We start from the raw sequence: 57,671 nt of genomic DNA, 5'->3' as shown, positions 1-57,671 counted from the left end.
GAGTATTGCTGGCGTAGTACGGAATTGCCAGCGAATGCGCACTTAAAGCGTATCGCGGGGCCGCATGCCCATCCGCTTCGCGTGTGGGCATGGCACCCAGCCACCCCGGATGCCGCCCTCGTGACGCGGCCCAGGACACCGAGGCCACCCGCGGCTAGCGCCGACGGCTCACCTTGGCGATACCATGAGCGCCTATGCGAAACCGCCTCCTCATCTGCTGCACTTGGTTCTTCCTCGTCCTCTTCTCCTACTACGTCCTCAAACCCGTCCGGGACGCGCTCGCGACCGAGACGCAGCTCTTTGGGCCGCTGTACCTGGCGACCTTTCTTACCGTCTGCGCGGCGCTGCCGCTCTACTGGCGGATCGTCGCGCGGACGTCGCGGCGGCGGTTGGTGTTCGGCGTCTACCAGTTCTTCGTGGCGTGCCTGGTGGCGTTCGGCGTGCTCGTCGCGCGCGGGCATGACGACGCGGCGTGGCTGCGCAGCGCGTTCTTCGTGTGGGTGAGCGTTTTCAACCTGTACGTCGTCGCCGTATTCTGGAGCGTGATGGCGGACCTCTTCTCCGCCGAGGAGGGCAAGACCTGGTTCGGCGCGTTGGCGGCGGCGGGGACGACCGGCTCGATCGCCGCGTCGCTCTTCGGTCAGTTCGCTACGCAGCGTTTGGGCGTCGCGTGGCTGATGGCGGTCGCGATCATCACCCTCGAGCTCGCGATCGTGACGGCGTGGCTGGCCCTGCGCTTCGAGGCGCGCGGCCCTGGCGATGCGAGCGACGCCGCCGAGACGCCCCACACCAGCGGTTCGCTCCTCGCCGGCCTGCGCACCGTGTTCGCGTCGCGCTACTTGTTAATGATCTGCGCATTCACCGCCATCGGGAAGTTCGCCTCGACCTTCGTCTACAACAACTTCCAGCACACGCTGCGCGCCGAAGGGCTAGCGGTCGCCGAGCGAACCGAACTGTTCGCGACGATGAACTTCTATTCCCAGACCGGCACGCTCGCCTTCCAAGCCGTCCTGGCCGCCACGCTAATGCGGCTCGCCGGCGTCGGCGCGGCATTGGCGACCGCTTGCGGCGTGATCTTCGGCCTCTTCGCTTGGCTGTCGGTCGATGCGGGGTTGTGGCCGTTGATGGTCGCAAAGGTCGTCCAAGAGATCGTCGGCTACGGCCTGCTCGTCCCCGCGCAGCACGTGCTGTTCACCGTGGTGAGCCGAGCCGAGAAGTACGAGTCGAAGGCGTTCGTCGACACCGTCGTGTTCCGCGGCAGCGACGTGGCCGCGGCGAACGTCTGCGACGCGTTGGGACGGTTCTCGACAAGCGCCGCCGCGCTGGCGATCCTGCCGCTCGTCGGCGTGTGGATGGCCCTGGGGGCGTGGCTAGGGCGCAAGCAGGCCGTTCGGGCGCGGGACGACGGTTCAGGCGTCGCCGATTGATCCGTGCTAGCGATGAATAGCGGGGCTACCCGCGGCTAGCGCCGACGGCTCATGGCCGCAAGCGGCGGCCGCCATCGAGAAGGTTCCACAACAAGAGCGGGCGAAGGGGTTCGAACCCTCGACATCCAGCTTGGGAAACTGCCCCGGCGTACAAACCCGTGCGAAGGAACGGGAGTCAAAACGCTTCTACAATAGTAGGAGCGACGCCTTAAAGCTACGTCTTTGTTTGCACGTCGAATGGTGGATTTGTGCCCAAACAGGAGTAGTGACTACTCCCGTTCTGTACCGGGTCAATAAAGGGAGTAGTGAGTCTCGCCAGTTCCCCTCGCTCGCGGTCCTCGACGGCTGGAAAGGACCCGCGGCGCGTTTACTTACTTACCTACCCTCGGCGACGTTGCGGGCGCAAAGGTCTCTGGATCGGGGGCTTCGCCTACCCACGGGGGCGCCTCGCCGAGGACCCAAAGCCCCCCGGGGGGTCCTCCCATCAACTCGGCGCCGCGCCATTCCCGTCGAGTGCGCCGTTCGGCTGGATGCTGTGCGCGGGATTCAGCTTTACATTTACAGCACCGTGGCGGGTCCTTCCGGCAAGTCGCTCGCGACCGTTCCCACCGTCGCCGAGGGGGCCGCAGCTACACTCCCTCCCGGGCTTAGGTTCTCCGGCGACGGGCGCCTTGGGGTAGGCGTAGCCCCGCGTCGGCCGAACTTTGTTCGCGCGGCGCTGCAAACCGGGAGGACAACAACAACCCGGTGGGGCGGTCGGGTCCCTTCCGGGGGCCCGGGGGTACTTCAGGTAGCACCGGCATCGAACGCCTCGTTCGTGTCGGAATATTCGAGGCCTCTCTCTCTCTCGACGCGCAGTCAAACGGCAGGCGGCGCGGCCCTTATTCTTGAGGCGTCACGAACTTCACGCCGAGCTTGGTGATTCCGTGCGATTCCTTCCGCCAGCAGACCTTGGCGAAGCACTGTGTGCCGGGCGAACCCGCGACGGCAAAGTCCACCAGCAGGTAGTCGCCGACCGCCTCACCGGTTTTCATCAGGCCCAACCCCCCTGAAGAAATATCCAACAGCGTCATGCTATAAGCTTCGGCGATCGGGGCGCCATCTCCCCCGAGCGGCACAACAACGACCGGCGCCGACATGGGGTAACGCACCGACTGCCGGCGCTCTTGGACGGCGTAATCGCCACCGAGGAAGGCCGAGAACAATTTCTTCGCGGCCGGAAGCGTGGCGTTGTGCCGTTCAGGTTCAAGCGGCGCTGCGTCAACGTCTTCGGAATCGTCGACCGCCAAGCTGACACGGGCATGGTTTCGCGCCAGCGTAAAGTAAACGTGATCGCACTGCGGGCACGGCACGGGCGCCGCCCACATTTCAGGGCGGGGCGTCGGCCACGACAGATTGCGGTCGCATTTCTCGCAGCACTCGATCTCATGCGACTCGGTCTCCATCCATGGCGCGTGCGTGGTGGTTCCTATGCTGCACAGACGATCGAACTCGCTCTCGAACTGCGCAATCAGGCTTTCCATCTCGGGGGCGGATGTACTCATGTTCTCTATCTAAGTGTCGGCGGTAACTTGCGTCGCGGACGCGACCTTGAATCCGGTGTGTCGACGGTTCACATGTGCTTCAAGGTTGGGACCCATTCTCTTGGCTCATCTGAGAAATTGTGCGCAAAGCGCATGCGTAGTGCCGCAGTCTTGCTCCGGCCACACTTGGTTGTAGCGATTGGGAGGCCTCATTGAGGTGATTGCGACGAGTGAACGCATTCTGAGCAAAGTGGTTGAGTGCAAACCAAGAACGCCGTGCCGCACCGCGCTCACTTGGTGACATAGGAGGCCTCAGCGATAGGAGTTCATAGGAATTCAACGTCGGATCGAGTTGGGTGCTACGCGTCCGAGTTCGCATGGTCGGCGGTGAGCTCAACGTCGTGACTCTACAAGAGGGTGAGCGCCCGATGATCCGCCTTGCGCTTTGTTTTCGGTTTCGCAACCTTCGTCCTGGCGACTGCGTCCGATTCTTGCGGAGCGAGGCGCCTCGTTGGCGCCAAATTTTTCGAGGCCTCTCTCTCCCTACGACTACTTTGGGCGGATCGACAACGCGCCGTCGGCGAACGGCTGGAGGAGCGGGTCGTCGGCGCCATCGGCGCCCTCGACTAACCAGCGGCGCCGGTCGGCGGGCGTCGCCAGCAGCACGGGCATGCGGTCGTGGCCAACGCTACGGACCTCGGCGTTCGGCTCCGTCGTGAGGAACGTCACACTAAGGACGTCGGCCTCGGCGCCTTGCCACGATTCCCAGAGGCCCGCAAACGCAAGCGGCTCGAACTCGTCGCCGCGCCGGACGCCGAAATAGTGGTCGCGCTCGTGGAACTCGACAAACGGCACGAGGCAGCGGCGCCGCTTGAAGGCGTCGCGAAAGGTTGGTTTGGTGGCGGCCGTCTCGCTGCGGGCGTTGAACGTCCCACGCTGGAACTTCTCCCGCTTCGGCGACTTGTCCGATGGCTTCCACCAGCGCGGCAAGAGGCCCCACTCGGCGCCGAACGCCTCTAGCTCGCCCGCGTCGTCGATCCGCAGCGCGGGGACCGATTTCAGGGGCCACGCGCCGCCGTCCTTCAGTTCGTCCGCCAGCTTGTCGAAGAGCGTCCGCTGGTCGGGGCGCAGGTGGTACTCCTCGACGAAGTGCTCGGGGAGGTGCTTGGCGGATTTGTAGTGGTGACACACGGCGAGGGCGAGCGGCTAGCGGAAGTCACGGGAGACGCTCCGCATCGTACCAGCGCCGGCCATGTCGCAGATGGGCTCGATCCGGGCCACGACGACGTGCAAAATGCCCTCGGGCGAGTGTTGCAGCTCACCCCGCACGACCCACGCCGGGGATCGCTTGGCCGTGCGGTAGTAGCGTTCCCACGTCCGCGGGTGGACGATCAGGTTCGTGGCGCCGGTCTCGTCTTCAAGCGTCACAAAGGTAATCCCCTTGGCCGTGCCGGGCCGCTGGCGCAAGAGCACAACACCCGCCACGGCGACGTGGGCGCCGTTGGGATGGGTTTGCAGCTCGCGGGCGGTGAGCACTCCGCGCCGCCCGAGCTGCTCGCGGTGGAACGCCACGGGGTGGCCGCGGAGCGACAACCCCAACGACCGATAGTCGGCGAACACCTCATCCTCGGCCGGCGTCGCGGGGAGCGCGTTGGCGAGCGGCTCGTCGTCCACGAGGTCGGCCAACAAAGGCTGATCGACGGCGCGGCGTTCGCGCCCCATCGCTTGCCAGAGCGATTGCCGACGATCGGCGCCGAGCGAACCGAAGACGTCGGCTTGGGCGAGCGCCTCGGCGTCGCCGCGGGCCAGACCCGTGCGATGATGGAAGTCGTCGAGCGATTGGTAAGGCTTGGCGCCGCGCCGCTCGATGACCCGTTCGGCGGCGGCGCTGCCCAGCGAGCCGACCATGCGGAGGCCGAGCCGCAAGGCGAAACCGTCCGCGCCGACTTCGAGCGTGCAATCGACTTCGCTACGGTTCACGTCCACGCCGCGCACCTCGACGCCGTGATCGCGGGCGTCCCTCACCAGCTGCGCCGGCGCATAGAACCCGAGCGGTTGGCTGTTGAGCATCGCCGCGCAGAACGCGGCCGGGTGGTGGTGTTTGAGCCAGCAAGACGCATAGACCAACAGCGCGAAGCTTGCGGCGTGCGACTCGGGGAAGCCGTACTCGCCGAACCCTTGCAGCTGCCGATAACACCGCTCGGCGAACTCCTCGTCGAGACCATTGGCTCGCATGCCGTCGAGCAGCTTTTGGCGGTAGTGCTCAATCTTGCCGGGCGTCCGCCATGCCGCCATGGCGCGGCGGAGCTGGTCGGCCTCGCCGGCGGTGAAGCCCGCGGCGACTTGCGCCAGCTTCATCGCTTGCTCTTGAAAGATGGGGACGCCGAGCGTCCGTTTTAGCACGCCCTCGATGGCGGCGCTCGGATACGACTCGGCCTCCTCGCCACGGCGCCGCTTCAAGTAGGGGTGAACCATGTCGCCCTGGATCGGACCCGGGCGGACGATCGCGACCTCGATAACCAGGTCGTAAAAGCATTGCGGCCGCAGCCGCGGCAGCATCGACATTTGGGCGCGGCTCTCAATCTGAAACACGCCGAGCGTGTCGGCGCGGCAAATCATATCGTAAACGTCCCGGTCCTCGGCCGGCAGCGTCGCCAGCTCCCAACGTTTGCCCGTGTGCTCGGCGAGGAGGTCGAAGCATTTGCGGATGGCGGTGAGCATCCCCAGCGCGAGGCAATCGACCTTGAGAATCCCCAGCGCTTCGAGGTCGTCCTTATCCCATTGCACGACGGTACGGTCGGCCATTGCCGCGTTTTCGATCGGGACCATCTCGCACAGCGGCCCGCGCGTCATCACCATCCCGCCGACGTGCTGCGACAAGTGCCGCGGGAAGCCCATCAGCTGATCCACAACGACCAGCAGCCGGCGACCGACCGGCGACCGCGGGTCGAGCCCTGCCTCGCGGAATCGCTCGGGCAGCTTGGGGTCGTTCTTCCAGCCATCCACTTGCTTGGCGAGCGCATCGACGCGGTCGAGCGACAGCCCAAGCGCCTTCCCCGCGTCGCGGATCGCCGAGCGTAGGCGGTAGGTAATCACCGTGGCGGCGAGGCCGGCGCGGTTGCGGCCGTACTGCTGGTAGAGGTACTGCAAAACCTCCTCGCGGCGTTCGTGCTCGAAGTCGATGTCGATGTCTGGCGGCTCGCCGCGTTCTTCGGAGATGAACCGCTCGAACAAGAGGTCGCTCTGCGACGGATCGACCGACGTAACGCCGAGGCAGTAGCAGACGGCCGAGTTGGCGGCCGAGCCGCGCCCTTGGCAGAGGATGCCGCGCGAGCGGGCGAATCGCACCAGGTCCCACACCGTCAGGAAGTAGGCTTCGTAACGCAGCTTGGCGATCAGCCGCAGCTCGTGGTCGATTTGCTGGCGAACCTTCTCGGGGACGCCCTGGGGATAACGGCCCTCGGCGCCCTGTTGCGTCAGCTCGGTAAGCCACGCCAGCTCGGTCTTGCCGGCGGGCGCGAGTTCTTCGGGATACTCGAAACGCAGCTCGTCGAGTGAGAAGCGGCAACGCTCGGCGACCTCGACGGTACGATCCAGCGCGTCGGGCCAGTCGCGGTAGAGTCGGGCAAGGTCTTCACGCGATCGCAAGCAGCGCTCGCCGTTGGGCAATAGCTCGGCCCCGTCGGCCGCTTCGATGGTCTCGCCGAGGCGGATCGCGGTGAGCACGTCGTGCAAGAGGCGTCGCTCGGGCGCGTGATAGTGAACGTCCCCCGACGCGACTAAAGGCAGGCCGCTGTGCTGCGATAACGTCGCGTACGCGGCAAGCCGCGCCCGGTCGTCGCCCCCGCGGTGAGCGTCCGCCAGTAGATAGCCCCGGTCGCCGAATAGGTCGCGAATGGCGCCCAACTTGTTAAGGTCCGCCTCGGGCTCCTCTAAGGCGACGCCGACCATCAGCCCCGCGGCATGCTCCGCCAAGTCGTCGAGCCGCAACTCGCACGACCCTTTCTCGGCGCGGCGGAGTCCCGTTGTCAGCAGTCGGCAGAGCCGACCATACGACGCCCGGTCCGTCGCCCAGACAACGACCGTCGGCGCATCGGTGAGCGTCAGCTCGGCGCCGATAATCAGCGGCAAGCCGGCTTCCTTCGCCGCGACGTACGCCCGCACGACGCCGGCGAGGCTGTTGCGATCGGTGACGGCGAGGGCTGCGTAACCGAGTTCGGCCGCTCGTCCGACCAGCTCGTCGGCGTGCGACGCCCCGCGGAGGAACGAGAAGTTCGTGCGGCAACGCAGCTCGGCGTATGGTGGGCCGCTGCTTGTCGTGACGGTCGGCGGCGTCGGGATCGGCTCACGCTTGGCGAGCGGCGGCTTGTCGGGCATGGCTCAGAACTCCCCCGCCACGCGCCACTGTCGGCGGCGGAGGTCGCAATGCAGCCACAGCCGCGCGCCGTTGTCGAGTTCAACCCACCACGCATCGCGCCGCACACTGCGGCCGCGCCACCAGCCCGTCTCGATCCGTTCGGGACCCCAGTAACGCACGACAGCGCAACGGCCTCGCCATTGCATCGCCACCGGCTCGCCGTGCTGATTGGTCTCGACCCCGACGGGCGGGGCGTCGCTCGGCATCGTTACTGGCAACCGCCGGGCCTTCGCGGCTTGTCGCGTCGTTAGCGCAAACGCTTCGGCTGGGGCGTCGGTCGCGGGCGTCGTGGCATAGGCGCGGCGGGGGTCGATGCTCGACCGCTTGGCGATCCGTAGCACGTGGTCCCCGCCGACGCGGCTTGCCAGCCGGTTAATCAACAGCGCGAGGGCGTGCGGGTCTTCGCGCTGGTCGCTGTCGAAGAGCGTCCGTTGCCGGCTATCGATCGGCGCCGTCGCCCCCACTAGCACGCGCACCGCTCGCACCGCGCAAGGAAATCGCACGCTGTCGAGGTGCAAGGTCGCTAGCTCTTCGAGTTCCCGCGCGGACGCCGTCGGCCGGAAGAGCCGCAGCACGACCCGCACCGGCGCCGCGTCGGCCGCGTCGAGCCGATGGTCGATCAGCACGCGCAGGGCGCCGCAGCGGCGGCGTTTCATTTGCTCGGCGACGCGGCACAACAGCTCGTGGCGGACGTGCTGTAAGGTCGCGGCGCAAGCGACCGCCGATTCGAAGTCCCATACGGCGACGAGGGGCGGCTCGCCACGGAACGACTCGACCGGCTCGGGCGCGTCGCCGAGCAACTGGTCGAGGCGTCGCGCCAGTTCGGCGCCGAACCGCGACGGCAAACTCGCCCGCGGTAGGTCGAGCAGTTGGCCGATCGATTCGATGCCGAGGCGTTGCAGCCCTTCGATGATCGCCGCCTCGACGCGCAGGGCTTCAACGGGGAGCCGCTCGGCAAACGCCCGGGCTTGTCGCTGCTCGACGATCGGCGGTCCCGCGTCACGCGATACAAACCGCGCCGCAGCCAGCGCGAGCCCCACCGTCGGCGCCACGGCGACAACGGCCTCGAGCCGATCGGCGCCGGCCCACTGCGCGACCGCCTCGGCGAGTCGCTTCTCGCCGTCGTCGCCCCACAGCGGCGCGAGGCCGGTCACGTCGAATAGCAGCCCCTCGGGCTCCTCGGCGTCCTCTAGCGAGACGACCGGACTAAACCGTTCGCACTCCACCGCTAGCCGTTCAAGCGCTCGGCGATCCGCGCCGGCGCGGTGAGGTAGCAGCAACAGCCGCCCCGGCCCTGCTAACCCTTGCGCGTCGGGCGTCTTCATGCCGACGGCGATACCGAGTCGCCGCGCTTCGACCGAGCATGCGGCGACGCGTTCGGTGCGGGCGTCGCCGACGCATAGCGCGAGCGGCTTGCCGACCAGTTCGGGCCGTTCACGGCGGCTACGCTGGACGGGCCAGTCGGGGAGCCACAGACAGAGCGTTCGGGAGGTGGTCCGCATCGCGGCTGGTCACGTCGTTAATGTCGCCGGTTCGCCAATCCAGGGTGAGCGTCGCCTCGCCCCGCGCGGGGCCGTGCCGATTGCGGCGGCGCGTCACCCGCACGCCGAGCGGCGCGTCGGGATCGCCGGGCGCGGGGATCGGATCAATGCGGAGTTGCACGTCGGCCCAACTCGGGTCGGGCTCGTGCCGCGCCGGGCGAACCAGCACGCCGAAAGCGGCGCCGGCCTCGGCGGCGAGTAGCAGCCGGCGGAACGCCCGGCCGTCGATCCGGTCCAGCGACGCCCACACGGCGCCAACCGCTGGGGACCGCAGCGCTATCTCTGTCGCGGCGAGGGCGTCCTTTGCCGACGTGGGCCGAACCCACAACAGCCGCCGCGCCTTGACCCCCCACGCGATCGCGGCGGGCGGGTAGAACGCCCCCGGCCCATCGACGACGACCAGCTCGCCACGCAGCCGACAGGCCCTAGAGGCGAGCCACAGCCCCACCAGCGACGCCCCGCAGCCAAGTCCGCCCGCCAACAAGTCCACCAGCCGGCGCGGGGTGACGCCCCCGAGGAGGTCGTCGAAGGGGGTGGGCAGTTGTCGCGATCCGTCGTCGGCCGGGTGCGAAGGCTTGTCACCGATCAGGCCGCGGAGCCGCTGGAGGCGCGGGTCGTCGGGGCTCAGTCGCGGTTCGGTGCTAGCAGGCGGGTACGGCATGCCGACAACCCTACTAGTGAACTTGCGTACATTCAATAGCGTTTGCTTCGGTTTGCTACGGAACGCCACGTCGCAGGCACAGACGGCGAGGGCAAAACCCCCTTAATTCGCCAAAAAACGCTTGAGGCGCCCGCTTCGGTCTGGCGCTCGCCCGCGCCAGATTGCGACGCCCCCCGAGGGCAAAAACATGCTTTTGCTGGCGTTTTTTGCGTGAAGGGGCTGGTTCGGTCGGGGCCGGCGGGTCGCTAGAACGGGATACCCCTTACCCTAAACCGCTGCGAAAGTGCGCGGAGTAGCACTTTCCTTATGGTGATCGTGGGCCACAGAACGTGGAGCGCACCACCCCGCCCGCAGCGGGTAGACTATGCCAATAAAAACAGGCAGTCGGCCAAGGCCGACTGCCTGTCTGTTGATCGACGGGGCTTGCCCGTGCGCCGTAAAGCGACGCGATCAGCCGTTCACGCGGCGGCGGGTGGGCCAAGCGACGACCGAGCCACAGAGGCCCAAGGCCGACCAAACGGCCAAGGTGCCCGGTTCGGGGACGACGCCGTCATCACGGACCTCGAAGTTGTAGGTCGTTTCCGAACCGCTGAAGCCGAAGGTGATGTTATCGACGGCTCCAACGAACTGACCCCAACCGGAGCCGACTCCGGAACTTACTCCGATCACGCTGAAGTCCGTGAGGAAGCTCTGCCAGTCTGACAACGTCGTCGTATAAAGCCCCTTGCCCGGAGCATTACTCGGGAGCGACCCAGTCGACCACAAATTGAAGTTGCTACCCACGATATCAGCGCCGACCCAGGTGTCGGTTGCAGCGGTCGGCTGACCGTTGTAGGCGCCTTCGTATACCAAATAGCCGGTGGACGCGCCATTGGACACCAGCAATCTCAGCGACGGATGCTGAGCGGCGCTGTTGGTGGAAGTAGCGTCGCGATACCACTCGTAACTCAACGAGGTCAGGGTGGCGAGCGATCCGAGAATAGAGGACGGGTTAGCCGCCGGGCCAAAGTTACCCGCAACATTGGCTACGGGAGCCGAATAGAACTCGATATCCGCTTTGCCATTCGTCGTGCCCGGCGAAGCGACCGGCGGTGTCGAGAAGTAGACCGAACCGTTGCCGTCTTTCGCGTAGGTGGTGTTGATCCCAACGACACCGTTGACCCGGACGTTGTTGTAGAGCCAGCCGGAGCCGGAGCCGTCGAAATCGTGACCGGTGTTTGTGCCGCCGGCATTCGAGAACGAGTCGCCCGGCGCGGCGTTTTCAGCGTAGACCTCGATGGCTGCCTGCGTGCTGGTTGCCAGAGTGCAGCTCAGCAGAGTCGCCAACGAAAGAAATATTTGGCATCGCTTCATCGACGCAGCCTCCAGGTGGAATTCGGATACTTCCAGATGGACCAGTCGGGAACCCTTCCCGATAGTTTTCGGCTCGTATACTACCTGCTGCGTGCCCCCCCGTGTCTATCGCGTCGCCATAAAATTTCCGACAATTTTTTCGCCTAGGCACCTAGGTGCATGTCGCCGCAGTACTGACCACTTGCCCCCCTCACACCGCGACGTAGCCGCCGTCTTCTAAAGCATTTGCGTCGGTTTGCTACAGAACGCCAACCATACGCCCCCCCCGGGCAAAACATGCTTTTGCTGGCGTTTTTTGCGTGAAGGGGCTGGTTCGGTCGGGGCCGGCATCTTGCCCAGCTTGAATACCCCCCTCCCCTAAAACCCTCACGAAAATATGCGGGGTAGCCGTTACGGTCTGCGCCTGGACTGCGTCAGAAATTGGACGCCCCCCGTTATCTCGCCGTCGTACAACGGCTATCGTCGCCGGCGGCGTCGTAGTTCTCGGGAAGCTGGTATAGCATCACCTGCGGCGAGCGGGTGGCCTGCTGGATCGTCATGACGCGGCCGCCAAACTTCTCGGGGGCGTTTGCCCGTAGGAGCGCCATCAGCAGCCGGTCGGAGTAACGCACCTCGACGTACGGCTCGCCGGTCGCGGGATCGATTAGCGGCTCGCCGTCGCGGCCGTAGCGGATTGTGCGGACGCCCTCGACGGCGCGGCGGCGGGCTTCGTCCTCTAGCACATCGGCCGCTATGTGCTGCGTCCGCTCAAACGCCTCGGCGTAGGCCGGGCATTCGCGGCGCCAGCGGTAGTGCGACTTGTGATCGACGCCCGAGTCGCGGGCCGCGGCGGTGATCGTCGCCGTCTCGCGGTAGGCGGCGAGGAAACGGCGTTGCTTGACGCTCAAGGCCGTTGGAGGATTGGCATTGGTGGGCATAGCGGCATTCTAGGCGATTGGCTCCAATCTGGCCGTGAACAGCCGAAGGCTGGCCAGGCTGGATGGAAGTCGGCCCGCGTCGGTGAAGACGGTTTTCACGTTCGAGGTACTGGCACCGATCCTGGCCGTCGCCGAAAGGAAGACAGAGACCGTGCCGGAAATCAGGCTGTCGCCGGAGTACCTTGAAGCGGCCGGGCGGATGCCTTAGCTTCGGGCTAGTCAGGCGGGGTGGTGGTTGGCAGCCGTTTGGAGGGAGTGGCTGACGGGAGGCTAGCGGCGCCTGCTCGGTCCGCAGCTGAAAAAATGCACAATTGGCATCGTTTTAGCTCCATAGGCTTTTTGCGGTATTTCCCCTGGCACGGCGTTGACGGGGGTTCGCAGATACTTACCATCCAAGAGGGGGGCTAATTCGGCCTCGATCGGATTTTCGTCTAGAAGAGACGGAGCTCACTGAATGCCACAAGCAATTGCTGTTGATTCACCTGCCGCAAAGCCAGTAAAGGCAACTCGGCTGCATGACGCAGACCGTGTGGCAGTGACGTCGTCCAACATGGCACGAATTGGCACCGCTACGCCCGCTAAAGTAATTGCGAAGGGCGAGGACATGCCGACTTCTACGCACACTAGCCGCTGCACGGGATTTCAGTCTCTCGTCTGGCGCATTCTATACTCTGCCGGCCTGGCTCCTCACCCTCGGCGACATGTGCCTGCTGACATCGTCGCAGCCCGCAAGGCGGTTGAGCGGCAGCACGATTGGTTGCAAAGCAATCATGCCGGCCGTTGGGTAGCCTATTTGGGCTCAGAATTCGTCGGCGCTGGGGAGGACGACGCGACTTTGCGGAACGAGGTAGACCCAAAGGCTGTGAACGCTAGAAGGCTGTTCGTCACCTTCATCGAGCCTGCCGATGGTGGCGAAACGGGCGCCGCCGCCTGATCAACTCACTGCAATCTGCAGGGAAGTCGCCCCGCCGCTTTAAGGCCTACTGGCAAATGTCGGCTGTCAGCTTGGACTCTGTGCGTAGATGGAGAGGATCGTCCAATCTCGGTACCTGAAAAAGGGTACAACGCTCGCGTTGCCGGGCGGGCAGAGTCACAAATTGAAAGAGAACCAAGCAATCGTCTGGTTGAGTATCGACGGTGGATACAGCCAGAAAGTTCCGCGAAGGGACTGCGCGATTTTCCCGGCCATTCTCGACACGGGATTCAATGCTGATCTTGTCATGTCGGAAATCCACTTCGATAAGTGGTCACACCGCGACGATCCAGGTTACGCATCAGACGGCGGCGAGTGTCGCGTAAACGGAGAGAAGTTCTATTGTCTCCAAGGGCAAGCCTTCCTTTACCGCCAAGAGCTTGCAAATGGTGCTCCGAATAAGCACGGGACTATCTCGCCGATCAAGCTGAAACTCAAACGGGGACTAGCAATTAAGCCGAAGCCACCGCTTCCCAATGCGCTAGCAGTGAAAATAGGCATCGCTAAGCCCGGTCGAGATATTCCACTGCCTTTGATCGGACTTGGATGCATTACCGAAAACCACTTGAGGCTGATTCTCGACGGTTATGACCAACACTTTCAGATCGAATCTAGGCATGCCACGTAGTGGATGTTGCGAATAGACGACTATGTCCCCCGGCAACTCCACGAGAATTAGCCGCGCCGCCGCTTCATACAAACGGCACCACGCGCAAGCCGTTGACTAGATTCAAAGCCGGTCCTCGATCGGCTCGTTGGGACAGCCGAGGTCTGCTTCAAGTTGTCAAAGAGCCAACCCTGCGCGGGGCTGCGGGTTGCTGAAGAAGCCTCACGCCGCGACGTAGCGCCCGTCCTCCAACTGCCGCGCCTTGCCGATCGCGGCGAGGGTTGCCAGTAGCTCGGCGAGGCGGGCTTTGTCGGCGCGGGTGAACGCGCTGGCGATTGTCTTCTCGTCGGCGGGCTCGCCCGAGGCGGAGAGGACGGCGCCGACGGCGGCGGCTTGCTCGGCGAGCGTCTTGGGCCACGGCCGCTTTGCCAGTTTGGGCGCCTTCGCCCCCTTCTTTCCGGCGGCGCCCTTGGCGGCCTTCTTACCCTTCGCGCCTTTCTTCGGCGTGTCCTCGGCCTCGTCGTCATCGACCAGCTCGACGCCGCGTTGCTGTTTGCCGGTGGGGTTCTGGTAGTCGGGGCGGAGCCAGCGGACGAGGCCGCGGCTCTCCTCCTCGGCCCGCTCGTAGTTGAGCGCGACGAGGCGTTCGAGGATTTGCTCGTCGGTAAGGTCCACGGGCCAGCCGTAGGCCTCGGCGACCGCCGTGTCGAGGTCATCGTGAATCTGCCGCAGCACGCTGACGAGGCCTTGCTCGTGGATCGTCTTCTCTTTGGCGGTGAGCGTTTCGCCGCTGCGGAGTTTTTCCAGCACGTTGTACATGCCGGTCATCGTCAGCTCCGGATGCTCGGCCTGCCGCGCCTTGCGGTGCGCGTCGAGTTGTTCGCCAAGGTCGCGGATGCGTTGCTTCTGGTCCCCCTCACAAACGGGAATAGGAAAGGGTTCAAAGCAAACGGACTTTGTGTAGCGTGGACGATCCTCCAGCGTTCCGCCCGATGCCAGCGTCCATACAACGTGAACGCGAGACGAAAGAACTCCCAGAATAAATGCATCGTCTGACGCAATGTTGGTCAGCATGTTGTCGGGAAGCGTCTCCTCGTCGATGAATGCAAATACCCGGTGCTTTGCTGTCTCCGGAGTTGCAATGATCCTGGAAAGCCCCGCGCTCGCTTGTCGCAGCACTGGACGTTCCCATCCAAATCGCCACCACTTGTCGCGGATGGACGCCCTTCGATTCTGATCTCGCTCGGGTTTGACGTAGTCGATTACGCGTTGGAAGGCGGCGGGATTCGCTGCCTTCGCTTCTTCCGCAGTCATCTCAAAAAAGTCGATGACGTACATGCCTCTCGGATTCTGCATAAAGTCGCGGCCATTCAAGTAGCTGCGTACGACACGATGCTCGGACCTAGTTTGCGGGCGTATTTTGTTCGCTGTATCGGAATCGACAACAAAGCCGCTTCCGTAGAGCTGGACGCCTGGAACACAAACACCGTCGTTTGCGCGCAATGGTCTAGCGCTATCGAGGTCGATGCCTGCGCTTAGTTGATGGTTGATACAAGCCACTTCCCGGGTAGCGAGGCCCGCTTCCTCATTACCAATAGGCTCGATTGGCTCGCCGATTAGCGCCGGTCCGCTGGTAGTCGCGCCAACTGTCATCGCGATCCTAACTGCCGCAGCGGTAGCCGTGTCCACCCAGGGATGATCCGCCACTGCAAATCGAAGTGTGAGTGGCGATTCCTTCGCCTGAATATGCGTTTCCAAAACCCTCCGCTGGAAGATTTGGCGAATGCTATTTGTGGTAATTAGACCGAACTGCCTAACCTCTCCCGCCCTCGTTAATCGTGCGGCTTTATCCCACCAGTACATGACAAAATCCGCCTTCTCTGGAAGGTCGTGGACCTTCCAGAGCGCTTCGACATATCCGTCGCCAATCGACTGACGCATCATCCAGCCACCGATAAACGGCGGGTTCCCCACCACGAAATCCGCCTTCGGCCACTCCGCCTTGCGCGGGTTGACGTAGCGGTACATCGGCACGCGGGCCGTCTCGTCGGGGACCTCTAGCCCCGTCACCGGGTGCGGCTTGGTCGTGCGGCCGTCCCATATCGTCACCGGCTCGCCATCGGCGTCGAGGACCTCCTCGCGGGCGTCGTAGTCGAGGACCGCGTCGCGGTTCTCGATATTGTGCAAGTCACGAATCACCGGTTCCGGCGGATCGACCTTGCCGCGCGTCCGGTAGTGCCACTGGAGGTAGCCGATCCAGAGGACCAGCTCGGCGATTGCCGCGGCGCGGGGATTGAGTTCGATCCCGAGGAGTTGCTCGGGGTTCACCGTGTGCGAGAGGTCAAACGCGATTTGCCGGTCGCCGACGAGTTGGTCGTAAGCGTCAAAGACTTCGCCCTCGATGCGCTTCAGATGCTCTAGCACGACGTAAAGGAAGTTGCCCGAACCGCACGCGGGGTCGAGGACGCGCACGTCGCACAGCCGATCGTGGAACGCCGTCAGCTCGGCGGCCGCGCCCTTGGCGTTCCCCTCCTCGGCAAGCGTGATGGCGGCGACGCGGGCCGCGTCCCACTCTTCGCGCAGGGGCTCGACCACGGTCGGCACGACGAGCCGCTCGACGTACGCTCTCGGCGTGTAGTGGGCGCCCAGCTTGTGCCGCTCGACCGGGTCGAGGGCCCGCTCTAGCAGCGTCCCGAAGATGGCGGGCTCCACGTCGTTCCACTTCTGCGACGCGGCCTCAATCATCAAGTCGAGCTGGTCGCGCGAGAGCGGGATTGCCTTATTGTCGGCGAACAAGCCGCCGTTGAAACGCTTCAGCGTTTGGCGGAGGTCGGTCGAGAACCCGCCCGTGTCCATCGTCCGCCACAGCGACTCCATGACGGGCGCGAAGTGCGCCGGGTCGTCGATCGATTTGAGGAGGTCGAGGAAAGCGTTCTCACGCAACAGCCCCACGTCCTCGGCGAACATGGTGAACAGACAGCGCATCAAGAAATGCGCCACGTCCTCGGCCGGGTGGCCGTCCGCTTCGAGGGCGCGGGCCAGCTTAGCGAGCGAGGCCGCGATGTCGCGCGTGACCTTGGCGCTGCGGCGCGACGGGTCGAGGGCGTCGGGATCGGTCCAGACGTGGCGCAGCGTGTCGAGGAGTTCGGGGCCGCGCTTCGGGTCGGCGAGGTCGGCGAGCTGGATACGGTGCGACCGCGCGTCGGGGAAGGGGACGTAGGCGCCGCCCGTGCGGGAGAACTCACTATAGAGTTCGATGCGGTAGCCCACGTCAACGACGAGGATAAACGGCGGCCGCCCCTCCTCGGCCGGGTCGAGGGCCCGGGCGTACTGCGTCGCCTGCCCGAGGGCGCGGAGCATCGTGGTGTCGTAGGCCTTGGTCCCGCGCTTGCCGTGGCCGGCGCGGCGTTTCTTGGTAGCCGTTTGGGCCTTCTCGCTGAACAGCTCGGCCTCGTCTTCCTTCTCGACGCCTTGCTTGGTCTCGCAAACAAAGTGCCCGCGCTTGTAGAGGTCGGCGAACCCGGTGCTGGTCGTGCCGTCGCCGTTGGTGAACGTCACGGCCCGGTCGAAGACGTAGGCGTTGCGGGCGTTCTCGGGGAGCGAGGGCTCGGGATGCGCGACGCCGAGGAGGTCGCACAGCTCGGTAAGGAACAGCGCGTAGTTCGCCCGCTCCGATCCCCCGGACGTACTCCAACGCTGGACAAACTCGGCGGCTTCCATGCGGTAGCTATCGGCTCGAAAAGGGGGCGTGGCGAGCGGCTAGCGTAACCTCCCCGCACGGGTCGCACAGCGGGGCGGCGGGATTGTGAGGGTATCACCGGATGGGGTGACAGAAGGCTGTCACAGAGGGGGCAGTGTCGGCGGGTTGCGGGGCCCGGGGCCAAGCGGGCTGGTTACGATCGGAGTGGCCCGAGGTCGGGCTGTCGATGGCGGTCTCACTCCCTTAGGCGGGCTCTCGGTATGGACTTTGTGTGGGCAATTCTGGCGCCGGTGGTCGTGCTGCTTGCCGTCCTATTCGCCGGTGCGGCGCCCGCGGCGCTTGTCGTGTGTGTCTGGCGACGGAGTGTCGGGACGCGCCGCCACTCGCCTTTGACAAGCGACTTGCGCCGACCGCCGGGCTACTCGCTCACGCAAAGCCTCGGCGAACTGGATACCGACCTCGACGCTATGGTCGCGATGCTGCTAGCGACTCCGGCGGCGTTGGTGGCCACCATGCTCCTATGGCGGCAATCGGGCGGCGCCGCCGACTGGAGGACTCAGGTCGGCGCGCTGCTGATTGTCGCTGCGGTCGCGTACGTCTTTGTCGCGCGAAGGCTTTGGGGGCAGTTGACCAAACGTCGCAACTTGATCGTCGGGCTGGAGGGGGAGCGCTTTGTCGGCGAGGAGTTGAATACCCTCATGCGAGAGGGCTGCTACGTCTTCCATGACGTGCAAATGGACGACGGTAGCAATATCGACCACGTCGTCGTCAGCCCGAGCGGCGTCTTCTCCGTGAACACCAAGACTCTCGGCCGGCTCGCGGAGCGCTTCAAGGAAGCGCGGATGACGGTTGACTACGACCAAGAGAAGATGGTTTTTCCCGACCGCGTGGCGCCCCTCCCGAGCGGCCGTCTGAAGAAAGAGGCCGGCTGGCTCTCGCGCGAGTTGACCAGCGCCACTGGGTTCACGGTGCGCGTCGAGCCGATGCTCGCCTTGCCGGGCTGGTTCGTCGAGAGAAAGGGCGCCTCGACGGGCGTCTTTGTCTTCAACCCCAAGACGCCGAGCAAGTTCTTTATCCTCCCACGGACGATCCTCGACGCCGAGCGGATGGGCCAGCTCGCCTACCAGCTCGACCGCATGACGCGTGACGTGCCGCGGTCGTACCAGCGGCGCGGGAAGTGGCCGGAGTAGCGAGGGGCTACTCGACCGCGCCGCGCCAGACCGGAAACCCCCACGTCCGCCCGCAGCGGCCGCAGTCGCGGCGGACCGAAGCGCCGCCGTGGGTCGGGACCTCGACGAACTCCACGCCGCCGCAACGGTCGCACCGGGGGCCGGCGGGCGATCCTTCGCTCCTAGGGCGCGCAGTTTCGTCCGATTCGTCCCTTTTAGGGTGTTGAAAAGCGCCGCATTCGGGGGCCGCAGCGCCCGGAGCCGCGAGCCAGTCGGCGAGGTCGTGGCGGTAGTGGTGAACCGCGGCGCGGTCGGCCGGTGACAGCCGTTTGTCACGGTCGCGGATCAGCAGCTCGCCCCCCGGCGAAACGCGTAGGGCGACGCCGCGCTCGGCGAGGAGTTGCACGAGGTCGGCCATCGCCGCGGGTGTGGCCGGCGGGTAGGCCGTTCCGGGGATCGGGTCGGCGCCGTCCATTAGGCGGCCTCCCAATCGTCGGCATCACCCACCCCCTCGGCGGGTAGTGGGGGCGGTTCGCCTGCTGGCTCGAATGGCGGCGCCGGCTCGATTTCCGCCACCAGGGGCGCGTCTACGTCTACGCTTTCGCGTGGCGCTGGGGATTTGGTCGAATCCGTAGACGTAGACGGCGCCGACGCGGCAAAACTCGCGAGGACGAACTCGCGCCCCGACTTGGTGGCGGTCCGCTTGATCCGCCACTCGCCGTAACCGGCGCCGATTAGCTCGGCGATCGCCGCCTCGGCCTTCTCGACGGTCTTGAGGTCGCGGCGGCCCTGCGCCAGCTTGCGGGGCGATATGGCGCCGCCGTGCTTGGTGTCGATCCAGTCCGCCAGCTCGCGGAGACGCCGCTCGTCGTCCGTCTCGCGGGCGCCGCGGTAGAAGCGGGCCGCCTCGTGGGCGAACCACTCGACGAGCGTGATCGCCCGGGCGAGCTGGTCGTCGCTCACCTCGACGGCGTCGGGGTCCTCGAAGAGCGCGAACACGAGCGCCAGCCGCGCGGCGTAGCCTTCGAGCTTGCTCCACGCGGCCGCCTCGTCGCCGTCGCGTTCTAATCCCGCGGCGCCGTGGTGGTTGACGAACGCCACAAAACGCCGCTGCGCGACCGGCGACAAGCGTAGGACGCGCGGGATCGGGTCGCCCTCCCCCTCCTCGCTATCGTCGGCGCCGAACTCTAAGTCGAGCAGCGCGAGCAAGCCCGACGTGAACGCGGCCTCGGTCGTCTCGCTCACCTCGTCGTCGGTCCAGCGCTTCGCCCGCCGCGGCGGGTTGGCGACGAGCAGCCGCGCCGCAAAGCCCGACTCGCGGTGCTCACCCGACAGCGCCCGCGTGAAAATCGACGGCTGGATTGTTCCGCAGACACTCACACAAGCGCGCTCCACAAACAGCGGCGCGCCGGCCGCCGACGATCGGTTGACTTTCACGTAACCGGCGCCGTGGGTATTCATCCAGTTTTGGGCGTCGCTCCCTTTGCCGCTCTTGTAGGCATCGAAAGAGCCGAACCACGCGGCGAGTTCGTCACGGTCCAGCAGAACGCCTCTAGGGTTCGCGTAGAGGGCCTTGGCGACCGCCTCGACCGTTGTGTCGCTCAAGAGCAGCTCGCGGAGCTGGGGCGCCTCGGGGGCCTCGGGCGGCGGCTCGCTCGATTTGGATTTCTTCCACGCGGCGAGGTCCTTTTCGTAGATCGCTTGTAGCGGACCGAAGGCCCGCAGCGCCTCCCGGTGGGCGGCTAGCTCTTTCTTCTGGCGACGGAGGATCGGCGCGAGGACCAGTTTGCGGCCTTGCGATTTCATCGCGCCCGAGGGGCTCACCACGACGCACCACAGAACGGCCGGCTCGTACCACGTCCGCTTGAGCCGCAGCGTCCGCGTGGCGCCGATCGCTCCGGCGGCGACCGCAAGCGCCGGCATGGCGACGATCGCCTCGTCGCAGCCGACGGCGCGGGCCGCCTCGGTGACAAAGCGGGCCATCGTCGGCGGGAGCGTGTGGGTCGGGAACGGCCGATAGACGAGGGGCCGCTCGGGCGTGGGCAGCTCGGCGGGCTCGGTCGCCTCGACGACCCGCGCCAGCTCGTCGGCCGTGTGACCAGCCGCGAGCCAATCGACGGCGTCTCCCTTGGCGGGCAGCCCCGGCAACTCGACGACGCGCGCCATCGGCCGATTCGACAGACGGCCGAGCAGCGCGAGGACAGCGTCGCGGTACTTCGCGCCGGGCTCGTCATTGTCGGGGACGATTACCACGTCGCGACCGGCGAGCGGGGACCAGTCCGACTTAACGGCCGCGGTTGAACCCGTCGAGGAGGTCGTCGCCGTGAGGCCGAGCGCGACCAACGCGTCGGCCGCGGGCTCGCCTTCGGTGACGTAGACCGTTCCCTCGCTGGCGAGTAACTCTGGCAAGCGATAGAGCGGACGGCCCGCGGGCGCCTGCGCCTTGATCCAGCCGCCCGCCGTGCGGCTCACGGGGCGAATCGTCTTCTTACGCTCGCCCGTCGCGTCCCACCGCGCCACGACGAGGACCGTCTCACCGTCGGCGTCGCGGTAGGGCCACTGGCGATCGGGCTTGCCGAGTTGTTGGGCGTAGCTGGCGACCGAGGCCTCGGCTGTCGGGTAGACGGCCGCGTCCTTCGGCTCGTCGCCGTTGTCGCTCGGCTTGGCCTTTAGTGGCGCCTTCGCCGTGCTCTGCACTTTAGAGGTAGGCAACTTGCGACGCGGCGTCGCTTCGAGGCCGTGATCCTTCAGGCGGTGAATCCAGCCGTCCCCTTTCGGGAGGTCCGAAGATTCCCGCATGCAGTAGGCGGCGTCCGGATTGCCCTCGGGGCCGGTAACGGCGCACCAGTCGGGCCGCTCGCAGACGGGGCAGATTTCTTGCTTACTAACCTCGCGCCAAGCGGCGCCATCGCTTATACTCATCCGTGACTAGCCTCTACCGGCGCAAGCGCCCGGCCGTCTTCCCGACGGTCGGGCGTTTCCCTTGGAATGGAAAGGCCGAGGCTGGAGCGCCCGGGAGTTGAACCCGGCGGCGGGAGGTGACTAGCCCCTACCGGCGACCGCGACGCGCCCCTTACTCGGCAACGAGTGTTGGGGGACCGGGGGCGCGCCTAGATACCAGCCGCGTCGAGTTCGGCCTTGGCGGCGCGGATCGCCCGCTCGCGTTCGGCCGACGGCTTGGTCGTCGGCGCGATCAGCTCGTCGCCCGCAGCCGTAGAAGCCGCGCAGAACTCGCGGAGCCAGCGGCGCGTGGTGAACCGGCGACCGCCGACGAGGCACGTCCGCAGACGCACCCCACGAACGCCACGCAAGCGCCAGCGGTGGAGCGTCGAAAGATGGGGCCGCCCGGGCAGGGTTGCGGCCGCTTGGGCTAGGGTGAGGTGCTCGTCGTCCTCTGACGGTGTCTCAATCGTTTCGCTTCGCATCGGTCCCTCGCAGATAGGTTCGCCCGTGGGCGTTCATTACTACGAGTAATTGAAGCGGTGCGACGTGACACTTGGTAAACGTGCGTCCGAAATCTCGGACATAGCGGAAAAAATACGTGCCCTGCCACTCCCTGTGACAGCGTGACAAATGCGCGGTGTCACGTTTCGCCGATCAGATCACTGTATCGCGACTTAATCGTCCGCGCATTGTCCGCCGAAATACGAAGGCGCTCACAGACAGCCTCAACGGAGAGCCCTTCGCGAAAACTCTTGATCGCTGTTTGAGTCGAGGGACTGAGCCGGCCTAGCCGCTCGCGATCTACCTCCAAAGGACCATACACACGCATCATTGAAGGGAGCAGTTGACCCGTAGCGCGCTGAGCTTCCTTTGCAATCTCCAACCATGGTGGCACGCGTTTGTCCATTAGGCTTCTGAGGTTGTGCGGAATCCCATAGAACTCGACATATCCTCGAAGCATTTCCGCGCACCGCTGGCGCACCCCTTCAATTGTGAATGGCAATCTAGGTCCCTGGTATTCATCCCAAAAGCCACCGTTGGTAGATCCACAGTCGGGCATGAACTGACAAGCCGTAATCCCGAAGCGGTATGCCGACTCAAAACAACTTTGGCTGTATTCGACGTGTAAGCCGAAGTCGATCCCAACAGGCATCGGAGTTGCGAGCCGAAGTGTCCTTATGGCGCCATGCTCCGATTGGTAAAAGCTTCTAACGTGGACAAATGCGTTCCATGCTGCTTTCATCTCCTCGAATACGCACTCCACATACCAGTCCGTAAGTATTGACTCTCCACGACTGTACAAGCGAGGGTTGTAGCCCTCGACCTCGTGGCCGTACCAATCCGCTGCGCTCGAATAGAAGGCCTCCCCAGATCGCACCAGCTTGATCGCCGCTTCGCAGGCGTTCTGCAAAAGCACGATTTGCTTTGCTGACAGCTTTCGGGCCCCAGCCTTGTTCGCATCCGTCATCCAATTCTCCGTGCCACCTCGGCGCCCTTCGCCAAATCGCGCTCAGCGTAAACCTGCGTCACGTCCGCCCCGGCGTGGCCGAGGGCAATCTGTGCCGCCTCTAGTCCAAACTCCCGACGGATCGCCGTCGCCGCTGTGTGCCGCAGTTGGTTCGGCGTCCAGCGGTACTCCGAGTTCCAGGCGCGGAGCGCCGCACCCTCGGTCCCTTCCGGGGCCGGCCACGTCAGCTCGCAGCCGCGGGCGATGGCGCGGGCGTAGCTGGTCGTGGTGTACTTGTCGCCGACGGACCGGGCCGGTTTGCGGCGGCGGTTGGTGCCCGGCCGGTTGCCGCTCGAGAGCGGCGTTTTGCGCTCGGCGTGGAGGTCCGCGCGGCGTCGCGACTCCGACTCGGCCGGCGAGAAGCAATAGGCGGTCGCCTCACGTAACAGGAACGGCCGGAGAATCTCCTGCGCCTGCGGACCGAGAAAGACGACCCGCTCGCGGCCGCGGTGCTGTGTCTTGTGTGTCGCGGGCCGGTAGTGCCAAACGTCGCCCGTACGGTCCACGTCGCACGGCCGCACGAGGCAGACCTCGCCCGGTCGCATGCCGGTGAGCCGCTGCAAACGGATCATCGCCGCGACGACCGGCGAGACATTGGGGAGGGTCGCCTCGACGGCCGCGTCCTCGACGGGCCGGATCGGCTCGGGGTCGCGGGCCGCCGTCTTACCCGTGCGGAGTCCGTCCACCGTGGCGAGGGCTTGGGAAACGGTCGCCGGGATCAGTTGTTCCGAGGCGGCCCATCGGAAGGCGCGGCGGATGCGGCCGACGTTCTGATTGACGGTCGAGCGGGCGAACCCGGCATCGACCATCCGCTCGCGGACGACCTTCAGCGCCAGCGGCCCGAACTCCTCGGCCGGCCGGTCGGCGTACAGCTCGCGGACAAACCGCAGGGCGCCCCGGATGCTCCACAGCTCTCCGCCCAACTTGCCGCCCGGGGTCGGATAGTAGCTCTTGGCGAACCGCCAGTAAGCGGCGAGGACCTCGACGACCTTCGGCCCGGTCTCGGCGCTGGGGGCCGGCTGTCGGCCGCGGGCGAGCCACTCGGCGACGAGGCGGTCGTACTCCCGGCGGCTCGTCACCGAGCGATGGGGGCCGAGATAGTGATCGACTCCGGCGATCGTCACGACGGCTTGCCCCGAGGCCCGGTGCTTGCGGTACTTAGGGAGCGACTTAGAGAGGGTGGGCATCGTGCGGGTCTCCTGCGAAGGGCGCAAAACGGTACGTACCGTTTTGGCTCCCGAGAAAACGCCGCACTGCCGACCGTCGGCAGGTATCGCAAGTCGCGATTCAGCAAGGACTTCCAACAAGAGCGGGCGATGAGGATCGAACTCACGACATCCAGCTTGGGAAATCACCGTATCATTGTCAGCAGTGCAACAAATCCCGCGAAAAACACCGATGATTCCAGGGTAATCTGCCTCCAGTAGGCACGCAATAGAAAGGATTTGTCAGGGGTTTACTGCGGATTGACTGCACACAAAAGACCGCTGGCCAACCCTGCCAGATAACGAAAAAAGCCCCGTCTCCCCGTGGCTCTTAAACCGGGGAAGCGGGGCTTTGTGCCTATCTGTCTGCCTAATCAACCCACCCAGGGTTAGCGGTAGCGGTGGACCGAAGCCGTGGCCCCGTCCCCCGAAATAATCTGTAGCGTGTTCTCGCCCACAAGAATCCTACGGGTCTCCCCTTCGGGAATCAGCATTCCAACGGTTGCCGTGGGGGCTACGCCATCGAGCCTAAAGCGGATGGTTCCGTCTTCTGCCTGTAGGTCGATCACGTTCCCAGGCAGGGGCTGGGCTGTGCTTAGATCAGTGATTTGCAAATACCCGCAAACGTGGCGTGGGGCTTCGATTCGTTCAATGCTCATCGGCTCAGCCTCCCGGCAAACAGAGTCTTGAAGTAACTCACCACCGGATGACGTTCGCCGAACTTGGCGGTCAAGTAGTTTGCGGCATCACGATATTGGTTCTCTGTTGGCGTGATAATCGAGTTATCTTCCTCCCAGTAATCGGAGAGAATGCCCAACATGCTGTAAAGCATCATCTGGGCAGGATCGCTGGGAATGGCGACGTAGCCGCCTAGGATTTTTGTGAATGGGTTCATTTGGTTCCTTAGATTAGATGATTGAAAAGATTGGCGGTCACGCGGGGACTGACTCCCACCACCGCCACTACCCCGCATTGACCGAGGGGCAGCTTTGCCCCAGCTACACCGCCGGGGGCTTATTCTTCGATTCGTAGCTGTACGAGTCTTTGGGTATTCACCACCAAGGCCCAAGGGCTAATAGCCGAACCGACTACCACGCTGTAGGGGCTGCCAGATTCCAGGCTGATAGTGCCGGGGACATTGCCCAGGTAGTAAGTTGAGCCAGCGTCCAAGGCCGGTGTACCGGCTACCGCCGCCCAGTCTTTCTGAGTGATGATTCCAGAGACTCTTAGCTTATCGCCCTCTCTAAAGCCCACCACAATCGAAGTCTCTTCCGTAGTGGCACTAGCGGGATGGGCAATACCCTGGGCATCGACATAGCACGGGCCGCCCGGCTGAGGGAGGGTGCCGAACTTAATTGGCGACAAGCCTCCCGCGTTATCGGTTACTACCCCCCTACCTTTTGGACCCTGTACGCCCCGCAAGCCTTCAAGCCCGCGTTCGCCTCTGTCTCCGGTGTCGCCCTTGGCTGCGAGTAGCTGCCAGATATTGCTTGTCATAACCCCAGGGCGTTCACCCTGTGTCTCTTTCTTGGCAACGTATGAACTGCCGTTATAGGTAACGACTTCACCGGGGTAAAAGGTTTCTCTGGCGTGCCAGTGCCCTACAGGTTTGATTGACTGGCCATCGGTGCCATTGGCCCCAGGTGGGCCTTGCTCGCCCTTCGCCCCGTCTCGCCCCGGTGGCCCGGGGGCTCCGTCTCTGCCGTTCTTTGGTAGGGCATAAATCGGGTCTGAAACTACACGGGGCAACATAGGATTTCCTCCAGGGGAATAGGTTCGGCAACCGCTGCGAGTCTTTGCGTCTGCGGTGGTTGAATGATTGTGGGGAATGCCAGACTGGCTAAACGCACCGGGCAGACGAAAGTTGAGCCGTTTAACCACGCAAACTCGCCAAAGTGTTGTTTGGCGGCACGGTCATACGCTGCGGCAGCGTCGAAGGGGTTGGTGAACCGACCAAGGAAGTATCTGCGTTGGTCGAATCGAATCTGTGCTGTCCACCGGCGGTGCTGGCGGTCGAAGAAAACCCCCTTAAGGCCGCTGGGGTTGTTGGCTTGTGGGCCTCGGTTCCTACAGTTTTGGGCCCGAGAGCAGAGACGCAAGTTTACTCGGCGGTTGTCAAGTTTATCGTTATTGATGTGGTCAACGTCGAAACCGTCCGGGGCGTTCATAATCAGGCGATGCATCTTCACCATTTGCTGGCCGCCACCGGGGCGGCGTTCATTGCGTACGGCGTAGCCTTCGGCTTGAAAGAACCAACTGCCACGAGAAACCAAACGGTCGTAATCTTCATCGTCCACAAGAGCAAACTTGCCCTGTGTCAAAGGAATCTCTCTCATACCTAAAAGCCCTCTTGTTGCAGTATTAGGTTCGTCATTAGTGTCATATCTTGGGGAGCAGTGTTCATCGCCCTTAGGTACTCTTCTACTTCCGCTCGGCGTCTCGCGTAGCGTTGTTGCTTCTCAAGCTGGGCGTTCTTCTCACTGAGAGAACGCACTTCATTAGTGAGCAACCCCACCACGTCAGCCAATGCGATAGCGTCGGTCTGACCGCTGGCCACCTGCTGAGTCAGTGACTCAAACAACCCCCGATCCTGGGTCAAAGTGTTTGCAACCGCCAAACATAAAGTGCTCTCGAATGCTTCGACACTTGATTCCTCCAACCGAGCCACTGGGTAGCCCAGATATGATTCGAGAGCATCGCAGATTTCAGATTCTTCTGTGCCACAAGCAATAATGCGGCTTGAATCAAGAGCGATCCAACCAACGCCTGCAATCTTCCTACTTACGAAATCTTGCATTGCACCACCTCCATAACCCGGCGGTACAAAGAACCAAACAGTAGGCGACTATTGCCGCCAATACGTTGCCAGATTGTCGTCTTCTCATTCATCGAATCACCCCCACCCGCCGCAAGTCTCTTTCCAAGGCTTCGGACAAGTCTAAAAGTTTGTCATGGTAAAAATCAAAACGGGCTGGGCCTCTTTCGAGACCTTGGCCCGCTTGAATCTGTCAATCAGTTCGTCAAGGCTACGAATCAGTTCAATAGTCAAAACGGCCCACCTCTGCTTTGAGGTTCTGTAGCTCGATATCCCATTCAAGAGCGAACTTACGCATCAACGGGGCGGCCTCATGGTCGCGATGGTGGAAGACCCAGCCGTAGGCTTCGGCTACCGCTTCGTCCAGGTCGTGGATTTGTTGTTCGATTGTTCGGCCTTGGATTTCCTTCCAGGTTTGACTGGCCATGATTTCTTTCCCTTAGGTATGTGTGATTTGATTTGATTCTTATGTTGTCGCGGGGTCATTCCGCTTCCCCTTCATCAAAGATTTGATCGCCCAACGCCTCACGCTGTTCGTCTGTCTCGCTAACCTCAAACCCAGCCGCTAAAGAAACTCGCCCGCTACTCAAAGCGGCTTCCTTAGCTGCCAGTTGTTCCAATTGCTGCCGGGTCTCAAAGAGACTTTGAACCTGCCGAGCCTCCCGTACTTCGTCGATACGGGCCAAGAGCCTTTTCGATTCAAGTGGGCAGCCATCAACAAGTGACAGTTGAGCGTGTGCCATTTCAAGCAACTGCCGATAGCCTGCATCGGCGTTGGAGGACCATCTTTCCGAATCGTAGAGGGCTTCAAGCTTCGTCAACTGAGGGGCTACCTTCTCCAAGTGACGGGCCGTGGCTTCCTTCGCCAACTGCTTGTCTTGCTTCGCCAGAATCGCTTGCTCTGCCAAGTAAACGTCCCGGTCAAATTGATCCATCTTCCGAAGCCGCTCGGCGTCGCGTTTCTCGATAGCAATTTGCAGAGCGATTTCCTCCCGAGTGGGCGGAAGCTTTGCCTTGGCCTTCGGCTTCCAGTAGCTGTCCAAGTGCTGTTGCTCTACAGGGCGAGAATCTCGGGTGGCCTTTACCTGCCCGCTCTGGCGTTCAATGCGGCTGGGTGCTCTGCCAAGCTTGGCTGTAGTTTCTTCAAGAAACGCATCTTGTGCGGCTTCGGCTGCCTCCCTTGAGGGAAAAGGCTTGCCTGCGAACTCATAGTTGCCATTGAGGCCGAAAATATTGAAATCTCGTTGCATGTTGTTTCCTTGTTGTTAAAGAGCCGCACAACAGCCACGCCGTGGGATTCTCAAGTCCAACGTGGCTGCTGTGCGGCGAAGCGTTGCCGAAGCAACACCCGGATTAAGAAGCCCCACCACCGTTGGAGAAGCACCGGCGGTGGGGTGGATACCGCAGCTACAGCGGTAAGAAGGTGCCGACCCCGAAGGGCCGGCCGGCTCACCTACGAATCAGGTGGGAACAGCAATCGAGCTACACCGCTCGTGCTACAGACCGCATCGCGTTGGCGAACCGCCACGGACAACTATGGTCCGGGCTTGTGTTAAATGGTCATCCGTGACCGGCCCACGTCCTATCTGCATCCCGTCGGAATAAAACGGGGTCTCATTTGTTCTTGTCCCGCAAGCGTCGCATACGCTCACGGTCTCTAGCTCTCTTTTTCTCTAATGATTCCGGGCTGCGTTGATACCGTGACCACCGCTCTTTTGCGGTAGTGCCTCCGCGAACCTGGAAGTAGACAGCCAAATAACTTGCCGGCAAGCCAGCCGCTTTGGCTCTCTCAAGCATCGTGTCCCGAACCTCTGGATCGTCCCACGATGCTTCAATCGGATTGCGAGTCCACACCAGTTCCAATGCAAGGTCTCTGGGGTAGCCCGAACGCAGAAGCCAAACGAACAAACCCCAATCGTCGAATCGACGATAGAAGTCGAGCTTGCCGGCCCAAAGAAGTTCTAGGAACTCGCGGGCTCCGTCAGTGATGAGCGATGGAAAACAAAGAACCGGCGTGGTACCGGTTCTTTGTTCCCAATGGTCATTGCTCAGTTGGTCATCGAAAGTTGGGCATTAGATGCTCCTTTGAAATTGCAAGTCTGTTTCTTCAAGACGAACCTTTTCGCCACGTCCCGCAAACAGCACACCGCGGGCGTTGTTGAATCGGTCCACCGCCAGCCGCGAGTTACCCAGCCCAGTAAGGGTATTAACGGTCTGCGTGACTATCTTTTGACTGTGGTTGGCTCCGTGAATCTGATTGAACAGCTTTCGGAAGGTCGGGTTCGGAATGAAGTACGATCCTAACGGGTCGAACCCGGCGGCCTCCAAATGCTCGCAGATTGCTTGCTCCAAGTCGTCAGACTCTTGGTGCTCCACGCTGTGGCGGTTCGCACGTTCGTTGATAATCGCCAGCAAGTCGTCAGGGTTATCCAGACAAGCCAAGACGTTTGCATCCCAGACGGCCCGGCGGCTGTAGGAAAGCAACTCTTTCTTCGGGCCGGCCAACAACGCCAGGCAATCGCCGATGATTGCGTCTCTGTTCTCTTCCATGAAGGCGGTTATTCTCGTTTCCCAGGTGGGGTCATACTTCGGCTGAGCCAAGTAGATGATTGCGACACGCTGGGCTAAGTCGCGGTCTAGCCGGATGTTGTTGCCTGTCAAAAACCAAGTGAAGAGATTTGGAATCGAACCGTCGCCGTGATACAACCGTCTACCACTGATGACTCGGCTAGTCATCAACTCAGCGAAGTCTGGATTCTCTGTCACCCCGGTTGCATTACCGATTAGCACGGCTCGCTTGCCGGCTGCGTCGGGGCTGAGCATCCGTGTTATCAACCCGCTGGCGTCCTTATTGGTCACAGCGATACAACCACCGACCAAGTCGGTAGGGTAACGAACCGCCGCGTTCTTGCCGTCACCCTGGGCGTGGTGACGCTCGCAAGTAATGGCGTAATTTGTGCGGTCGGTCTGCTGACCGAAACAGAGGGTCAGCGGAATCGACTTCAACAACTCCCTATCTTCTCGGAATGCTGGACAAAAGAAGTCTACGTACTTGTCCAGAGCCCCTGTGTATGCCGGAACCTCTGTAGAACAGGTGTAGAACACCCCGGGAATCGTTGGGTAGTGTGGGAAGTCTGAGATAGCATCGTATGCCGGGGCGACCCGGCATAATTCCGCAAAGAACTCATCCTTAGTGACTCCCCCACGGGACCAGACAGTCGTGGTCTGACCGGCAAGGTAGCCGAACAACGCGGCTGTGTTTTTCAGCCAGCAAACCCCCCGCTGCGGATCGTGAACAAATAGAACACCGTCGCACTGTTGGACCTGGACGCCAGTGGCCTTGAGATTCGACAGAATCTCACGCATACCGAGCGGGCCATCGTCGCCGCTGTTGGTCAGCTTGGGTGCAAAGCCGCCTTCCTTCGCGTGGTGGAAAATAGTTCCTACCGCGAGACTGCCGTTCGGTGCGAAGTGATCCCAGGCGTACTCAAGGTTGGCTTCTTTGCCCTTCGGATGGGAAAGAGACCAAGCCTCAAAGACTGGCCAGTAGTGCTCGCCCAAACCTTTCAGGATCAAGCCGACTTTGGACCAAATATCCATCGTCTCTGCTGAAACGAACTTGAGGGCGTTGACGATCTGCGGGTCTACACCTTCCCCGGCAACGGGGCGAGCGTTGGTGGTGCGTGTGGTTGCTGGTAGCGATTGCTTAGCCAACAAGGCAGCCATTAGCGGTTCCGGGATCGGTGCGAACTCAAAACCGCTGCTCTCTGGGTCACAGCCAACTGGCGGTAGAATCCATTCCTTGTCCCTACTAGGCGGAAAAGCACTCTGGGCCCCTGGACCAATACGGATCAGTAGATTGGTACCGTCGTCGCACGGGATGCTTGACGTGCTGCCGATTAGTCGTGAGTCGCCTTTGAACAGGTAGTGAGAGCCTTTGCGACTCTTGAAGCAGGGTGTCTTTGGCAACTCTCCGCCAAACAGTTCGATAGCCTTCTCTCTCTGGGATTCGGTGTCCCATTCAACGTCGATGATGGGTCCCATTTTGACCCCGATTCCAGGATCATTTGCCCTTTGTAGGTGCTGGCCCAGCTCGGCGTCTGTGTAATCGGTGATTGGCCAGCCCACGACGTTCGGAACCTTCCCGTCCAATGGGATCGGCGAGAGCCCAAGGTCTCGGTATTCGTCGGCGGCTGCTTGCAGCAAGAATCGTTGGCGGTCTGTGTTTGTTCGGATCATTTTGTTTCTCGATTAGATAAAGGAAAAGTGTCGCGTCGCCCTCGTTAGGCAACGCATTTGTGCAGGTTGGCGATAGCCGTTTTGGCGTAGCCGAAAGGCCGGTGGGCTCGCACAAGACGCGGGGTGATCTCTACCAGCAAGTCCAATGCGGCTGCGTGGTCGGAACGAACCAACGCCAGAAAGTAAAGTGGTACTTGCTCTTGCGGGACGTTGTCCCAAGTGCGAGGTGCTTTCAGGAACCGACCCCAGTTTTTGACCTCAGGGGCAAGGCTCGCAATTCGCGACCGCAGAGCCCTGGGGACTTGCCGCACACGGCAGAACGTATCGAAGTCACACCACGGGTTCTTACCCGTTTCTTTGTGGTAGCGACGTTGTAGGTTATCCAGCGTGGCGTTGACGATCCCAAGGGGAAAACCAGTTTGGAATACGATTAACTCGCGGTCGATTGGGCCTTCATAGATACAGCGGCCATCGTCCCAAGTGGCTTCCAGGATGGTTCTTTCGTCGTCGTTGTTGGTGAGTCCGTACAGATACTCATACAAGTCGAGGATTTCGTTCCAGGCGTGGCCCAAGGGGCGGGACACGAACGGGTCAAAGCCATCTTCACCCGCTTGGGGACGAAAGAACTTGAACTTGGGTGGCGTTTCCCCACGTTTAATCATGCCGCTAGCCGTTTTGCGGGGAACCCGCACCAGCGGTAAGGTGGCGATATAATCATGTATTGCGTTGTTAGCGGCGTTGCGGTGGTAGCCCGGTGTCTGAGGGCCCCGCTTATCCTCAATGCGACAAATAGAATGCAGTGCGACCTGTACAAGGTCTTCACGCTCCTGAGCCCTTAGGCCGTAGTGTTGGGCTTGCTTGGCTGCCGCTTGGTGGGCAACCGCCAGTAATGCGTCCGAAATCATTAGAACTGCTCCGTCCGCCTGGGATGAGGTTTAGAACCTCCAAGGCAAACGGGGCGGGGACGCAGAGCCGAAGAGGGTGGCCCGCGAACGGGGCCTTGAGGTGGGGGAGGGCTTTTCGGGCCCTGCTAATATCATACCACAAATATCCAGAAAGTCAAGCGTTTTGGGCTTGACAAACCGGGAATAGTGAGGTAGGGCGGTCGGTGGTAGGGATTAGAGGGGTTGTGAGGTTCCCCTACATATATAACGGCGGGCAGTGGTGACGAAATTGCGGGCCGTAAGTGTTTCCCTACTTAATATAACGGCGGCTGGTGGTAACAAAATTGCCGGTTGTCGCGGCGGCCTCTGCTAGGCGGGCCGGCTGGGTCCAAAAGTGGCAGAAAGTGACACCTCTTGCCAGCCTTTTGCCAACCCTGAAAACTCAAAAAACCCTATTTTTTATAGGCTAAAACTCATTGAGTGACACTTGTGACACTTATTCTCTATTAATTAGGGTATTGCAGTTGGTGTATACGTAGGGAGAGGGGTGGGTGTGTAAGGGGTATATAGGCGACCGAAAAGTGTCACTTCTGGCAGGCAAACACAGAAACCACTATATTTATAGGTGTTTTTTCAATTTGCGGGGTGGCAAAAGGCTGGCATAGGCTGGCAAGCTCTGCCACTTTTCGCGGCTACTCCCCGAATCTGGCTCGTTAGTTAGGGTTTGAAACACCGGCACGACTGGCCCCGCCCGAGCCGAGAACCCTGTTACAACCGCCAAAACCCGCACAGCCATTAAAACCCCACCTCTGAATTGCCCCTGCCCCGAAACCGCTGGCCTAATAAGCTGGATAACGCAGACCCAAAACCACGGGGATTACAAGCATTCCCTGCCACCTGTGCAGTAAATCCCGCAGTGAACCCCGGGGAGGGGTCCAAAGTGGCGGGTGGGTTGATCCAGTCGGGATTACGGCATTTCGAGCGGCATTAGGCCGTTTCTGGTGACATTACGGGGGTTCTGGCAAACCCAGCCGCACAGCCCCTCAGGAACCCAGTGGCGTTGGTTGTAGGGCGTACAGGGCCACCAGAGGCCCGTGGCTGGGCTGTAGAGGCCATTAGAGCCCTGGGGCTGTAACTCCCGTGGAAACCCAAAGCCGACCCCCTGGGTCGATCCTACGGGGCTCTTGAGCCAATGTGGCTTGGATACGGACCACCCCAAACCCTTGAACCTGCGAACCTGTGTAGGTTCCTGGGTTCTTTGGTCCGGGGTGGCTGGTGTGTATCTGTGGCCCTGGGCGGCTGTTGGCCATAGCCCCAGGACAGAGGCCACTACATATCCCTGAGAGCCTCTAGGATGCCCCGTAAGGGCGGTTTGCGGGCCTTGGTGGCCTGGGGGATGGCCTGGGGTGAGGGCCCCTGAAATAGGCTCCTAGAGCCTCTGGCGAAGTGTGGGATTCGGGGCCTGAGTCGTGTACTCCCGTAATGCTGTGGGGTGCCGCGTCGTGTGTTTCTTGGGGTGTTGGCTGTTTGGTGGTTCGCGGTGTGTGACCCGTGTGTAGTTGGGGTGTAATTGTAACGTGGTTGGTGGTTGTGAACTGCGTGCGGAATGGTCCTGAAAATCTCGAATCTACGAAAAAATTTACTGCAAGGTAATTGTTTAGCGGGTTGCCCTGGCTGTGTTGATATTTTGAAACACTGGTTTTCCGGTTGTATCGACTGTGGCGGTTGTGCGGGTCGATGCTAAACGGAGGGTGGGGTTGAAAGCACCGATGATGAGACATGGGATGCCTGGACGCCACAGAGCCCTTCACAGAGACAACGTGCTGTGTTTGGCTGGGAGGGGTTCCGAGCCCTTTACACACAGGGTCCCTGCAATCGTTACAGTGCGTATATCCGGTATATACAACTGTAAATCATTGACTTTTGCAAAATATGTGCTATACTTGGGTTGACGCGGCAGCCATTCGGTGCTACGCCGCCCTCTCTTCTTTGGAACCTCATCTATGGAACAAACACTCACTCTCGCTAGGCTGCGACCGTTACCCACGCCTGGACAGTTAATCGACGACTACCTGCAAACGGACAGAGGCAGTACCCCAGAGGGCTGGGCTACGTTCTGGGCTGGATACTTGGTTCGCGTATACAACCACAAGGTGTCCCAGGGATGTACCTACATTTGCGACGGGGAGCCGCTTGAAGCCTTCTGCATTGATAACCTGATGGCCTTCAAAGAGGCCCTGCTGTATGGCTGGGAGATTGAAGAGAATCAACCTCTAACCAACATGACCAACGACGCCCAGAATCGTGGCTATATGTGGTCTGACATTGCCTACCTTCTGGAAGAAGAAATCGCCCCTTACCTGGGAGGGGATTTCTAATGGCCAGAGAAATCCAACTTACCCAGGGCCGTAAGGTTATTGTTGACTCAGAGGATTATGAGCTTCTGGTTGCCAGAGGCAATTGGTGTTTCGGTGCCAAAGGCTATGCCGCCCGCAACGAACGCCGAGCCGATGGCAAGTGGCGAGCCGTCCTAATGCACCGCCTGATAATGCAAGCCCCGGAGGGATTGCAAGTCGATCATATAGATGGAAACAGGCTGAATAACCGGCGAAGCAATCTCAGGTTGTGTACACCGGTAGAGAACAACAGAAACCGTGGGCCCAATGTTAGTAACCCTCTGGGGATAAAAGGTGTCTACTGGATTCCACGGCAGAGAAAGTACAGAGCTAGCATACGGATTCAGGGGCAGACCAAGCAGCTTGGGGTCTATGACGACCCCTTAGAGGCGTCGCGAGTTTTCGACGCTGCCACTCTGGAGCACCGTGGCGAGTTCGCAAGACCTAATGGCGTCGAATGGATTAGCCCGCTAAAGATAGCGAGCATTCAGTTTCCGGTACCAATACCGCCGGTGCCGGGCTTGATTATTGGGGACTGAAAGAATCGAGCCGCCTTCGGGCGGCTCTTTTCTTTGGCCCCTCACGCCACCCGCCGCCGACTCCCTAGAGCCAACAGCCCCGCAAGAGCCATCGCTACTGTGGTCGGCTCAGGGACGGCTGCGGTTGCCGAAGCTGCACTGTAGGCGTCTCGCCAGACGGTGTAGTCGGCTGCGTTCACAAGCCCGTCGCCGTTAGCGTCAGCACCGGTGAACGGCGTAACGGATGACCCGTAGGAGGATGCCCAGAGGTTGTAGTCGTCTTCGTCGATGACCCCATCGCCACTGAAATCTGCTGTGAGCAACGGTCCAGTACCGTAGGCCCACCAAGCAATCGCGTAGTCTTGAGTCGCGCCAACGTCGTCGTCGCCCTGTACTACCCAGATCTCGTACTCGCCAGTAGCCGGTATCTGAAAGAATATATGCTCTAGGTTGCCTTCCGCACCTAAAGAGAATGCTTCTGCCTGATTTACATTAAAGCTTCCTTTGGGAAGTAGGTATACGTTTAGATCGTTCAGTATGGAGTCGTCGTAGGGCCCGGGTGCTCCGTCGGCATATGTAGCGAACGTATCACCAGGGTCGTACTCACCCGTTGTACCGCCGTCAACGTCAAGCTCTACCAAGCGGTCCCAAGCCACGGTAATGGATATGAAGCTGTTTTCCGGTAGAACTTGATTCAAAAGATACTTGTTCGTCGGCCCAGTAGACGACGCCGTACCGAAGTCCCAACCAACTACAGGGACTCTCCCCGCGTTGGCTTCCCACTCCCCACCGCTGAACTGCTCGACCGCTCTGCCTACGTTTAGATGGCCAGCGCCCATTTGTTCGTCCAGTGGATAGAAACCTCCTGCACCGAACACGCTATCATCGTACGCGATAGAATCCAACCATGTGGAAGTACCATCTTGCATGACAACTGTTCGGTCCATCCCCAGCAAGTATCCTGCTTGTACGGCATTGCCGTTAACGACCACCGTTCCATCGTCAATGAGCTTGTCTGCCGAATTCAGCAAGACTGCTTTCATTGTTTGGTGGCGTCTCGCCCCAACGTCCCAATGAGGGACATTCGCCGTGATTCGTTCATCGGCGTACTGGTGCAACATGGCTGCTGCCGCTGTAGCGTGCGGAGCAGCATAACTTGTTCCATTCTCTGACGACGTGGCGCTAAGCCCCGTAACGTCTACAGCCTCTCCTGGGGGCAATTATGCTGATCGACGTGCGTTCATTGACAGCGTCTTCACTGTAGTTATTGAACCCCGAAACTTCGCGGTAGACCCCAGCATTGATTGTTGAAGACGCAACCGTTATGCCGTTGAAATTGTCGGTTGGGAACGGGATGCCTCCGGCACCCTCATTGCCGGCTACAATGTAAAGCGTGTCGTGAATGCTTGTCTGTGCTGACCAGTCGATATACTGAGTGATAAGCCTGTTTCCGTCGAAAGGATCGGAGTTAGTTGGGGTGCCAAAGCTGAGATTTATGACCCGCACCTTAACCCCGCCGTACGTCGCAAGAAAGTTAAGCGATTGCACGGCGTCAGCATCGTAGGGGGAAGCGGTAAGCGGAAACGCAGACGAATACAAGTCGGCCATAGTCGCGGCCCCGGTTGGGGCAGTACGGCTTCCAGCACCATCAGGATCGGTCGTGTCCGTTCCGATAATGACGCTAGCGACTTGTTCCGCGTGGTCGTCTGTCAGGCTGTTTGCGATTGACGCACCACTGGTTGAGCCAACGTATACCTCAGCAGGTACAACATCGGGGCTAGAGTTCATTGCATCATCAGGGCCGCCGTCCGCCGTAGCCTTTCCAGGCCTACCGGGCTCAACTTGACCGACTGCAATCCCATTGCCATCTAGCGGCATTCCATTGGCGGTCATCAATCCGTTTGCATTGATGCCATCCGGCCCTATTGATTTAGTGCTCGCGTGGGAATTGTCAGTAACCGATGCAACTACGAGTGCTATCGAGACAAAGACCCAATGGTTCCGTAGCATGATCTAACTCCCTTCAATGGACAATTACCCGGCGTGTAAGTGTTTCGCATTCTTCCTTCGTGTCGTATAGCTCAAGGATATACGCCCCCGGTTGTAACTTCCCGAGAGATGCCCAATACCAATACTGGTGTAGGTCTTTAGTCCCAGCACTGGGAGCAGCAGAGTGATACGAGATGCGTAGTGTTTGATTCTCAATTACGCAGGCGTCTATAACCCACCAGCAAGGGTTGCTTGGGCCGGCACCAAGATAGGCGACTATCCAAAACTCACCGCTTGCTTTCCGGTGCCTAACAGGAACGCCTGCGCCCCGCGAACCTAGAATCAGGTCTCTGCTTGCAAGCAAGGCCTCATCTAACTTCTTCGCCTCGACGAAAAACAGGTTTGAGGCCCCATTCCGGTAGCGGCGGAATGGCTCCAGATCAGTTGCCCCGTCAATTTGTGAGAGTGCCTCAGCGACAGGCTGTAATCCCGTCTGGCGGCTGGTGCTGATAACCTCAGACAACGGAATCTCTTCCGCCGCACAGGGGGCCGCCATTAACAGCAAGAGTAGAAGCCGCATTTCTCTGTCTCCGAGACCGAACCTACCGGACTTCCCCAGCCCGTCAACCATCATTCTCGGGGAGTGTCAGAGAGTTGTCACTGCTATCTAGTGGAAACGACCTGATTACCACCCGGCGGGCTCTAGTGAGCTAAGCTTCCAGGGTGAATGCCGCCCTCTACCGCCGCTGGCTTACGGATAGGCTCAAAGAAGCCGAGCCCCTGGACCGTCCGTCAGAACTGACGGACCCCAAGGGGGTAGCCACAGAGGCCGCTAAGCGGCTTGGACTCCTGGGCCTTGGTAATCACTTAGACCGTGCCTACGGCGTCACTACGCCCCAAGAATTGGCCAGCCTGCTGATTGACTGCCTTGCCGCACTGCCCCAGGCCCCGGACGAACTCCAACCCGCAATGAGCGTGGTTGAAGTCGCCGGGATTCTTGGCGTATCGAAAGAGACCGTCTATCGGCTCTGTAGCGAGCAACGGCTAGCCCACAGCCGCACTGGGGCCCGGATTACGATTACCCAGCAACAGCTTGCCGATTTCCAAGCTGGCTAAGCAGGTAGCCCCTATCCTGGGCCAAGTGCTGATAAACGGTGGCGACCATTCCGGGATTGGCGTGGCCCATCAAGACGCCCACCGTAGTAGTATCAATACCGCTCTTAAGAGCCTCTGTCGCAAAGCCATGCCGTAGCGTATAGGCACAGAGCGTTTCGATTCCGGTTCGATTCCGTAACCTAACGAACGCACAATTCAGAGCGTCCTTAGTCCAGGGCCGGCCTTGGTTGTTCCTGAATATCGGCCCCTCTGGGTTCGCCTTAGCAAGTCGCTCTGCGATTTCCCGGGCTACGTCGTTCAAGATGATTACCCGCCGCCGCTTCTTGCCCTTGCTTAAGAGCACCGGAAAGACAACAGCCGGACCATCCAGCCACGCTGCCTCTATGGCCCGTAGCTCCTGCGGACGGCAACCCGTCTCCCATAGAAACGTAAGAACGTCTTTGAACCCGCCATTGGCCGACGCCAAGGCCAGCTTGTATTCCTCTGGGCTGGTGTAAGCTTCCCGTGCGGTTGGGCTCGGCTTGGTGTAGCCAATCAATGGGGACCGCTCGATATGCCTCTCGCCTACCGCCCAGTTCATCGCCCTTACGATGGCTCTGGCGGCCCCGTGCTGCGTGTTCTGGGCAAGGTGTCCGTAGTCGTGGGCAATCCACCTATCGACCATGCCCCCGGCTAGGTTCTCAGGCTTGAGCCTGTCGCCGAAGTAGGCAACGCACTTGTCCAGGTGCTCTCGATACCACTTGAGCGTACCTGGGGCCTTGGTTCGCTCTGTGTCGTCTAGGAACGCCCCAACGATCCAAGCCACGGTAACGGTGGCTGGCTTCTCGCCCTTAGCGAGCAAGGCGAAGTAAGCCTTCTCTACTTCGGCGTAGGGTTGGCCGGCTTCACCAACCTTGACTGACTTGCGGCCTATCGTGGTGTACCACGCACCGTCTTGGGACCGTTGCCAAGGCCCACGTCGTTTCCTGCCCATCGCAAATCCTCCAGAGAACCATAGGTCACTGGGGATTCACTGCACTTTTGACTGCAAGAACCGCGATTTTCCGGTTGCGGACCCCGGGGTCCGCATTCAAAAACCCCTTGTTTTGAAGGGCTTTTGAGAGAGCGGGCGATGAGGATCGAACTCACGACATCCAGCTTGGGAAGCTAGCGCTCTACCACTGAGCTACGCCCGCTGAGGCGTTTCCTAGCCTAGCTCGCCGGGGCCTCTGCTGGCAAGCGCCGGCCCCCGCACACAACCCTATGCGCCGGCCTCGATTGGCGCCGACAGGTCCGGTTATGGCGCCTATGATTCTGGGCATGAGCACCACCGCGCGGGTCCTATTGAGATTGCTGGCGTCGGCCCTCGGCGTTGTCGCCGCCTTGGCGAGCTGGACGACGCGGGCTGACTTGGTGGTCGTCGTTGCCGAGCCCGCGTTGCGGCCCGCGCTGGCGGACTGGATCACGCTCCGGGGCCGGCAGGGACATCGGGTGAAGGTTGCGGCGCCGAGCGATTTCCCTGCCCGCATGGGCGACCTGAATTCACAGACCAAGCCGGGCGAATGCGCTGTGCTCTTGCTGGTGGGCGACGGGCAGCGGTCGGGCGTTCCTCCCGTGGCGGCGCCGACGACGGTGATCCGCCGTTACGGGCCCGAAGCCAGTATCGCAAGCGACGAACCGCTCGGTCAGCTAGTTGGCGCCGATGTGGTCGCGCGGTTGCCATTCAATGAACCCGAAGCGTTGCGCGAGTATCTCAACCGCGTCATGAAGCGCGAAACGTCGCCGGCAACGTGGGGCGACTTGCGTCTGCAACTGGCGGCAGGGGTCGGCGGCTTTTCGCCGATGATCGATGCGGCGATCGAACAGGCCGCGGCGGGTTTGTTCAATCGGCTAGCTCCGCTCGAGGCGACGATGTCGCTGACGCGTTACGGGATCGAGCAAGCGCTTCAAGACAAACCGCTTGCCGCCAGTTTGGAAACGGCGCAGCCGACGCGTGGTGGCGTCTGGGTTTGGATGGGTCACGGTCACCGTCATGAACTGGCCGGAGTCGCCGAACAGTCGCTCGACACCGTTTGTGGCGGCGCCGATGTCGCGGTGCTGCTCGCCTGCTACACGAGCGACTTCGCGGCGCCGGGACGCTGTGTGGCGGAACGATTGCTCGCCGCGGAAGCCGGGCCGCTAGCGGTCGTTGGGGCGACGCGCGTCACCATGCCCTACGGAAACACGCGGCTGGGCGCCGCGCTGCTGATGGGGCTGCGGGGCGAAGACCATCCGGCCCTAGGCCGACTGTTCGCCGGCGCCAAGTCACGCAGCGTCGAAGACTCAATGCCCACCGAGCTGCAAGGTCTCGATCAACTGGCGGGGCTCTTAGGCGCGGACATCAAGACACTTGGAGCCGAACGGCAAGAGCACGCTTTGGCGTATCACCTGTTAGGCGACCCACTACTGTCGCTGGATCGAACCATCCCGATAGGCGTATCGGCCTCCTGCGATAGTACGCCCGACGGATCAATCCTGGGGATCGGCCTGGCGCCGATCGCAGGTCGCATGAAGATTGAGCTCTTGAACAAGACGTCACGAGGGGGCGAGACGGAACTACTCTCCGTGCAGACAGTCCAGGCGAATGAACCCTTCTACATTCACGCGAGCGGCCCCGACAAATGGCGATCGGGAACTCGCACGCTGCGAGTTGGCGTCGAAGGTCCGGAGGGCCTCGCTGTCGGCGTGACGACGGTGACGCGCGGCGTTAAGAAGGCTGCTGCGATCAACGCCTCGGCGGGGCAGTAGAGACCGAAGCATTGTTCCAAGAGGGGCGCAACGGTCTATCGTTGGGTCCAACTTGGCGCTGCCAATTGGACTGACTTCATCGTTCGCTCCGTCATTCTCGCCGTGCATGTTGAGTCCGGCGTGGTTCTTACCTTCCTAGCTCGAACCAGTGCAAAGGCCCCGAGGCAATCCTCTGCGCGTAGGCGAACTGGCTAATTCGAGCGGCGTTTGGATCCGCGACGGTGGATGCCACCCACGGTGGCGCCACCTTGCTTGCGTTGCGACGTGCGGCGAGCCTTTTGCTTGCGGTCGCGGCCGGGGCCATTCGCTTTGCGGATCGGCGTGCGTTGCCGCACGACGTCGAGGGGTTCGTCGCTTGGGTCGAGGTCGTTGGCGTACATCGAGACACGCTTCCCTACGGGGTTTCACCGGAACCCGTTTCTACGGGCAAAGGGGCAGCCGACTCTCGCTGAGCGATGCGGCGCGGGCCGGAGATCTTCTCGGCGATAGCGCGGGCGTCGGACAGAAGCTCGGTGAGGCCGTCTCCGAACTCGGGCGACGGCAGGTACATCCAGGCGCCAACCTGACGGGCCGCAATTTCTCCTTGGCCGTCGGTGGGCTCGTCACAGACGAGCAGCAAACGCTCGCGCGACGCGACCCGCGACGCGAAATGCAGGTAAGCCGACTTGCTGACGGCGTTCATGGTCGCGAGATCGACGACCGCCAGCTGCGTCCGCCAGCGGTTATGCTGTTGGATCGCATCGCCGACCGAGCTGCAAGGGATCGGTTCCCACCCGGCGGCGACGGCGGCCTGTTCGAGCAAGCGACGCCGCTTGGTTTCGTCGGACAACAGCAAACAAGCCCAAGCCGGCGCGGCCTTCCGCGCTGGGCGCGGCAACGCCGGCGCGGCAACGCTCAAGGTCGTGAGCTTTGGCGAGCCGGGCGGGCCCGGATTCGGGTTCGATTTTGTCGAAGTGGCGGAGAAAGTCGCCATAGAGATTGGATGCCTTCGGTATGGCGGCGCCCTTCCCCCGCTGCGCCGGAACTCATGGAGGAGCCGTCACGTGGCGCCCAGCAAAGAGCGCAACAGACCGACCCATAAAAGTTGATCACGCAAAAACCATTCACCACCGACAACCCCCGCGGTCAGAAACCAAGCGGCCCGACAGACCGAGACGGCGGCGCGCCGAGCGGCGCCGGCCGTCTGGTCCGGGGTAGTTCGATAGGGCACGACGCTATCAGCGCCGATCGGAGCCGCATTCAGGCGGCCATCGGCGCGTCTTGCTCGCGCACAACGTGAAGCAGAGATGCAAACGCCCTCGACGGGCGTTCGCTCTCACCAAGACATCTTGCGGCGACGCCGCTTGTGGATGCCGTTGACCGACTGCGGGGCTTTCCCGCGGCGGCGGCCCTGGACAGGCTTGGTCCGTTCCGTCGTGGCGCCGGGAACGACGCGACGCTCACGGGGGAACGAGTTGCTGCCGTACTCCTGATCGTCGTGCTCGTAGCTGTGGTCGGTGCTCATTGAGCTAACTCCTTGTTGGCACTTTTGACGTGCGTGTCCGTGACGCCCGGCCGCTCGAACGAGCGGTTCGCGGGTGGCGATCCGTGTGCGTCGCCGCATGCCACTAAAGCGAGACTCGTGCCAATCGAGCGGATGGCCGAAGGGCGGATTCGTAAGCGATGAAGGGCCAACGACTTAGCGTTAGACGTCGGTAGAACCACACCCATGGCGCTACGAAAGGGGCTTCACTGAAGTGGTGAAGCCATCAAGGAGTGCGCGAAGAATTACCTGGAATTGCCCGCGTTTCTTGCGGATTCACTGAGATGAGGAATCATCACCAAGACGGTGACGCTCGCCATTTCATTGGAATAGGCGAGCCGGGAGCGTCAGCGACCGGAGTAACATGACGGTCGATGTAAGCCAAGGAACCGGACGCTAAGGCGTGCCGGCTAATTCTGTCGACCTACATCAGCCGCGGGGCCTTAGCCCCCGGTTTTGAGGCGGGTGCCCTGTTCAGTCCGGTTCCTGACTATCCCGGCTCGCCTAAATAGAAAAGCCCTCACCATATCGGTGAGGGCTTGGTGTGAATTGAGGAGCAGCGCCGTGCTTACTTCTCTTCGTCGAGCTGCGCCAGCAGCCGGGTCATCGTATTGGCGTGGACGCCCAGGAGCTTTGCTGCCCGGCCTTTGTGACCGCCGGTGGCGTTGAGAGCTTGGCGGAGGGCCATGGCGCGAAGCTCGTCGAGGTTCATGCTCGGCAGCCGCGAACCGGTGGCGCTCGCTTTGCGAGTGCATGGGAGCGACGGCTCGCAATCGAGGACATAGCCCTGCTCGATCACGTGCGACAGCTGCCGCAGGTTGCCGGGCCAAGCGAACTCACAGAACTCTTGCAGCCGCTCGGCCGTGGGATTCCAACGCGGTCGGTTGTACTTAGCGGCGTAGCGCTCGGCGAAGAACTCCACAAAACAGGGAATGTCTTCGACGCGTTCCCGCAAAGCAGGGACGTGCAGCTCAACCATGTTGAGCCGGTAGTAAAGGTCTTCGCGGAAGCGGCCCTCGGCGACCTCGACCTCGAGGTCACGATTGGTCGCGGCGATCACCTGGACGTTGACCTTCTCCGGCGTGGACGAGCCGACGGGCGTGACCTCGCCTTCTTGCAGCACCCGGAGTAGCTTGGGCTGCAACTCGAGGGGCATCTCGCCGACTTCGTCGAGAAAGACGACGCCCCCCTCGGCGGCGCGGAAGACACCCAGGCTTCGTCCGGCGGCGCCGGTGAACGCGCCCTTCTCGTGGCCGAAGAGCTGGCTCTCGGCCAGCGTCGCGGTCAGGGCCGCACAGTTAACGGGGACAAACGCGCGGTCGGCGCGGGGGCTGAGCTTGTGGAGTGCCTTGGCCCAGAGCTCTTTGCCAGAGCCGGTCTCGCCGGTCACCAGGACGGTGCACTGCACCTCGGCGGCCTTCTCAGCGTGGCGGGCAATCTGCCGCACACGGGGGCTGTCGCCGAGCACCCAAGCATCAGCGTCCGCAGCCGGACGTGACGTCAGGTCGTCGAGAGAGTGTTTCGAAAAGTTGGACGCCGTGGTCGGCATGCCTGTTTCTCTGCCCCGTCGCCGGCGGCCTTCGCAGGCAGGACGTTCATGCCCTGCCAGTAAGTCCAACGGCCGATTACAGCGAACGCCCTGTCCGCTATCGGGGAGTGTTGTCGTGCACCAAACGTCGCCCCGCGCGGGGGTGATTCGTCCGGCGTTCGCTTTCCACCTCAGCCACAGCCCGTTGCTGCGATCCTTGCCGTCGGTAGGAAAAGCGCTTTAAAGGGTCACGAGCACTCCGATGAGATTCAATTGGCCGCCCGACCGTTGCCTCGACGGCTCGGGCTGAAGGAGTCGTCGTAGACCGTCCACGACTCAATCCGCTCTGCTCCTAGCTCGCATCCTAGTTGCGGCAGGCGAATTCCACAACAAATCCGCCTAGGAAATGTTGTTTAGTTGCGTCCCCATAAGGGGTTACGCGGCCTGTGCTAGCAGTGCGGAGCGTGCGGGCAAATTCGCTCCGGAGGGGGCGATTTTATTGCCTGGGCCGGATGGAGTGTGCGCATTACGTCGATCGCTGCGCAAATTCACGCAGCGGCCGCCGCGGCTCCGCGACGCTGGGCCACCACGGTCAGACGGTGGCGGTCGGCGTAAGCCCGGAACTCCGCTGGGTCGAGGAGGATCGTCAGGCCCGCCTCGATCGCCAGGACCCTGGCGCCGGCCTCTTTCATGCTCTGAAGCGTCTGAACCCCCACCGTCGGCACGTCGAACCGCATGTCCTGGTTGGGCTTAGCGACCTTCACCACGGTGAAGCCGCCGCCGCGGCACAACTCGCCGGCCCGGCGGATGCAGAGATCGGTCCCCTCGATCGCCTCGATCGCGATGGCCGCACGGCCCTTCACGCAGACGCTCTGCCCCACATCGAGGCGGCCCATCTCCCGGGCTAGGTCCCACCCGAACGCCACGTCGGCCTGCAGCGCGGCGCTGAGCGGCCGGCCGGCGACGAGGCCCTCTTCAACCAGCAGTCCCGGGGCGAAATCCGTGGCGGGTTCCATCGTGACGCCTCCCGTGGCGAATACCTCGACGATGCGGCCGAGTAACGTGTCGTCCTTGCGGTCGGCGCTGTGGCCGACGAAGTGTGAGTAGAAAGCCTTCGCCCCGGTCCAATCGGGCAAGTAGCGTATCAATGCGCCCGGCTGATAGAGCGTCACCTTGTGGAACTTGCCCGCCATCGTCGCGCGTTCGACGCCGTAACGGCGGTACAATCGAATCGCCGTACCGAGCTGGCTGGGTCCAATCCAGTGGAACGCGTCGGCGATCCCGTCGTAGTCGGCCTTCACGGCATGATGCCGCACGCCCAGGCACACCACACGGTAACCGGCGTCGCGCATCGACTCGGCGACAACAATCGGCAACCGCCCCCACGCCGCCAGAACGCCCACCGCCGGTCGATCGTCAACTCGATGGTTCATCGGCAATGGGAGGGATCTGTAGGAGGGGTCTCCAGACCCCGATGACGCGCGCCATGCCATTTCGGAATGGACACCGTCATCGGCGTCTGGAGACGCCTCCTACAAATGGGTGGTCTAACCTAAGCGGCGCGGTCGAGCGTGCTGTTGTTGGGTCGCTCCGCAAGACGGCTCTGCAGGTCGCTGACTTCGCGGCACAGTTCGCGGAACTCTTTCCGCAGTTGCGGCAGCTTTGCGATCGCGGCGATCTTGAGCTTCTGCTCGCGCACCGGCGTTGCGGGGGCGCCGAGCATTACTTCGCCTTCGGGGACATCGTTCGTGACGCCCGCCATCGCGGCGATGATCGCGCCCTTGCCGATGTGGATGTGGTCGCGAACTCCGACCTGGCCCGCCATGACGACGTAGTCGCCCGTCGAGGTGCTGCCGGCGATGCCGACCTGCGAGGCGAGCAGGTTGTGGCGGCCGATGCGACAGTTGTGCCCGATCTGCACGAGGTTATCGATCTTCGTGCCGTCGCCGATCTTCGTTGGGCCATAAACGCCGCGGTCGATCGTCGTGTTCGCGCCGATCTCAACGTCGTCGCCGACTTCGACCGAACCGAGTTGCGGCACCGGCGCGTGACGTCCATCGACGAGGCGATAGCCAAAACCGTCGGCGCCGAGCACCACGCCGCTGTGCAGCCGGCAGCGTTCGCCAACGACGGCGCCCTCGTAGAGCGTCACGCGTGGGGCGAGCATCGTGCCCGCGCCAACGCGGCAGTCGTCGCCGACAACCGTATTGGCGCCGATCATGGCGCCGTCGCCAATGACGGCTTCTTCACCTACAACCGCACCCGCGCCGATCGAAACGTCGCGGCCGATCACCGCCGACGGGGCAATCACCGCGGTGGGATGAACGCCTGTGACGCTGCGCTCGCGACGTGGGCGGAAGTGGGTGACGATCGCCACGAACGCCGCGTGAACGTTGGCGACGCGGATCGCGGGGCGGCCGGGCTCAGTGACTCCCAGCGGCGCCACGAACGCAGCAGCGGCGCAGCCTTCGAGTTTGGGCAGGTTCTCGACCGAATCGACGAGGGTGATCGAGTGGGCGTCGCAGTCTTGCGGCGGCCAGGCGTTTCGGACGAGCGTCGCGGGGTCGCCATACACCTCGCCGCCAACCATTGCGGCGAGTTCCCCCAGGGTCAATGAGCCAGCCATGCGGTTCCTTCCGGGCCGTCGATCACGTCGCCGGAGCGCCCTCCTTGGGCCCCACGCATACGCCACCGAGTCCCCGCGGCCAGCCGGGCCGGCGCAGCGGGATTCGTCGTTTGTAGCCCGATTAGAGCGGAAGGGGCAATAGCGAATGGACGAAGGACTTCGCGTTGGCAATTTCCCCCCATGCCGCGTCACGAATCCCGTTCGTCCACCATCCGCAACGCCTCGTGCAAGCGTTGCTGCAACAGCTCGAACTTCCGGCGATCGCCGCCGTAATCGGGGTGGACGAGCTTCACACGCCGCCGGTACGCCGCCATCACCTCCTCTCGGGTGCAATCCGGGGCGAGCCCCAGTTCCTGCAAGCACGCCGGCCGGTCTCGCAGCGCCCATAGCGGCGCCTCCAGGGCGTAGTGCCGCACGACCACCAGCGCCCGCCGCAGTCCCCGCAGATAGGCCCGGTAATCGGCGACCATCGCCAACCACCCCAGCAGCGGCACGCCAAAGAACAGCGTCAGAAACCAAACAACACCGACGGCGTCGATCGGATCGAACACGGGCGCTGGAACGGCCTGTTGGGATGCGAGATGGCGGGGCTAGCCAGTTGACCACAAAGGAACGAAGGAACGAAGTGAGCGATTAGAGCGTGCTTCACTTGGCCGTAGCGTTTCTAGCCTCGCTCTGATCCACGGAGCAACGTGGGGAAGTCTCGCGCAGAGACGCAGAGTAGGGTGCCTTCAAGACTCACGCAAAGGCGCTAAGCCGCAAAGAACGCGTTGCTGTGCGATCGTTTGCGGCTACGCTCATTTCTCAACGACTTTGTCTTTGCGCCTCGGCGGCTTGGCGTGAGTCTTCGCTGCCTACCCGCGGCGTCTCCGCGTCTCTGCGCGAGACGCTACGGCAAAATAAAGTGCGTCATAGTCCGTTAGACCGGCAGTCCGATAGGAAAAGGCTTGTCAACTAACCCTAGCGGTCTACCGGACTACCCACCTAACGCCCTTCTTTGTTCCTTCGTTCCTTTGTGGTTCCAACTGCTTTACTCACGCCGCGCCGAGGGTTGTCCCCATCCCTTCGCCGAAGTAGTGCTTGCGGGCCTCGGGGTGGGCCAGCACTTCGCGGGGCGTGCCGTGGCAGAGGACGCGGCCCGACTTCACTACATAGCTGCGGTCCGTGATTTCCAGCGTTTCGCGGACCTGGTGGTCGGTGATCAGGATCGAGATGCCCGACGAACGCAGCTCGCGGACGATCTCTTGAATGCTGTCGATCGTCACCGGATCGATGCCCGTGAACGGTTCGTCGAGGAGGATGATCTTGGGGTTTGAGACGAGGCAGCGGGCGATCTCGAGCCGCCGCCGCTCACCGCCGGAGAGGCTCATCGCCCGGCTCTTCCTCAGTTTGGTGATGCCGAACTGTTCGAGCAACTCGTCGCAGCGGCGCCGGCGGGTGCGGCGGTCGAAGCCGAGCATCTCCATGACGCCCAGCAGGTTGTCCTGGACCGAGAGCTTGCGGAAGACGCTCGACTCCTGGGCCAGGTAGCCCATGCCCCCCTCGCGGCTCCGCTTGTGCAGCGGCCAGTTGGTGACGTCCTTGTCGGCGAGCTTGACCGTGCCGCCATCGGGCTCGACCAAGCCGCAGGTCATGCGGAACGAGGTCGTCTTGCCGGCGCCGTTGGGGCCGAGAAGGCCGACGATTTCGCCGGGATGGACCTCGAACTCGACGCCGTCCACAACGCGGCGGCGGCCGTACGATTTGACGAGCCCACGGGCTTCTAGCAGTGACATCGGTGCGCTCGTCCTTGAGTCGCTTGGTAAATCCACCGACCACAAACGTGGCCGGCTCCCCGCCCTTTCTCTCAGCCCCTAACTCCTAGCCCCTCCCCTATCTCACCAACCGCATGTCCTCGAAGTTGGGCCAGGCCGGCACCATCTGGCGGGTGAAAGGGACGCTATACCATGAGTGGGGCCAGTAGACACAGATCGCCTTGCCCACGAGTTGCTTGCGTTCTAGGTAGGGGCCGCCCGGATGACCGCCGTTACGGTTATTTCCACCGGCCCAGAGGCGGGCATCGAGGCTCCAGCCGCTGTTGTCGCCCATCACAAAGAGCTGGCCTTCTTTGACGTCGAAATCGCGGTGATGGCGGCGGGCGAAAGCCTCCCACAAAGAGGGCTCAATTGGTAGTGCTTGCACAGCATCGCCCGGCGACAGCGAGGTCAGCCCCTCAAAAGCGGTTGTGGTCAGATCCGTGATAAGCCCGTCACTGTGGTCGGTGTGGCTCATCGCGATGTAATAACCATCGCGCCATAACCGCAGGCGATCGACTTTGAGCTTGCCCCCTGAAATGGCGACGCCAGCCGGGGCGAGGTCTCCCTCGTCGGCGTCGCTCGTTCGAGGGACCGCCGCCGGGCTCTCGGCGTCGCTCGCGGCGTCCTCGTAGTCGACGGGCTCGCCGACGAGCGAACCGTCCACCCACAGCATCAGTTGGTTGTCGAAGTTCGCCAGCCGCACGGCGTGATTGCCGGCGCCGCGAACGCTGGTCGAGACGCTGGCGAGTTCCTCGCGCTCGTCCGACTCAAACGCCCGCCGCCACAACGAGGCCTCTCCCGTCGCGACATCGATCGTCACCCCGTAGTGCGTGCCGGCTTCGACCAAATCGAGCGAGACTTCGCCTTCGGGAGATTCAACTTCGACATGCGCTTCAAGCAAGAGGTCGCCGACCCAATGCACCCCCAACCGCGCGAGGTCTTCCGCGCGATAGGGCCGCGGAGCAAGGCTCAGTTGCCCGAGATCGGCCGCCTGCTCGAGGTTCAGCCGCGTGTTGTAGGCGGTAAAGTCCGTTACGAGCTGCGGCTTGGGTTCGACGCCGATCGGCTCCTCGTCCCCCAGCACCCGCCTCCAAACGGGCTCGCCCGGAGGCGTGTGGCGGTAACGAAGCCAACGCGTCTCACCCGCGGGGGCGTCGCCTCGGTACGTCGGCTGGTAAACCTGTGCGTCGTGCACGGTGACGGCCGGTTCTTTCTCAACAACCCAGCCCTCCGACTCCGCCCAGGCGAGCGGCCAACCCGCGTCGATCAAGCTAACCGCCTCGTGGTGCGTGTCGTGCACGAACTGCTTCATCGCCAGCACGGTCTTCGCCGGCTTCTTGGCGATCGCAAAGTTGTCGTCTGAACCTAGCGGTCGCACGAAGAGGTCGCCCTGGAAGATACGGACCACCTCGCCGGGCAAGCCCGTGACGCGCTTGATGTAGTTCGTCTGCGAGTCGCCCGGGTACTTGAAGACCGCAACGTCCCATCTCTCGGGATCGGTAAACGAGTAGGCGTACTTGCTGACCACCAGGCGGTCGCCGCTGTAGTTGGCCGTCTGCTCGGCTTCGGGCTGCCACTCGGGGCGGAGCTTGGCGGGCGTGTCGTCGCTGAGCATCATCAAGTGGCGGCACTGCGGGCACTCGCCGCCAACGCACAACAGCCCCTGCATGCGGCCTTGAGCCTCCCGGGCCGACATCCGCCCCTCACGGACCAGACGCTGCATCAGCGGCCCCTGGTCGGCCGCGTCGTCGCTGCTGTTGACCTTGAAGCGCGTGCCGCATTGGTCGCAGAACACGTCCTTGTGGCGCCCCATCAGCGTCGGCGCCATCGACCCGGTGGGGATGACAAAGGCCTCGGCCTGGAACGTGCGGATCAGGAACGCCAGCACGAACGCCACGACCAGGGCGTCGACCGTCTCGCGACCGCCGCGCCGGCTCCGCGCAGCCGCGCTGGGGACGTCGTCGCCCCGGTCGGCCCCCTTCAATTCAGCCGTCGTGCGGACGCGGTTGTCACTGCCGGTGCGTTTGTTCTTGCTAGCCATTCAATCTCGTGACCTGATCTCGCGAGCTCTTGCGGACAAGAGCCCAAAAACCATGCGGGCGGAACGTGTTTCCGCAACGCTCATTTTACCGGAGTCGGTGGCCATTTCGAAGTGAAATCGGCCACGACCCCCACGATCAACCGCGTCGGCACGCCCGCCGGCGCCGCCCAATTCCGGCTGTCGATCGACTCCAGCTGGTTGTCGCCAGCGACGAACCACTCGTCACGGCCCAACCGCCATTCGGGCGCGCCGAACGCTCCATAGTAGACGCTAGCGGCGGCGTGTTGGTTCTCGGGCAGCACGCGCCGGCTGTCGGCCCACACGCCGCCCGCCAACAGCGTGACCGTCTCGCCAGGCATGCCGACGACGCGTTTCACGAGCAGCGCGTCCTCGCCGGTCGTCGATTGCAGGACCACCACGTCCCACCGCTGTGGCGTCCGCCAACGCCGCACGAGCACCCGCTCTCCGGGCTCGAACGTCGGCGCCATCGAATCGCCCACCACCACAACCGGCCGCAACCAGCCAATCGCGACGAACGTGTTGGTCAGCAGCACGAGCGTCACCAACAGAACGCCGAACCTCAGGGCGTTGGAGAGCCCACGAGTGACACGAATCGACGCGAAGGATCTCATTATTAGTTCGCGCCTTGTCTTGTTATACGCGAGCAAATGAAGGAATCACTTGTCGCTGTAGCCGTTGGGATTGGCGCTGTGCCACTTCCACGCCGACGCAACAGTCGCGTTGATGTCGCGCCGTTTCGCCCGCCAGCCGAGCAGACGCTCGGCGCCGGCGGGGTCGGCGACCAGCTCCGGCGGGTCCCCTTCACGGCGCGGGCCTTCAACCGCTTGGATCGATTTGCCGGTCGCCTTCTCGCAGGCGGCGATCACTTCGCGGACACTCGAACCAACGCCCGTCCCTAGGTTGCAACGGACCTCCAGCGGCTCGCTCTTCGACGCGGCCAGCTTCTCGATCGCCGCCAGGTGCGCGTCGGCGAGGTCATCGACGTGGATGTAGTCGCGGATGCACGAGCCGTCGGGCGTCGGGTAGTCTGTGCCGAAGATCGTCACGTGCTCGCGCTGCCCCAGCGCCACTTGCAGGATGATCGGGATCAGGTGCGTCTCGGGCTGGTGGTCCTCACCGATCGAACCATCCTCCGCCGCGCCCGACGCGTTGAAGTACCGCAGCGCCGCATAGCTCAGCCCGTAAGCGTGGTGGTAGTCGTGCAGCGCGTGCTCGATCACCAACTTCGTAAAGCCGTACGGGTTGATCGGCGCCTGCGGGTGGTCCTCCGGCATCGGCACCTTCACGGGGTTGCCGTAGGTCGCGCAAGTGCTGGAGAAGACGATCTGCTTGACGCCCACCGCGCGCATCGCGTCGAGCAGCGCGAGCGTGCCGCCGACGTTGTTCTGGTAGTACTTCGCCGGATCGGTGACCGACTCGTTGACGAAGGCGTACGCGGCGAAGTGCATCACCGACTCGATGCCGTTGTCCTTCAGCAGCTTCTCAACGAGCGGCCGGTCGGCAAGGTCGCCTTCGACGAAACGATCCGCAGGGAGCCCGCTCGCCGGCGCCGCGGCGCGGTGGCCGAGGTAGAGGTTGTCGATGACCCAGACATCGTGCCCGGCGGCCAGCAGCCGGCGCACCGCGTGCGAACCGATGTACCCGGCGCCGCCGGTGACGAGAATCTTCATGGAATGCGGAGAGGGTGGTTTGCGGACTTCGGAATGCCTTTCCGAGATTATCCGCGATCCCGCCCCCTGAACAAAGGCGGGGGGCTCCGCTGTCGATCCACCACCGAAAAATGGCGAGCCCACGATATGAATCGTGGGTGGAACCCGGAACCCGCTTCCCACCCACGATTCACATCGTGGGCTCGCCGAGAATTTCAGCGACGCCGTCTCGCTAGCGCCATCAAACCGCTCAGCCCCAGCAGCACGCCGGCCGGTTCCGGAACCGCGCTCGCAATAGCAGGGAGCGTCGCGCCCTCGTTGTCACGCCAGATGGTGTACAGGGCCGCGTCCACCGTCTCCGCTTCCCCCACGTTGAGCAGCGCCGACGCGGGACCGCCGAGGTTGCTGGCCCACAAGTTGTAATCCGTTCCATCGACGGCGCCGTCGTTGTTGAAGTCGCCCGCCAATCCAGAAAGAACCTCGAGCACCACCCCGCCCGCAACGCTGCGCGCAACCATGTCCGGTCCATTGGTGACCACTTCACCGAAGAGACCTTCAACAGAACCCGCGCCGGTAATGGCGGTGTATGTCTGGCCGAACGTCGGCGTATACCCCGGACCGAAAGTCACCTTGACGGTTGCCTCCGCATCGATGGAGAGAGCGTCGCCGGTTACCAACAAGCGGTCGTAAGCGACATTCGATGCGATGTCCAAAGCCAACTCCGACCCATCACCGAACTCGATCGCCGGCATCATCAGCGGCAAACCAACCGACGAAGGCGCAACCACGCCGTTCGTAGTGACAACGCCCCCCACACGCCCGGTCCCGGCCAACGTCGCCCCCGCTAGGACCTGAACGTCGCCGCCGACGCCCTCGTCAACGCCACTGGGATTGATCAACAACGTCCCCTGCGACACGACGGCGCCGTCAAGCGTGTTGCCTCCGGTGAGCCGCAGCGTGCCGGCGCCCGACTTGTTCAATGTCCCCCCCGTCATCGGCACGTTGATCGAGACATCCACGGCCGATGCGCCGTTGCCAACGGTGACGGTCCGCGTCCCGCCGCCCAGCGACACGCCGCCGGTCGCACCCGACCCGGCGCCGCGTTGCACCTGCGCGGTCACGCCATTCCGCGGCGCCAGGATCACGTCGCCCGCCAGCGATAGCGACCCGGGACCTGAGAAGCCGGGCGCCAAGTTGATTGTATCGAACGTCAGCACGCCGCCGCCGAGGGTGAAGGTCTTGGTCGGTTCGATCTGTACCGTGTGCGCCGAGAGCGCTCCGCCCGTCAGCGACACGGCCGACGACACCAACACCGAGTACGGCGTTGATTCCGCGACGGGCGTGTAATTCACCGTCAGCGTTCCGCCGGTGATGTTGAGCGCCTCGCGCGTGACGAGCTTGCGGATGTTGTGGTTGCCCGAGTCGAGCGTCACGGTAACGTTCTCCGCCGAGCGTTCAAGAATCACCGTGTCGAGTGAGCCCGGCAAACGCACCGAAGGGAGCGTCAGCGATCCAACGCGGGAAACTTGACCGGGCCCCTGCACCGGCGCGACCGGCGGTTGGCCGCTGTTCCAATTGGCGAGCGTGCTCCAGTTGCCGTCGGACCCGCTCACCCACAACGCGGGCACCAAGTGGTCTCGCAAGAACTCCGTGCCGCCCTGGGCGACGTTCACATCAATGCCCGCCGAACCGTTGCGGTACCCGCTCAACCTGCCGGTGCTGGCGTACTGCCAGAACGACCACGGGTGCGTCGCCGCCGGGGGATCGTCCCACGGGCCGTAGAACGGGCTGTAGGTGTCCTTCGGGTGGATCGACTCCACAATGCTCGGGTCGGGGTTCGTCCCGCCGGTATAGCGCGCCACCCAGAGCACGGGGAAGTAATCCTGGATGGGCGCCTGCACGACATAAGCCGAGTAGTTGCCGTTGATGTACATGATGGGGCGGACCCCCATCTCTTCGTAGATCCGATTCGAGAAGTCGATCGAGAACTGGGTGATCTGTGCGTCGCTGCGGATGCCGTCCCCCGCTTCCAAGTCGAACACCGGCAGCAGGTACCCAGGCCGCATCCAAGCGCCGGCCATCTCGAGGAAGTGATTGGCCTCGTCGGTCCCGCTGTTGGCGATGCCGCCCGAATTCTGTGTCGAGGCGACGATATCGGGCCGCGAGAAGTGATACGCCCCGGCAAGCATCCCGGCGTTCGTGGCGCGGGTGATGTTCTGGACAAAGAACGGGTCGTCGTATCGCTGCGAGAGGGTGTTCTGCCCCTCGGAGTTGTCCGAGTCACTCTGGTTGTAGTAGCCCGTGGTCCCCCCACGACTCGAGCGGATGAAAACGAACTCCTGGTCGTTAACGTTCCGCAGGTTGTTCCACTCGGTCTGCGTGATCGTCCCCTGCCAAGCGGAGACATCGATCCCGTACGACCGCTGCGCAAGCACCGGGGCGCAAGAGAGAGCGAAAACACCCAGGATCGCCGCGACGACGACGGGGAACTTGCATCCAGCAATCAGCATTCGAGGCTCGCCTGGCTTCTCAGATGGCGGGAAAAGGCGACCCGCCCGGTCCGGACGGACGGATTGCCACACACTCCACCTATAAAGAGTGCGGACAAAACCGGCAACGAACAGACCGCGCAAACCGGCGAGAAGCCGTCAAAATCGCGCAGATGCGAGGGTTCGCTGCGCGGGGCAGATGTCGTAGGTCAGGTCTTGGCAATTGGCGCCGCGTCGTTTGCCAATTGATGGAGAATCGTCATGAGCATTCGTGCAGGGCTACATATTCGCGGGCGTCGGGGACATCCAGAGGTTCGCGGCGCCTACATCCGTTATGCGAGGTGGCTCCGCCAGAACTATGAGTTCCCAATCCGGGTTCCGGCCTATCTGTCGCCCGGCGATTTCGTCACGACCATGCAAGGTCACCGATGTTCGGCCAGCTTCTTCGCACCCTGGGACCAGACAGTCGAGCCCTACATTCGCATCGCCACCGGCGACTACCCGCAACTTCGGGAATCTGAAGGCCGCGACAACGCACTGGCGGCGTTCTTGAACTCTCTCTCCCACGAGATCGTTCACTACTTTCAGTGGGTTGAAACGGGTGAAATCTGGGAAAGGGGCGTCGTCCGTCGCGCCAGTTCGATGGTGGACCGGTACGCGCTGACCGTCGATCACCCTTAGCTTCGGAGGCCGTAACAAGCGCCAGCGCGGTTACGGCCTAGGGGTTGGGTCGCCAAGAGCCCTTGTCCCTCCGCGGAATTCTTCCCCCCCGGCTGTCGGGTTCCCGTCGGTTGTCTTGATGGGCCGATAGTTGTCGGCCGCCCCACGACCCCGCGTCGTGAGAGGGGAGGACGCGATGGGCGAACTCCAAGAGAGCTTGGCGCCGTGACACCTTTGCATTGAGGGTTCTTCCAGATGACGACCTCGACAAACAACAAGCTTCCCCGGCTGATGGGCGCCCTCTTAGTGATCGCAGGCATCGGCTCGCTCGGCGGCACATCGCACGCCACGCTACTGGCTTATGACCCGTTCAAGTATGGAGACGTCGCGGTCCCTTCCGAAGGTCAATATGCAATCGGCGACGAAGCCAGCGGCGTAAATGTCTTGGGCGGCCAAAACCCGACCGTGGGACCCACGGCCTTCTACACCGGCCCCTGGATTCAATCCGGGGGAGATTCCCAAGCCGTCAAGGCGATCCCGTCGCTCGCCTATCCCGACTTTCCTCTCGGCGTCGGTGGCGTCCAAGAAGAGACCGTTCAGTTCAACTGCTGCACGTTTGGCCGTAGTGGCCGCGCGATCGCCGGCGGATTAGGCGGTGGCGGCGCTCGGACGGTCTACGAAAGCTTCCTCATCAACTTCGGGACCCAGGGGACCGACGCCCCTACGGACTTCGGCATGCGTGGGCACGAATTATGGAATGGCGGTGTCGGCGACTCCTTCAAAGCAGTTGATCTGTTCGTCAACCACTTCTCGGGCGTCGAGGACCTGTCGCTCACCGTGACCACCGGCAGCGGCGCATCTACCGTGGCGGTCGGCGGCGGGGGCTTGGACCTCAATGCTCTCGCAGCGTCGAACGACGGGGTCCACCTCGTCGTGATGAAATACGAGTTCAACCCGATTGCTCCCGACGTGGTCTCCGTCTACCTCGATCCCACCGGCAACGTCGAGCCACTGACTCCCGACGCCCAGATCGCCGTCCCCACGTCGGACCTCTTCATCACCCATCAGGGCGCGTTCACTAACTTCACCTTCTCCGGAAGCGGGCACGTCCCCGGCGCGATCGACGAAATCCGCTGGGGCGAAACCTTCGCCACCGTCCGACCGCTCGGCGTGCCCGAGCCAGCATCGCTGGTGCTGCTGGGCCTCGGCATAACCGTCAATCTTGCGACGCGTCGAAGGGCGTGAGCGTCGGAAGAGTTCCGCCAAGCGCAAGGGCCTCCTGCTTACGGATTGACAACGACGCTCGAGGGAGCCGGTCCATCGTTCGACGGCAGTTCTTGGACCGTGTCGTTCGCTCGTCTAGCCCATGCGAAAGCTTCGTAGGCGGCATGCGCGTAGAGCAGCGTCTTGACGATCAGCCTTATTTCCACCTCTCCAAAAAGCAACGCGATCACCCCGACCGTCGCAAACAGCCCCATCGCAGCGCCAAACACATAGCCGGCCGGGCGAAACCCAAACCACATCAGGAGCGCGCAAACTCCGACCAACATCGCGGCAAAGAGGTACCACGGGGCGTCACCCGTGGCGTAGATAAGCCACGGGCCAACCAACAATGCCGCTAAGAACGGCAACGTATAACAGGCCAACGCAAAATTCGGAGGTCGAAAGTGGCGGAACACAAAGCCTCCAACCTCCCCGTTCAGGCTACGGGCTTGCTGACTCCTGGCCTCTGACTCGCGGGGCCAATGGCCCCAAGTGGGCGATGAGGGACTCGAACCCCCGACATCCTCGGTGTAAACGAGGCGCTCTAGCCGACTGAGCTAATCGCCCGCGAATTGGTCGCAGCCCTCTAGCGTAGACCGCCGTCGCACGGCTTCCAATGGGGGCGCAATGGGGACGTCCCCACTGCGAGATTTTTCGGCGCCCTCAACACGATCGCCGAGGTGAAGCAGGGATGCGCTCGGCAACCCGGGTACCCGCTTCGACCCCGGGCGCTTACCAGGATTATGCAACTAGTAGCTGAGGGTTCTTTGCGAGCGAGCGGGTTCCGGCGATAAGGAGCTTGGCCTGGACCCAGTGTCGGACGCGGTGGAAGCGTCGGACCCAGGCGGGGAGCGAGGCGAGCCCGCCGCCGAAGGTGACCAGCGTCCCGAAGGAGGTCTCGATCGCCGTCCGCTGGCGGTAGAGAGCCGCCCCGAACGCCGTCCCCAACAGCTCGATGCTCCGCAGCCGACTGGGCGAATGTCGTTGGTGGCCCAAGCCTTTCCCCTTGCGTTTCTTCGCCACCAGCTGAAACCCTTCGGCTTGGGCCGCGTCGTAGAGCGGGTTGGCGTCGTACTCGGTGTCCGCCAGCAGGTAACCGCCGCCGGCAAGCCCTTCGATCAACCAGCGGGCCACGCGTTTCTCGCTGACGTTCATCGGTGAGAGGTCCCAGGCCAGCGGCATCGGCCCATCGCCCCAGATCACATGCAGCTTGTAGCCCAGCTGCTTGCCCCCGGCGCCACGGCCGTAGCCCGCGTCGGGGTCCTTGCTCACCAGACTCACCGCGAGCGCCTTGCCATCGATCTTCTTGACGATCCCCTGGCCCAGGTTCAGCAGCCCGATCAGCCGCTGCTCCACGGCCGTCAGCAGCAGCACGCAAGCGGGCTTACGCAAGCGTCGGCTCAGCGTGCC

At 62.7% G+C, this 57,671-nt stretch carries 47 protein-coding genes and 2 tRNA genes; 9 read left to right on the top strand and 40 right to left on the bottom strand.

The features are described 5' to 3' along the window. Window positions 1-194 precede the first annotated feature (194 nt). Window positions 195-1,427, top strand: coding sequence for an NTP/NDP exchange transporter (locus tag Spa11_RS03285; RefSeq protein WP_145107732.1), 1,233 nt, complete (start codon window positions 195-197; stop codon window positions 1,425-1,427). 881 nt (window positions 1,428-2,308) lie between these two features. Here Spa11_RS03285 and Spa11_RS03280 read toward each other — a convergent pair. The 7 genes from Spa11_RS03280 to Spa11_RS03250 form a co-directional block, all read right to left on the bottom strand. Next, window positions 2,309-2,971, bottom strand: coding sequence for a PilZ domain-containing protein (locus tag Spa11_RS03280; RefSeq protein WP_145107726.1), 663 nt, complete (start codon window positions 2,969-2,971; stop codon window positions 2,309-2,311). A 528-nt stretch (window positions 2,972-3,499) separates the two neighbouring features. Next, a complete protein-coding gene (locus Spa11_RS03275; protein ID WP_145107719.1) occupies window positions 3,500-4,141 on the bottom strand; it encodes an SOS response-associated peptidase in 642 nt (213 codons plus the stop codon). Between the two features lie 15 nt (window positions 4,142-4,156). Continuing rightward, on the bottom strand, window positions 4,157-7,327 hold the full coding sequence (locus Spa11_RS03270) for an error-prone DNA polymerase (RefSeq protein ID WP_145107713.1): 3,171 nt from the start codon (window positions 7,325-7,327) through the stop codon (window positions 4,157-4,159). 3 nt (window positions 7,328-7,330) lie between these two features. Then, on the bottom strand, window positions 7,331-8,869 hold the full coding sequence (locus Spa11_RS03265; protein ID WP_145107706.1) for a DNA polymerase Y family protein: 1,539 nt from the start codon (window positions 8,867-8,869) through the stop codon (window positions 7,331-7,333). Next, entirely contained in the window at window positions 8,811-9,569 is a 759-nt protein-coding gene (locus Spa11_RS03260; protein ID WP_145107695.1) for an ImuA family protein, read from the bottom strand. The genes Spa11_RS03265 and Spa11_RS03260 overlap by 59 nt, the downstream gene beginning before the upstream one ends. A 450-nt stretch (window positions 9,570-10,019) precedes the next feature. Next, on the bottom strand, window positions 10,020-10,922 hold the full coding sequence (locus Spa11_RS03255; protein WP_145107690.1) for a hypothetical protein: 903 nt from the start codon (window positions 10,920-10,922) through the stop codon (window positions 10,020-10,022). A gap of 434 nt (window positions 10,923-11,356) precedes the next feature. Next, window positions 11,357-11,839 (bottom strand): hypothetical protein, encoded by a 483-nt coding sequence (locus Spa11_RS03250; protein WP_145107687.1) that lies wholly within the window; start codon window positions 11,837-11,839, stop codon window positions 11,357-11,359. Window positions 11,840-12,936: 1,097 nt separating this feature from the next. On the opposite strand from Spa11_RS03250, the gene Spa11_RS03245 reads away from it, so the two are divergent. Continuing rightward, window positions 12,937-13,440: a hypothetical protein gene (locus Spa11_RS03245; protein WP_145107682.1), complete on the top strand. Its 504-nt coding sequence runs from the start codon at window positions 12,937-12,939 to the stop codon at window positions 13,438-13,440. 201 nt (window positions 13,441-13,641) lie between these two features. On the opposite strand, the gene Spa11_RS03240 is transcribed toward Spa11_RS03245, so the two are convergent. Next, entirely contained in the window at window positions 13,642-17,139 is a 3,498-nt protein-coding gene (locus tag Spa11_RS03240) for a class I SAM-dependent DNA methyltransferase (protein ID WP_145107675.1), read from the bottom strand. A gap of 240 nt (window positions 17,140-17,379) precedes the next feature. Between Spa11_RS03240 and Spa11_RS03235 the strand changes: the two genes are divergently transcribed. Then, window positions 17,380-18,309 (top strand): nuclease-related domain-containing protein, encoded by a 930-nt coding sequence (locus tag Spa11_RS03235; protein ID WP_145107669.1) that lies wholly within the window; start codon window positions 17,380-17,382, stop codon window positions 18,307-18,309. A 7-nt stretch (window positions 18,310-18,316) separates the two neighbouring features. Here the strand turns inward: Spa11_RS03235 and Spa11_RS03230 are convergent, their stop codons facing one another. The 12 genes from Spa11_RS03230 to Spa11_RS03175 all read right to left on the bottom strand — a co-directional run bounded on the left by Spa11_RS03230 (window position 18,317) and on the right by Spa11_RS03175 (window position 31,902). After that, the gene (locus Spa11_RS03230) at window positions 18,317-18,763 is read right to left on the bottom strand and encodes a hypothetical protein (RefSeq protein ID WP_145107665.1); all 447 of its coding nucleotides are present in this window, start codon (window positions 18,761-18,763) and stop codon (window positions 18,317-18,319) included. Beyond that, window positions 18,763-21,210 carry a DUF3987 domain-containing protein gene (locus Spa11_RS03225; RefSeq protein ID WP_145107658.1) on the bottom strand — a complete coding sequence of 816 codons (2,448 nt, stop codon included), beginning with the start codon at window positions 21,208-21,210 and terminating at the stop codon, window positions 18,763-18,765. The genes Spa11_RS03230 and Spa11_RS03225 overlap by 1 nt, the downstream gene beginning before the upstream one ends. Window positions 21,211-21,398: 188 nt before the next feature. Further along, window positions 21,399-21,713: a DUF1580 domain-containing protein gene (locus tag Spa11_RS03220; RefSeq protein ID WP_145107654.1), complete on the bottom strand. Its 315-nt coding sequence runs from the start codon at window positions 21,711-21,713 to the stop codon at window positions 21,399-21,401. A gap of 158 nt (window positions 21,714-21,871) precedes the next feature. Continuing rightward, window positions 21,872-22,699, bottom strand: a complete 828-nt coding sequence (locus Spa11_RS03215) for a hypothetical protein (protein WP_145107643.1) — start codon at window positions 22,697-22,699, stop codon at window positions 21,872-21,874. Then, a complete protein-coding gene (locus Spa11_RS03210; protein ID WP_145107634.1) occupies window positions 22,696-23,925 on the bottom strand; it encodes a tyrosine-type recombinase/integrase in 1,230 nt (409 codons plus the stop codon). The genes Spa11_RS03215 and Spa11_RS03210 overlap by 4 nt, the downstream gene beginning before the upstream one ends. Window positions 23,926-24,598: 673 nt before the next feature. Continuing rightward, window positions 24,599-24,838 carry a hypothetical protein gene (locus Spa11_RS03205; RefSeq protein WP_145107627.1) on the bottom strand — a complete coding sequence of 80 codons (240 nt, stop codon included), beginning with the start codon at window positions 24,836-24,838 and terminating at the stop codon, window positions 24,599-24,601. 841 nt (window positions 24,839-25,679) lie between these two features. Further along, entirely contained in the window at window positions 25,680-26,279 is a 600-nt protein-coding gene (locus tag Spa11_RS03200; RefSeq protein ID WP_145107619.1) for an HNH endonuclease, read from the bottom strand. 2 nt (window positions 26,280-26,281) lie between these two features. Next, on the bottom strand, window positions 26,282-26,740 hold the full coding sequence (locus Spa11_RS03195; RefSeq protein WP_145107610.1) for a hypothetical protein: 459 nt from the start codon (window positions 26,738-26,740) through the stop codon (window positions 26,282-26,284). Window positions 26,741-26,981: 241 nt separating this feature from the next. Then, entirely contained in the window at window positions 26,982-27,185 is a 204-nt protein-coding gene (locus Spa11_RS03190; RefSeq protein ID WP_145107600.1) for a hypothetical protein, read from the bottom strand. A 55-nt stretch (window positions 27,186-27,240) separates the two neighbouring features. Beyond that, window positions 27,241-28,008 (bottom strand): hypothetical protein, encoded by a 768-nt coding sequence (locus Spa11_RS03185; RefSeq protein ID WP_145107591.1) that lies wholly within the window; start codon window positions 28,006-28,008, stop codon window positions 27,241-27,243. 823 nt (window positions 28,009-28,831) lie between these two features. Further along, window positions 28,832-30,997 carry a PriCT-2 domain-containing protein gene (locus Spa11_RS03180; protein ID WP_145107583.1) on the bottom strand — a complete coding sequence of 722 codons (2,166 nt, stop codon included), beginning with the start codon at window positions 30,995-30,997 and terminating at the stop codon, window positions 28,832-28,834. Window positions 30,998-31,041: 44 nt separating this feature from the next. After that, the gene (locus Spa11_RS03175; RefSeq protein WP_145107575.1) at window positions 31,042-31,902 is read right to left on the bottom strand and encodes a hypothetical protein; all 861 of its coding nucleotides are present in this window, start codon (window positions 31,900-31,902) and stop codon (window positions 31,042-31,044) included. A gap of 1,982 nt (window positions 31,903-33,884) precedes the next feature. On the opposite strand from Spa11_RS03175, the gene Spa11_RS03170 reads away from it, so the two are divergent. After that, window positions 33,885-34,259 carry a hypothetical protein gene (locus tag Spa11_RS03170; protein WP_145107565.1) on the top strand — a complete coding sequence of 125 codons (375 nt, stop codon included), beginning with the start codon at window positions 33,885-33,887 and terminating at the stop codon, window positions 34,257-34,259. After that, window positions 34,259-34,816: an HNH endonuclease gene (locus Spa11_RS23555; RefSeq protein WP_145107556.1), complete on the top strand. Its 558-nt coding sequence runs from the start codon at window positions 34,259-34,261 to the stop codon at window positions 34,814-34,816. Before Spa11_RS03170 ends, Spa11_RS23555 begins: the two co-directional genes overlap by 1 nt. 41 nt (window positions 34,817-34,857) lie before the next feature. On the opposite strand, the gene Spa11_RS03160 is transcribed toward Spa11_RS23555, so the two are convergent. Genes Spa11_RS03160 through Spa11_RS03150 form a run of 3 tightly spaced genes read right to left on the bottom strand, consistent with a single transcriptional unit; the run spans window position 34,858 to window position 37,364 of the window. Beyond that, on the bottom strand, window positions 34,858-36,015 hold the full coding sequence (locus tag Spa11_RS03160; protein ID WP_145107548.1) for a S8 family serine peptidase: 1,158 nt from the start codon (window positions 36,013-36,015) through the stop codon (window positions 34,858-34,860). Then, complete coding sequence (locus Spa11_RS03155) at window positions 35,978-36,805, bottom strand: S8/S53 family peptidase (protein WP_145107538.1); 828 nt, start codon at window positions 36,803-36,805, stop codon at window positions 35,978-35,980. Before Spa11_RS03155 ends, Spa11_RS03160 begins: the two co-directional genes overlap by 38 nt. A gap of 13 nt (window positions 36,806-36,818) precedes the next feature. Then, complete coding sequence (locus Spa11_RS03150) at window positions 36,819-37,364, bottom strand: hypothetical protein (protein ID WP_145107528.1); 546 nt, start codon at window positions 37,362-37,364, stop codon at window positions 36,819-36,821. 389 nt (window positions 37,365-37,753) lie between these two features. Here Spa11_RS03150 and Spa11_RS23550 point away from each other — a divergent pair, with 389 nt between their 5' ends. Further along, the gene (locus Spa11_RS23550; RefSeq protein WP_391503321.1) at window positions 37,754-37,900 is read left to right on the top strand and encodes a helix-turn-helix domain-containing protein; all 147 of its coding nucleotides are present in this window, start codon (window positions 37,754-37,756) and stop codon (window positions 37,898-37,900) included. Here the strand turns inward: Spa11_RS23550 and Spa11_RS03140 are convergent. Together Spa11_RS03140 and Spa11_RS03135 are read right to left on the bottom strand one after the other, a co-directional pair. Further along, a complete protein-coding gene (locus Spa11_RS03140; protein WP_145107511.1) occupies window positions 37,863-38,873 on the bottom strand; it encodes a tyrosine-type recombinase/integrase in 1,011 nt (336 codons plus the stop codon). The two genes, Spa11_RS23550 and Spa11_RS03140, sit on opposite strands and share 38 nt — an antisense overlap. A gap of 130 nt (window positions 38,874-39,003) precedes the next feature. Next, window positions 39,004-39,075: transfer RNA gene (locus tag Spa11_RS03135), tRNA-Gly, on the bottom strand. A 124-nt stretch (window positions 39,076-39,199) separates the two neighbouring features. Here Spa11_RS03135 and Spa11_RS03130 point away from each other — a divergent pair. Next, on the top strand, window positions 39,200-40,666 hold the full coding sequence (locus tag Spa11_RS03130) for a C25 family cysteine peptidase (RefSeq protein ID WP_197529699.1): 1,467 nt from the start codon (window positions 39,200-39,202) through the stop codon (window positions 40,664-40,666). 191 nt (window positions 40,667-40,857) lie between these two features. Here the strand turns inward: Spa11_RS03130 and Spa11_RS03125 are convergent, their stop codons facing one another. From Spa11_RS03125 to Spa11_RS03070, 12 genes are all read right to left on the bottom strand, one after another. Next, complete coding sequence (locus Spa11_RS03125; RefSeq protein WP_145107492.1) at window positions 40,858-41,046, bottom strand: hypothetical protein; 189 nt, start codon at window positions 41,044-41,046, stop codon at window positions 40,858-40,860. A gap of 14 nt (window positions 41,047-41,060) precedes the next feature. Then, window positions 41,061-41,639 carry a hypothetical protein gene (locus tag Spa11_RS03120; protein ID WP_145107483.1) on the bottom strand — a complete coding sequence of 193 codons (579 nt, stop codon included), beginning with the start codon at window positions 41,637-41,639 and terminating at the stop codon, window positions 41,061-41,063. 342 nt (window positions 41,640-41,981) lie between these two features. After that, window positions 41,982-42,170: a hypothetical protein gene (locus Spa11_RS03115; RefSeq protein WP_145107473.1), complete on the bottom strand. Its 189-nt coding sequence runs from the start codon at window positions 42,168-42,170 to the stop codon at window positions 41,982-41,984. Between the two features lie 586 nt (window positions 42,171-42,756). After that, window positions 42,757-43,737, bottom strand: a complete 981-nt coding sequence (locus tag Spa11_RS03110) for a sigma-54 interaction domain-containing protein (protein ID WP_145107467.1) — start codon at window positions 43,735-43,737, stop codon at window positions 42,757-42,759. Window positions 43,738-44,264: 527 nt separating this feature from the next. Beyond that, window positions 44,265-45,149, bottom strand: a complete 885-nt coding sequence (locus Spa11_RS03105) for an LpxI family protein (protein WP_145107461.1) — start codon at window positions 45,147-45,149, stop codon at window positions 44,265-44,267. A 119-nt stretch (window positions 45,150-45,268) separates the two neighbouring features. Then, window positions 45,269-46,342, bottom strand: a complete 1,074-nt coding sequence (gene lpxD / locus Spa11_RS03100) for a UDP-3-O-(3-hydroxymyristoyl)glucosamine N-acyltransferase (protein WP_145107456.1) — start codon at window positions 46,340-46,342, stop codon at window positions 45,269-45,271. 188 nt (window positions 46,343-46,530) lie between these two features. After that, entirely contained in the window at window positions 46,531-46,893 is a 363-nt protein-coding gene (locus Spa11_RS03095; protein ID WP_145107450.1) for a J domain-containing protein, read from the bottom strand. Between the two features lie 483 nt (window positions 46,894-47,376). Further along, window positions 47,377-48,117: an LPS export ABC transporter ATP-binding protein gene (gene lptB, locus Spa11_RS03090; protein WP_145107439.1), complete on the bottom strand. Its 741-nt coding sequence runs from the start codon at window positions 48,115-48,117 to the stop codon at window positions 47,377-47,379. Window positions 48,118-48,214: 97 nt separating this feature from the next. Further along, the gene (gene lepB / locus Spa11_RS03085; RefSeq protein WP_145107428.1) at window positions 48,215-50,179 is read right to left on the bottom strand and encodes a signal peptidase I; all 1,965 of its coding nucleotides are present in this window, start codon (window positions 50,177-50,179) and stop codon (window positions 48,215-48,217) included. An 80-nt stretch (window positions 50,180-50,259) separates the two neighbouring features. After that, complete coding sequence (lepB, locus tag Spa11_RS03080) at window positions 50,260-50,811, bottom strand: signal peptidase I (protein ID WP_145107419.1); 552 nt, start codon at window positions 50,809-50,811, stop codon at window positions 50,260-50,262. A gap of 45 nt (window positions 50,812-50,856) precedes the next feature. Further along, window positions 50,857-51,870, bottom strand: coding sequence for a UDP-glucose 4-epimerase GalE (galE, locus tag Spa11_RS03075; protein WP_145107402.1), 1,014 nt, complete (start codon window positions 51,868-51,870; stop codon window positions 50,857-50,859). Window positions 51,871-52,064: 194 nt separating this feature from the next. Next, window positions 52,065-54,359, bottom strand: coding sequence for a GH25 family lysozyme (locus Spa11_RS03070; RefSeq protein WP_145107391.1), 2,295 nt, complete (start codon window positions 54,357-54,359; stop codon window positions 52,065-52,067). A gap of 240 nt (window positions 54,360-54,599) precedes the next feature. Between Spa11_RS03070 and Spa11_RS03065 the strand changes: the two genes are divergently transcribed. Both Spa11_RS03065 and Spa11_RS03060 read left to right on the top strand, forming a co-directional pair. After that, entirely contained in the window at window positions 54,600-55,019 is a 420-nt protein-coding gene (locus tag Spa11_RS03065) for a hypothetical protein (RefSeq protein WP_145107380.1), read from the top strand. Between the two features lie 234 nt (window positions 55,020-55,253). Continuing rightward, window positions 55,254-56,243 carry a PEP-CTERM sorting domain-containing protein gene (locus Spa11_RS03060; protein WP_145107369.1) on the top strand — a complete coding sequence of 330 codons (990 nt, stop codon included), beginning with the start codon at window positions 55,254-55,256 and terminating at the stop codon, window positions 56,241-56,243. 38 nt (window positions 56,244-56,281) lie between these two features. Here the strand turns inward: Spa11_RS03060 and Spa11_RS03055 are convergent, their stop codons facing one another. The 3 genes from Spa11_RS03055 to Spa11_RS03045 form a co-directional block, all read right to left on the bottom strand. Further along, window positions 56,282-56,677: a hypothetical protein gene (locus Spa11_RS03055; RefSeq protein ID WP_145107358.1), complete on the bottom strand. Its 396-nt coding sequence runs from the start codon at window positions 56,675-56,677 to the stop codon at window positions 56,282-56,284. A 77-nt stretch (window positions 56,678-56,754) separates the two neighbouring features. Next, window positions 56,755-56,828: transfer RNA gene (locus tag Spa11_RS03050), tRNA-Val, on the bottom strand. A 174-nt stretch (window positions 56,829-57,002) separates the two neighbouring features. Next, window positions 57,003-57,671 (bottom strand): transposase (locus tag Spa11_RS03045; RefSeq protein WP_145107352.1); only part of this gene is annotated, 669 nt, incomplete at its 5' end.

This window comes from Botrimarina mediterranea (genome assembly GCF_007753265.1).
Taxonomy (GTDB): Bacteria; Planctomycetota; Planctomycetia; order Pirellulales; family Lacipirellulaceae; genus Botrimarina; species Botrimarina mediterranea.
The sequence above is the reverse complement of the archived record's forward strand: the minus strand, read 5'-3'. Positions and strand labels throughout refer to the sequence as shown.

What these genes read in the sequence shown, in the direction of transcription:
- Spa11_RS03230 (WP_145107665.1), bottom strand. Translation starts at nt 18,763, where the DNA reads ATGGACGGCGCCGACCCGATCCCCGGAACGGCCTACCCGCCGGCCACA.
- Spa11_RS03110 (WP_145107467.1), bottom strand. Translation starts at nt 43,737, where the DNA reads ATGCCGACCACGGCGTCCAACTTTTCGAAACACTCTCTCGACGACCTG.
- Spa11_RS03220 (WP_145107654.1), bottom strand. Translation starts at nt 21,713, where the DNA reads ATGCGAAGCGAAACGATTGAGACACCGTCAGAGGACGACGAGCACCTC.
- Spa11_RS03170 (WP_145107565.1), top strand. Translation starts at nt 33,885, where the DNA reads ATGGAACAAACACTCACTCTCGCTAGGCTGCGACCGTTACCCACGCCT.
- Spa11_RS03240 (WP_145107675.1), bottom strand. Translation starts at nt 17,139, where the DNA reads ATGGAAGCCGCCGAGTTTGTCCAGCGTTGGAGTACGTCCGGGGGATCG.
- Spa11_RS03175 (WP_145107575.1), bottom strand. Translation starts at nt 31,902, where the DNA reads ATGATTTCGGACGCATTACTGGCGGTTGCCCACCAAGCGGCAGCCAAG.
- Spa11_RS03185 (WP_145107591.1), bottom strand. Translation starts at nt 28,008, where the DNA reads ATGCAACGAGATTTCAATATTTTCGGCCTCAATGGCAACTATGAGTTC.
- Spa11_RS03210 (WP_145107634.1), bottom strand. Translation starts at nt 23,925, where the DNA reads ATGCCCACCCTCTCTAAGTCGCTCCCTAAGTACCGCAAGCACCGGGCC.
- lpxD (WP_145107456.1), bottom strand. Translation starts at nt 46,342, where the DNA reads ATGGCTGGCTCATTGACCCTGGGGGAACTCGCCGCAATGGTTGGCGGC.
- Spa11_RS03140 (WP_145107511.1), bottom strand. Translation starts at nt 38,873, where the DNA reads ATGGGCAGGAAACGACGTGGGCCTTGGCAACGGTCCCAAGACGGTGCG.
- Spa11_RS23555 (WP_145107556.1), top strand. Translation starts at nt 34,259, where the DNA reads ATGGCCAGAGAAATCCAACTTACCCAGGGCCGTAAGGTTATTGTTGAC.
- Spa11_RS03115 (WP_145107473.1), bottom strand. Translation starts at nt 42,170, where the DNA reads ATGAGCACCGACCACAGCTACGAGCACGACGATCAGGAGTACGGCAGC.
- Spa11_RS03250 (WP_145107687.1), bottom strand. Translation starts at nt 11,839, where the DNA reads ATGCCCACCAATGCCAATCCTCCAACGGCCTTGAGCGTCAAGCAACGC.
- lepB (WP_145107419.1), bottom strand. Translation starts at nt 50,811, where the DNA reads ATGAGATCCTTCGCGTCGATTCGTGTCACTCGTGGGCTCTCCAACGCC.
- Spa11_RS03070 (WP_145107391.1), bottom strand. Translation starts at nt 54,359, where the DNA reads ATGCTGATTGCTGGATGCAAGTTCCCCGTCGTCGTCGCGGCGATCCTG.
- lptB (WP_145107439.1), bottom strand. Translation starts at nt 48,117, where the DNA reads ATGTCACTGCTAGAAGCCCGTGGGCTCGTCAAATCGTACGGCCGCCGC.
- Spa11_RS03125 (WP_145107492.1), bottom strand. Translation starts at nt 41,046, where the DNA reads ATGTACGCCAACGACCTCGACCCAAGCGACGAACCCCTCGACGTCGTG.
- Spa11_RS03180 (WP_145107583.1), bottom strand. Translation starts at nt 30,997, where the DNA reads ATGATCCGAACAAACACAGACCGCCAACGATTCTTGCTGCAAGCAGCC.
- Spa11_RS03200 (WP_145107619.1), bottom strand. Translation starts at nt 26,279, where the DNA reads ATGAGAGAGATTCCTTTGACACAGGGCAAGTTTGCTCTTGTGGACGAT.
- Spa11_RS03060 (WP_145107369.1), top strand. Translation starts at nt 55,254, where the DNA reads ATGACGACCTCGACAAACAACAAGCTTCCCCGGCTGATGGGCGCCCTC.
- Spa11_RS03235 (WP_145107669.1), top strand. Translation starts at nt 17,380, where the DNA reads ATGGACTTTGTGTGGGCAATTCTGGCGCCGGTGGTCGTGCTGCTTGCC.
- Spa11_RS03205 (WP_145107627.1), bottom strand. Translation starts at nt 24,838, where the DNA reads ATGAACCCATTCACAAAAATCCTAGGCGGCTACGTCGCCATTCCCAGC.
- Spa11_RS03195 (WP_145107610.1), bottom strand. Translation starts at nt 26,740, where the DNA reads ATGCAAGATTTCGTAAGTAGGAAGATTGCAGGCGTTGGTTGGATCGCT.
- Spa11_RS03260 (WP_145107695.1), bottom strand. Translation starts at nt 9,569, where the DNA reads ATGCCGTACCCGCCTGCTAGCACCGAACCGCGACTGAGCCCCGACGAC.
- Spa11_RS03285 (WP_145107732.1), top strand. Translation starts at nt 195, where the DNA reads ATGCGAAACCGCCTCCTCATCTGCTGCACTTGGTTCTTCCTCGTCCTC.
- Spa11_RS03190 (WP_145107600.1), bottom strand. Translation starts at nt 27,185, where the DNA reads ATGGCCAGTCAAACCTGGAAGGAAATCCAAGGCCGAACAATCGAACAA.
- Spa11_RS03155 (WP_145107538.1), bottom strand. Translation starts at nt 36,805, where the DNA reads ATGCTACGGAACCATTGGGTCTTTGTCTCGATAGCACTCGTAGTTGCA.
- Spa11_RS03065 (WP_145107380.1), top strand. Translation starts at nt 54,600, where the DNA reads ATGAGCATTCGTGCAGGGCTACATATTCGCGGGCGTCGGGGACATCCA.
- Spa11_RS03270 (WP_145107713.1), bottom strand. Translation starts at nt 7,327, where the DNA reads ATGCCCGACAAGCCGCCGCTCGCCAAGCGTGAGCCGATCCCGACGCCG.
- Spa11_RS03105 (WP_145107461.1), bottom strand. Translation starts at nt 45,149, where the DNA reads ATGAACCATCGAGTTGACGATCGACCGGCGGTGGGCGTTCTGGCGGCG.
- Spa11_RS03280 (WP_145107726.1), bottom strand. Translation starts at nt 2,971, where the DNA reads ATGAGTACATCCGCCCCCGAGATGGAAAGCCTGATTGCGCAGTTCGAG.
- Spa11_RS23550 (WP_391503321.1), top strand. Translation starts at nt 37,754, where the DNA reads ATGAGCGTGGTTGAAGTCGCCGGGATTCTTGGCGTATCGAAAGAGACC.
- Spa11_RS03255 (WP_145107690.1), bottom strand. Translation starts at nt 10,922, where the DNA reads ATGAAGCGATGCCAAATATTTCTTTCGTTGGCGACTCTGCTGAGCTGC.
- Spa11_RS03225 (WP_145107658.1), bottom strand. Translation starts at nt 21,210, where the DNA reads ATGAGTATAAGCGATGGCGCCGCTTGGCGCGAGGTTAGTAAGCAAGAA.
- lepB (WP_145107428.1), bottom strand. Translation starts at nt 50,179, where the DNA reads ATGGCTAGCAAGAACAAACGCACCGGCAGTGACAACCGCGTCCGCACG.
- Spa11_RS03215 (WP_145107643.1), bottom strand. Translation starts at nt 22,699, where the DNA reads ATGACGGATGCGAACAAGGCTGGGGCCCGAAAGCTGTCAGCAAAGCAA.
- Spa11_RS03265 (WP_145107706.1), bottom strand. Translation starts at nt 8,869, where the DNA reads ATGCGGACCACCTCCCGAACGCTCTGTCTGTGGCTCCCCGACTGGCCC.
- Spa11_RS03150 (WP_145107528.1), bottom strand. Translation starts at nt 37,364, where the DNA reads ATGCGGCTTCTACTCTTGCTGTTAATGGCGGCCCCCTGTGCGGCGGAA.
- Spa11_RS03120 (WP_145107483.1), bottom strand. Translation starts at nt 41,639, where the DNA reads ATGGCGACTTTCTCCGCCACTTCGACAAAATCGAACCCGAATCCGGGC.
- Spa11_RS03130 (WP_197529699.1), top strand. Translation starts at nt 39,200, where the DNA reads ATGAGCACCACCGCGCGGGTCCTATTGAGATTGCTGGCGTCGGCCCTC.
- galE (WP_145107402.1), bottom strand. Translation starts at nt 51,870, where the DNA reads ATGAAGATTCTCGTCACCGGCGGCGCCGGGTACATCGGTTCGCACGCG.